Genomic DNA, 57,136 nt, shown 5'->3' on the forward strand with positions numbered 1-57,136 from the left:
AGAGAAACTGGGTATCGAGATGCCTGATGATGAGGCGGGTCACATTGCCCTTCACATTCATACCGCGAAAATGGATACCGTAAGCATGGGCAAGGCATTGCAACAGACGACGCTGATCCAAGACATGATTGAAATCCTCAAAAAAGAATTGCAGGTGGATATCGATGAAGAGGGGATGTCGTATCAGCGCCTCGTCTCTCATCTGCGCTTTGCCTTGATTCGCATGGAAGAGGAAGAAAACTCACCGCTTATGGATGAGGACATGCTACAGCTCGTTCGAACCAAGTTTAAGAGAGAGTTTGAATGTGCTGTCAAAATGGCTGACTTTACCCACAGGGAATACCATCTCCAATTTTCAGATTCCGAACTGGCCTATATTACCTTGCACATTCAAAGGCTTGGGGAAGCCGGAAGGAAATCGGTAAAAGGAGATTGACAAATCGTAAAGAGTAAACTATTATGAAAGCGTATTAAAAGAATATACTGAGGATTGTGACTGGTGAAGCAGGCAAGACCTAGAAGGTACAAGGGAAGTATAGGACTCTATCCTATACTTGTATTCCTCTGTGCGTTTTAGGTCTTTTTTATTTTTCTAGTCGTAGAAAAAGGGGAGAATGAACATGAATTATCAAGATATCGCTAAGCAGCTTGTTCCCTTGTTGGGCGGTCGCGAGAATATCGTAAGTGCGATTCACTGCGCTACTCGTCTTCGTCTAGTTTTGAAGGACACACAGAAAGTAGATCAAAAGGCCATTGAAAGTCTCGAGGGGGTAAAAGGGGCTTTTTCCAGTTCGGGTCAATATCAAGTGATTTTCGGTACAGGAACGGTGAATAAAGTTCACGATGCACTCGTCCGTGAAACGGGGTTGCAGCAAGCGGGTGATGATACTCATCAGGAAGCCGTTAAGCAGAATATGAATCCTGTTGCCCGATTTGCGAAGGCCTTGTCTAACATTTTCGTCCCGATTATTCCAGCCATCGTGGCCAGTGGTTTATTGATGGGGCTGCTGGGTATGATGAAGGCCTTTAGCTGGGTCAGTTCAGATCATGCGGTTTACCGATTACTGGACATGTTCTCTAGCGCAGCCTTCATCATCTTGCCTATTCTCATAGGGTTTTCCGCGGCTAAGGAGTTCGGCGCCAATCCTTTTCTTGGTGCGGTCATCGGTGGAATATTGACTCACCCTGCCCTCTTGAATCCTTGGACGTTAACGAATGCAACACCAGAATATATGAATCTGTTTGGCTTTGAGTTGGCCCTAATCGGCTATCAGGGAACGGTTGTCCCGATCTTAATTGCCGTTTACTTTATGAGTAAAGTGGAGAAATCGTTGCGAAAGGTAGTACCAAATTCCGTCGATCTGCTCGTTACACCGTTTATTACGGTCATTGTGACTGGATTTTTCACCTTTGTTGTTATCGGTCCGTTCGGTCGATGGGTAGGAGATATGATCTCGCTCACCCTGCAATCTCTTTACAATGTCGCAGGTCCGGTTGCAGGACTGGTGTTTGGAGGGTTATATTCCACGATTGTCATTACGGGTGTTCATCACAGCTTCCATGCCATAGAAGCAGGGCTCTTGGCCAGCAAAGAGATTGGTGTGAACTTCTTATTACCGATTTGGTCGATGGCGAATGTGGCGCAGGGCGGAGCGGCCTTGGCGGTTTACCTGAAAACAAGAAATAAAAAATTAAAAAGCGTTGCACTTCCAGGAGCTTTTTCTGCTTTCCTAGGAATTACTGAACCGGCGATTTTTGGAGTCAATTTAAGATTGGGCAAGCCCTTTATTGCAGCGGCTATAGGCGGGGGACTCGGTGCGGCCTATGTTGTCATGATGAACGTGGTGGCGAATGCATACGGCTTGACCGGTATTCCGATGCTGGCCATTGTTGCCCCGTTTGGAATGGAAAAAGTACTACATTACCTCATTGGGTTCGCCATTGCTGTCGGTTCAGCATTTATTGCAACTTATGTACTGGGCTTTAAGGAGGAAAAATAATGAAAACAGGGGTCATCAGTTTAGGGGAAGCCTTAATTGACTTTATTCCACTAGATCCAACCAATAGCGTCTACCAAAAGAGCCCAGGGGGGGCTCCGGCCAATGTGGCCGTGGGTCTGGCCCGCTTAGGGGTGCCGGCTACCTTTCTGGGCAAAGTCGGAGATGATGTGCTCGGGAGATTTTTGGAAGGAACACTGACCGAATACGGTGTGAATACCGATTTTATGCCATTAACCGATGAAGCGCGTACGGGTGCTGTCTTTGTAACTCTGGCAGAGAACGGGGAACGCAGCTTTGATTTTTATATCATCCCAAGTGCGGATGCCTTTTTAAATGAACAGGACGTGAAAGAAGAAATATTTGCAAGCCACAAAATCCTTCATTTTGGTTCGATCTCGCTCATTCGAGAACCTTCCAGAAGCGCCACGAAGAAGGCTGTGCAGTTGGCCAAAGCTCACGGCATGCTGATCTCCTATGATCCAAACCTGCGAATAGGATTGTGGGATTCCGAGCAACAAGCAAAGGAGATAATTGAGTCCATGCTCCCTGAAGCAGACATCCTCAAAATCTCAGAAGAGGAACTGGAATTTCTTACAGGGGAACAGGCCATTAACAAAGGGGTACAAGCTTTAGAAGCCTACCAGATTCCTCTGGTGTTTGTGACTTTAGGGGAAAAAGGAAGTATCGTCTATACGCGCCAAGGGGAAGTTCACGTACCGGCTCTCCCCGTCCAAGCGGTGGATACGACAGGGGCAGGAGATGCTTATGTCTCCGGAGTGCTGTATTGCTTGAATGAATGTGAAGAGCCCTTGAGGAGTTTAACTGTAGAGGAAGCGGAAAAAATCGCCCGTTTTGCCAGTGTATCAGGAGCCTTAGCGGCATCAACCAAAGGAGCCATGACGGCATTGCCTACTTTAGCTGAAGTAAAAGGTCGTGTTTCGAAATGAATGTAAAAGATCAAGAATTAAGGGAACAAGCTACTTTGGAAATCCAAAAGCACAAACTTCAGGTGGAGAGCGACCCGTATCGGTTAACGTACCACCTGATGCCCCCCGTGGGGCTGCTTAATGATCCTAATGGCTTTATTCATTGGAAGGGAACGTACCATCTATTCTATCAGTGGATGCCGTTTAAAACCGGCCACGGAGCAAAGTTTTGGGGACATTACTCCTCGCCGGATCTGGTCCATTGGACCCACGAGGGGATCGCTCTTACCCCCAGTGACTGGTTCGATAAAAACGGCTGTTACTCTGGGAGTGCAGTAGATGATAATGGAACGCTGACTGTTTTCTATACCGGCAACGTGAAGGACGAAAAAAACAACCGTGAAACCTACCAATGCTTGGCCGTTTCAGAGGATGGTCTTGAATTTGAGAAACAAGGGGTAGTGGCTACTCTACCAAAAGGGTACACCGCTCATTTTCGAGATCCTAAGGTGTGGAAAAAAGGAGAGCACTGGTACATGGTTGTGGGTGCGCAAAGCCTCCAGTTAGATGGAAAAGCGGTGCTGTTTCGCTCTTCCAACTTAAAGGAATGGGAGCATCTAGGAGCCATCGCTGGGGGAAATACAGATCGTTTAGGGTACTTTGGCTATATGTGGGAGTGTCCAGATCTGTTTGAACTAAACGGTAAGGACGTTTTGGTGGTATGTCCGCAGGGAATAGAGCCTGAAGGCATGCTCTACCAAAACGTGTATCAAGCGGGATATTTTGTTGGCCAACTTGATTATGAAAAAGCACGATATACCCACGGCCAGTTTACCGAGCTGGATCGTGGATTTGAATTCTATGCTCCGCAAACGACACTGGATGCTAAAGGACGTCGGCTTCTTGTGGCGTGGATGGGAGTTCCCGATCAACAAGAGGATCAGCAGCCGACCATTTCCCATAAGTGGGTCCATACGATGACAATCCCTAGAGAGTTAACCCTCATAGATGGAAAGCTTTATCAGCAACCCATTAAAGAATTGGAGCAGCTGCGCCAAAATCAAGTGTCATATGAACAAGTATCAATAAATAATGGAGTGCTAGAGCTTGATCAGGTGCGCGGGAAAAGTATCGAGTTAGGGATTCAAGATCTAAGCTATGGCGACCGTTCCATCGAAATTTCCCTCCGTGGCGAGATCCGCTTCATCTACGATCCCCAAGAAAAGCAAGCCACACTTGAACGCAAAAGCTATGTGAACGGATTAACCGAGGCAAGACATTGCAGACTGGAGCGATTAACGAGCCTACAGATCTTTCTTGATACTTCTTCTCTTGAGATTTTCGTCAATGGGGGAGAGGAAGTTTTTACGTCAAGGATCTTTCCTTATCCAGATAACGAATTAATTACCTTTGCTTCAAAAGGATCCTTTAATTTTCATGTGAACAAATGGGATCTCAAATACGACTAAATGTTGAAAAACCACTTCAATGGGAAGTGGTTTTTTTATTGTTGAGGAAATTATATGATGGATGGTTCTGTGGATAAGTTGAGCGCCTGATTTGGACCGGAGAGGGCCTGGAATGCCCAAGTGAGTCCGAATGCCGCTCTCATCCTAGACTTGTTTACCCAAAAGGTCGCCTGCAGCCACTTTGCAGTCCAGATATTGCTGGGCATATCATAGGTATAAAGCTTTAATATCTCCCCATCATAGCCAGACTCGGCGATCAAAACCTTGGCCATGTCCACATTGGTTCCATTTTTAAAATGATGCTCGCTATAAGACGGCGAGAAGCTGCAAGCAGGCAAGGCATTCACTTGGGTATCCTTAATCATCTTCTCCCGGTCAATGACTAGATGAATAGCTGTCCGAAGGCGCTGGTCTTGAATTGGACCTGTCTTTTTCATATTGAAGCTTAAGTAAGAGGCTCCTTGCTCAATCTGAATGAGCTCTTTATGTGATTTTGGATTCAACGGAACGTTGCCAAGATATAAGTCGTCTGTCTGCAATTTGTCTATCAGTTTGCCGATCTCGTAATTGGGCCAGATCCAGATCTCAACTTGATCTAAGTGCGGTCTTCCTTCAAAGTAGTTTTCGTGAGCCTCCATAAGGAGTACGGATTCATTATTTTTCACCATCTTAAAAGGACCTGTCCCAATTGGCATCTGAGAGTAGGACTGATAGCTGTTAAAGTCACGCGGTAGGATTGAGCATGATGTGTTGCATAGGTAGTTGAGGAATAGAAAGTTTGTATCTACCAACGTAAACTCTACGATCTATGGGCTTACAGCCAAAATTTTCTTGATGCAAGACTTTAGATGGTCATGAGGGGAGTGATCTAAAAGTCTCTGAAAGGTAAACACGACGTCCTCAGCATCCAATCGCTTGCCGTGGTGAAACCGAACCCCTTTTCGCAAATAGAAACGCCACTTGGTTTGATCTTCATTGCTTTCCCAAAAATGAGCCAACTGGGGACCTACTGTCATCGTTTTCTTGTCAAAGAAAACGAGTGTATTAAATAATTGAGCAACCAAGTGGGCTTCTGTTCTACGATTTACATAAGTTGGATCTAGGTCTAGAATAGGGCGGTAAAAGGGTAATCTTAATATGTCTTTTTTTTGGTTATCTTGTAGAAATCCTAAATGACCATAGAGCCATTCCATAAACTTATATCGAATCAAAGGTATTTCCTGTGAATGGATTAACTTCCAAGCTTCATCCAGTTGCTCTTCCAAAACAAGCAGCTTGGCTTTTTCTATAACAAACTGGTGAAGGGGATGTAAAAAAACAATCGTAGAAGCATGGCCCCGTCCGCGTCCAGGATGCCATTCGATGAGTTTCTGCTCCACAAGCCTTGTTAAGACCAGCTGAGCATTCCTTCTCGTACAATCCAGAATTCCCTGGAGCTCGTCCATTGTTACAGGTATGTTTTCCCCTTCGTTTGCCATGGGAAACTGACTGCGTAAGGTAATATAGTGCTGTTCAGTTTTAGACATTTGAACTCCCAATTAATATAACTTTATTAGGCGGCTATAACTTTATTCCTTCCAGCTGCTTTGGCTTGATAAAGAGCTTGGTCCGCGTGTTCAATGAGTTTCTCTGGACTTTCAAAAGTTTGTGGACCGCCTATGGCGACCCCCACGCTTACCGTTAATACGCCGTAAGGGGAAGTCCGATGGGGCTCTTGCAGATTCTCGATGGCCTGGCGGAGTTTTTCAGCGGTATGATAAGCGTGGTCAAGAGTCGCCTCCGACAAGATTACCATAAACTCCTCTCCACCATAGCGAGCAGCAAAAGCGTTTTCGGCTCTGGCATAGTCCCTTAGAACGCCGGCGATAAGCTTTAACCCATCGTCCCCACCAAGATGGCCATAAGTGTCATTAAAATGCTTATAAAAATCAATATCCATTAAGATAACCGCCATGGGTTGACCTTTATTTGATCCTTTAATCCACTCCGCTTCTAAGACCTTATTCAAATGCCTTCGATTGGCCAAGCCTGTTAACCCATCGGTGCTGCTCAAGGCTTCTAGCTTGAGATTGGCTTGACCCAGTTCTTTGTTTTTCTCCATTAATTGCTGAGTTCGCTGTTCGACGGCCATTTCCAACTGTTCATTCATCTCTTGTAACTGCTTGTTTAGAGAATGATTCCGTTTAAAAAGGGCTAGATAGCGGTAGGAGACAATCACGCCTTGCAGCATGATAAAAAGCAGAAAGCTATACTCCAATTCAAATACAGATGGAATAATCAGGGCTGAAGAAAGCACATCATTCAAAATGCCAATGACAAGAATGAGCAGTCCAACTAAGGTAATAACGGCTCCTTCCCTTTTGCGGAGAAAAGCTGAAACACCGACATAGAAAATGAAATAGGAAGTGATTAACACCATGATGAGGAATTGATAAACCATCGTTTGCGTAAACAGAAGGGTTGAGGCAAACACGTTATAGATTACACAGAGGATGACGTAAACGTACGTCAGTCTCATCATCACAGGATGAATGTCTCGCGGATAAAGCAACCTCATGGAAAGGATCACGAATAGAAATGAGATGATCTCCACCATATATTCCATTCGTTTTATCACGGACCAGGGAATCTCTGACAGAATGATAGTTGCGAGATAGTCGTTAATGAGCAGGGAACGAGTTGCCATGCACAAGGAGGCTAAACCGATCATAAGAAGGTCACGCTGCACCCTTCCGGTGACGGTTGAGATGATCAAGTTATACAAACCTACGAAGAGAAGTCCGCCAATGATAAGAAACGAGTCCATTTCGCTTCTCAAAGTGGACTGTAGTGTGTCTAAAGAATTCTGATAAGCGACCTGTGTATAAAGTCCAGCTTTACGGTAGGAGAAGTTGGAGACCTGAATTACAATCTCTATTACCTCGTGGGTAGGAATGAAATGATAGTGGTTGATTTCTAAGCTAGGTTCTTCTTCGAAAGCCATAGTCCCGACTACACCAGCGCCACCGCGTTTGGCCCCATCAATCCAAACCTGGTAGGCACTGCCTATATTTTCTAAAGCGATAACCTTTTCCTGTCCTATATCTGCGGGGTGGATCGTGAGCTGTAAACGGTAGGTAGCATATCCTGTGTAACCCAACGGTTCTTCACCGATCTTTTTTCCTTTCCATGAAGAAGGGACTTCGATAAAGTCCGGTGGGGGAGCCTGTAAACTATTAAAGTCCTTGGGCTCTAGTAGTTGCATCCAATAAAATTCCCAATCACCTGTTAAAGGTAATCTCTCTACTTCGTCGTTTAAGGGCGTTTGAGATAAATCCATTACCCCGCTAACAGCACGTGGAGACGGGACATCAGCAAAAGAAGGAGATTGAAAGAGGATAAAGAATAGAACGAGAATAGCTGGGAGTATTAGCTTATGATTGTCCATTTATTTCATATCCTATCATTAAATATTAATTCAAGGATACTCTAGGGAAGGCCTCTTAGGCAAGGGTGAAACATCTTATGTATTCACTCTATGAAACCAAAAAGACCAAAAAAAATTCTTTACTTACGAAACATCAAGGACATCCTAAAATCATTTATACTTCGAGGGTGATACCGATTACATAATTTGTATAATACTTTCACCAAGAGGAGTAAATCAAATGTTTCGAAAGGGTCAATTAAAAATTGGGACCAAAATAATGATCTGGTTTTTGGTCATTGCCTTACTTCCTTTACTTTTTTCCTCCTACGTCATTTACACCATAAGTAGCACAGAACTCTTAGAAAAACAGAAGGTTTCTCTCGTTGATCTAGCATCGAGTACAACGAAGGGGATGGATCAGTGGCTAGAAAGAAGATTAAGTGAAGTTCAGTTAGCAGCGCAAACCGAAATCGTTCAATCCTTAGACGCTCAACGTCAACTCGAGCTGTTTCAAACGATCAAAAAACAAACTGATATCTATGAGACTGTTGTATTTACGGGGGTAGACGGAATAGTAAAAGCACATACCACTGTAGAAAATATGGGAGTCATGAATCTCGCAGACCGGGAGTATTTCAAAAGGGGAATGGAAGGGCAATCCACCTACTCTGAAATATTGGTTTCAAAGGCTACCGGAAACCGCATCGTGGTAGTGGCTACTCCAGTCAAGGATTATAATGACCGTATTGTAGGTGTCATGTCCGCATCGATGAATTTTGAAGCTTTATTGAATACCTTTCTACAAGAGCAATCTATTCAAAATGATAGCCATTATCCGATCCTTGTTGATGAATCCGATCGTCTTCAAATGATTCCGCAGCAAGAGTTACTAGGTAAAAAAGTAGGGGAATCGGAACTGCCGCAAGGTCTGCAGGAAATTCTGCTATCCAAGGACCGATCGGGTGTTTCGATTTATAAAGATCAAGAACAACAGTATGTTGTGGCTTACAGCCCTATACAACAAACGGGTTATCAGCTCTACCTGCATGTGCCAATCGAATCGATATTGTCTTCTGCGACGAAGATCAAGAATAGTGTGATGGGGATTGGTTTGGCAGCAGCCATCATGGTCATCCTAGCAGCGTGGGCGATCGCACACAACCTGAGCAAACTGATAAAAAAGATAGCCGAGCAAGCCCGGCGTGTAGCGGAAGGGGATTTAACCGTCCAACACCTTGAGGTCAAAAACAAAGATGAGTTAGGTCAACTTGCACAAGATTTTGATAGGATGTCAAATAGTCTAAAGCAATTAATTCGCCAAGTAGCTAACAATACAGAACAGGTAGCTGCCTCAGCAGAAGAACTAACAGCAAGTGCAGAACAAACGAGTAAGGCCACGGAGCATATTGCTTCCGCTATGCAGCAGGTAGCCGTGGGCTCGGATGACCAAGTGCGCAGTGTGGAAGACGGTTCAGCTGCTATGAATGAAATGGCCGATCGGATTGTGGAAATGGAGAACACGGCAAAAATGGTCTCCAATACAGCCACTAGAACCTCCCATCAAGCCCTAGAGGGTGGACAAGCGATTGAGAGAGCGGTTCACCAAATGAATTCCATCCATCTCACAGTGAATGGCCTGGCCCAGGTCGTAAAGGGGTTAGGACTTCGCTCTCAAGAGATCGGGCAAATTACCGAAGCGATTACAGGTATTGCAGCCCAAACGAATCTCTTGGCTTTAAACGCAACAATCGAGGCGGCAAGAGCAGGCGAGCATGGACGTGGATTTGCAGTGGTAGCTGATGAGGTTCGAAAATTAGCCGAGCAATCAGGGCAGTCTGCTCAACAAATTTCTCAGCTTATTATGTTCATTCAAAATGAAACCACGAAAGCTATGAATACGATGGAAAACGCGATGACGGAAGTGGGAGAAGGCATTCGCGTGGTTCATCTCGCGGGAAGTTCCTTTGATCAGATCCAAGGTTCTATCGATGAAGTGGCCGAGCAAATTCAAGAGGTCTCTAAAGCAGTTCAACAAATCTCAAGAGGCTCAGAGATGGTCGTCCATTCCATCCATTTAATTGCTCAGGTAGCAGAAGAAACCTCATCAGGGACACAAACGGTATCCGCTTCTGCTCAAGAGCAATTAGCTTCAATAGAGGAAATTACGGCATCTGCCTCAGCCTTAGCCCATATGGCTGAAGAACTGCAATTATTAATAGGAAAATTTAAAGTATAGAGGATTACAATCATACAAAAAAAGACTCTGGCTGGAGTCTTTTTTGCCGTTGAAGTTTTTAGAGGGTTCGGCTGTATTCTTTTTAAGAAAGCATCAATTACTCAGCAATTTTGAAACCTTTAACCTGTGCTTTCGTATAAAAATTAAATTGCAAAGCAATCTAATCTAAGATAAATAACCTGGGGGAACAAAAAGTGCCTTTCGAGATCATACTTTTAACTTTACTCATTATTCTAAACGCTTTTTTTGCAGCTTCTGAAATTGCCTTAATTTCTCTAAATGACAACAAGGTTAAACTTATGGCAGAGGGAGGAAACAAAAAGGCGCAGATGCTGTTGAATTTATTGGCGGAACCCAGTAGGTTCCTAGCGACTATTCAAGTAGGGATTACCCTTGCTGGATTTTTAGCCAGTGCGTTTGCTGCCGGGAGTTTTTCCGGCCGCTTAGCTGAATTTTTATTCAGCCTAGGTGTTCCTTTATCCCAGCAACTACTCGGAACGATTTCTGTTGTACTGATTACTTTAGTCTTATCTTATTTTACCTTGGTGTTAGGCGAATTGGTTCCTAAACGAATGGCCATGCAGAAAGCTGAGCCGATTGCCATGTTTGTGGTTGGACCACTAACTGTCTTGTCAAAAATCACCTCCCCATTTGTAAAATTGCTCACCCTCTCCACCAATGGAATTGTCCGATTGTTCGGGATTGATCCTCATGCCAATGACGAGCAGGTAACCGAAGAGGAAATTCGTATGATGGTGGACGTCGGCCAGGAAAGAGGGGTTATTCAGGATTCGGAAAAAATGATGATTAACAATATCTTTGAATTTGACGACACAACGGTATCTGATATCATGACGCACCGAACTAACTTGATTGCTCTTTCCACAGAGACAAGTCTGACTGAAGTGATTGAGTTGATCAAGGTTGAAAAATATACCCGGATTCCTGTCTTTCAAGGCCATATTGATAATATCGTGGGAATTTTGCACGTGAAAGATTTGCTTCCTTATATTGAAAAGGGAAATGATTTCAGTATTACCAGCGTAATGCGTGATCCTTATTTTGTGCCTGTCACGAGAAAAGCGGATGATGTATTTAAGGATCTTCAGAAAAACAAAGTTCATATGGCTGTTGTGATTGATGAATATGGGGGAACAGCTGGAGTCGTAACGACAGAGGACCTATTGGAAGAGATTGTAGGGAACATTTTCGACGAGCATGACGAAGATGAATCCGAAGAATTTGTTCATTTGGATGAAAGGACACTCTTAATGAATGGTTCCTTGAGCTTGCGGGAAGTCGAAAGGATTTTAGACGTTGACTTCAAGACAGTAGATTATGATACTCTTAGCGGTTTTTTAATTGGGCAGATCGGCCACATACCCAGCGGCGAAAAACAGGAATCTGTTGAATTTGAAGAATATATCTTTTCAGTCATGGAATCTGATGAAAAGCGAATTCGCAAAGTAAAAGTAATGAAAAGTCCTCGGCTATTTCCGACTTCTCCTGAACAAATATTAAGTACGCCGGGAATACGAGATTAAGCTATTGTGTAAAATATTGCGAAATAACAAGAGAGGAGGACTCCCGGCTTCTCCTACTCCCCCATAACACCTGTATACTATAAAAACCGGCCGATTTGTCCTAATATCGGCTTTTTTGTCTTTATATCACCTTTTGAGGAATAAAAAAGTTCAGGTAAAATAAGATTAAATAAAATCTGCATGTTTAAAAGGAGGTGTACTATTTACTCCTATATGGGGTAAATAGAAAGTCATTGGACCCTGAGCCGATGTTGTTTAATCTTATTCTTGTGATGTTTCTTGTATTAGCGAATGGTTTCTTCGTAGCCGCCGAGTTTGCGATGGTGAAGGTAAGGAACACTCGACTTGAAAGCTTGATTCTGGAAGGGAACCGAAAGGCAAAATTCGCTCAGCTATTAACCAAAAACTTGGATGCCTATTTATCTGCTTGTCAACTGGGTATCACGTTGTCTTCTCTTGGTTTGGGTTGGGTTGGTGAACCCGCGATCGCAAAGATGATTGAACCATTTTTGAGAGACCTCGGTTTTTCGAATAATTTGATTCATACCACAGCCTTTGCTATTGCTTTTTCCATTATCACGTTCCTTCACATTGTACTTGGCGAACTAGCTCCTAAATCTTTGGCGATTCAGAAATCCGAAGGAGTAACCATGTGGACAGCCATGCCATTAATTGCTTTCCACAAAATGATGTACCCATTTATTTGGTTCCTAAATGGTACAGCGAATAGGCTCCTTCGCCTTGTTGGCATTCAGCCTGCAGGAGAACATGAAGCTGCCCATACGGAAGAAGAAATTCGCATCCTTATGGAAGAAAGTCATAAGAGCGGTTATATCGATAAAACAGAATTGGCTCTCATGGATAACATCTTCGATTTTGCAGAACGGAATTCAAGAGAAATTATGATTCCACGGACGGACATGATTTGCTTATATGCTCAGAGCACATTTGAGGAAAATCTGGAGATCGCACTGCGAGAGCAAATGACCCGCTATCCCGTATGCAACCCGGATAAGGATAATATTATCGGATTTATTCATATTAAAGACCTTTTTGCTGCATTATCCAAAGGAGATAGGGATCTAAATAAATTGATTCGTCCTGTCATCAGCACACCAGAAAGTACTCCAATTAGTTCTTTACTTAAAATCATGCAAAAAAAGGGAGCCCAATTGGCCATTGTCATAGATGAGTACGGCGGAACCGCTGGACTCTTAACGATTGAGGATATTATCGAAGAAATCGTAGGAGAAATTAGAGACGAGTTTGATGAAGAGCGTCCTTCTATTGAACCCAAAGAGAATGATACGTTTTCCGTGGATGGTCGCTTGCTTCTCGAGGAAGTCAATGATTACTTTGGCTTTAGAATTGAATGTGAAAATATCGACACCCTCGGGGGATGGGTTTACGCCCAGGTGGAGACACCCCCTAAGTTAAACCAAAGAGTAGAATTTGAAGGCTTTGAATTTATCATCGCCGAGGTAGACAACCTAAGGATTACCCGCGTATTAATAAAAAAACCGAAACCAATCGAAGCGATACCACCTATATCGGTCCAGTCATCCTTATCAGTTTAATTAGGCAAACCTTTACCCTCGTGGTAAAGGTTTTTTGTTTGGATTCGTCAGGGGCTTGCGCATACCGCTTAAAGTCTCGTTAATACGGAAATACTAATAAATAGTAAAAATTGGAGGTGTCGCAAATGAACAAGGACTATCTTGTAGGAGTCATCAGTCAATTCGAAAATGGTGGCCAACCGTTACCTGACCACTTGAAAGCAAAGCTGCATCAAATCAAATCCAATATCGATACCATGACTCAAGATCAGTTTGATTTACTCTCTAATGGAGCCGTAAGAGTCTCTCCTGCGATCGAATCCAATGTTGAGCAGAACCCCTTGTCTGATCTAAGAGAAGTCTATAGCGAACTCGAAACAATGGCTCTCAGTAATCGTGAAAATTCTGATTTACATCGAGCTATCACTCAGCTGCGGGGAATTCTCGATATGCCTGACCGCTACTATCCTTAACAAATCAGCGATAAAATTAAGAAGCCCTCAAATCAAATCTCTGATCTGAAGGGCTCCTTTAGATTTAATCAATGGAAAGAACGATTTTCCCACGTGCATTTTGACTTGTGATTTGTTCGTGTGCTTTTCTAACGTCCTCTAAGGCTAATTCCTCGCCAATTTCCGGTTGTAAAATACCAGATTCGAGAAAGGCTTCAACCGCATGCAAGCTCTCATTGTACTCATGCGGCAGGGCATTAAACAGGGCCAATCCTAGAATATCTGCCTCTTTCATCATAGCCAATCTTGGATTGATTTCCAAGCTGCCGCGGTTCCCTACAATAATAATTCGACCATATGGGGCAATGATCTTTAGGTCCGTCTCTAAATTGACGTTAGCCAAAAACTCAATAATAACATCCGGTCCTTTTCCGTTTGTTAACGATAGGATTTTATCGATGGAGTTCTCCGTAATATGATTAAGTGCATGGGCGGCTCCTGAGGCCTTTACCAAGGACCTGCCTTCTTCTGTACTTGCTGTTCCAATGACATTCGCTCCGATTCCTTTGGCCATTTGAACGGCCAATACTCCAACACCACCGCTTGCGCCGTGGATTAAAACAGTCTCGCCTGGCTTAATCTTTGCTCTGTGGAACAAAGCTCGGTAAGCCGTTAAAGCCGGAATGCCGAGAGCGGCACCCGCCTGATAGGAGATGGACTCAGGCAATCTATGGACAGCGTTCGAATCACAAACGACCTTTTGCGCGTAGGTACCGGTATTGCGCTTTGCTAGCAAGGCTGCTACAAAAACACGGTCTCCCACCTTAAGATGCCCAACACCTTCACCAACGCCATCCACAATTCCAGCTCCATCAAAGCCAGGTGTGTAAGGCAATTCGGGAACTAGGAATGAATAGGTACCAGTACGAATATAGGTTTCGTTAGGGTTCACGCCTGCAGCGTACAGCTTAACCCGTACTTCATTTGCAGCTGGAGTAGGCTCTGCTACTTCTGTGCATGTCAAAACTTCAGGTCCGCCAAATTCTGTGATTTGAATCGCTTTCATCTGTTTCCTCCTGGTTTTCAAGTTATTGTACTGTTTTTTCCATCTTCTCCTTCAGTCACCAAAAAGTCAATAATAAATAATCTCTCGCATCGTTAAAAGTACCTTCTCTAAAGATAGGCATATGATGTCTTAGAAACTTAAGAAGGGAATGACAAGATGTACTATCCTTACTACTTCGTTCAAAATGGTCAACTGGCAACTGAAGCTATTCTTACTGGGGTTAAAAGGGAAGCGGAAGCGATAGATTTTTATGACCGCTTAGCGCGCGTAGCACAAAGGCCGAAGCTATGGCCGCTGAAGAAAATCATTAAAAGGGATCATATATTTCCAAGTAAGATTAAATGAGGTATATTGGAGTGGAGGAGGGGTGACATGGGAAGCGCACCAGAAAAACCAGTATATTATGATGGCAGTGGTCCATTAAAGATAGTAGAAATAAGCAATAATAAAGAATTCGTTATTAAACCTATAAACACTGTTTGTTATAAAGTCATTCCTTATTTCCCATTTCTTATAGAAAAAGAAGGGAAGTAATCCTACTTCCCTTTAGCTGTTGTTTAGAATTGTGAAGCAACCTTTGCCGCTTGCTGTACACCTTGACCAATAATTTCCTCTGCTTGATCCGGGAACTGATTATGTCCTTCCACAATCACGGTGGTGATGTCTGTGATACCCCAGAAGTTTAAGATAGCCGAGACATACTTCACTGCCATTTCCACGGATTGTGCAGGGCCTTCCGAGTAAACGCCGCCCCTTGCATTTAACAGAACCACTTTTTTATCTGCAAGAAGCCCAACAGGTCCTTCTTGGGTGTAGCGGAATGTCTTGCCTGTTTGGCTTAGATAATCTAAGTAAGTATGCAACACAGCCGGTACGGTAAAGTTCCATAGAGGGAAGGCAAGGACGACTTTATCAGCATCAAGGAATTGATTTAAGTATTGATTTACCAGGTCTGTAGCTTCTTTTTCAACTGAGGTTAGCTCCATTCCTCTTCCAAGCTTAAACATGGCCGTGATTTTCTCATTCCCATAGTAGGGAAGATTTTCTTTAAAAAGATCAAGCTCTAAAATCTCGTCTTCTGGATGAGTCTCCTTATAACTTTCTACAAAAGCCTGATAAAGCTTCACGCTTACTGCCTGCTCAACAGGTCGGTCATTTGCTTTAATAAATAGAACTTTAGCCATTTTATTTACCCCCAGCATGTTGTATATTCCTAAGTTGTTATAGCAACTATATAGCAAGAAGATTATTACTCGACATTGTCACAGATTTTAGAAAGGACCCGCTTAAAGACTAAGAGGTCTTCTTCAGATATTCCTTTGCATACTAAGTCATTGAATTCTTCAGCGATTGGCATAATGGACGCTCTCAATTCCTTGCCGGTCTCCGTAAGATAAACGCGCAAAGAACGTCGGTCGTGTTCGCTAGCCATTCTTTGAATGAAGCCTTTTTCCTCCAGATTATATAGCATGCGTGCGATATTCGTTTTATCTTTATTCAGCTGTTCCGCGATCTCATTCTGATTAAGTCCGTCCTGTTCCCAAAGCAGCATCATAATCAGATTCTGTTCCGGCGCTAAATTAAAAGGAGCTAGCTTGGCTTTAACATAATTAGTAAGAGTTAGATCTGTCTGATGAATCACAATGCCGATATATTCACGAAAAGAGAATTTCAAAAGAATCCACTCCAATTAAGTTGCTATAACAACCAATGTAATAACATACTAAACTAAAATATTTACTATGTCAATTCTTCCAAACCGTTTATTGGTATAGTTTAAGGAAAAACTAAATGAATCATACCTAAATAAAGTAGGTGTTAAGAATGGGGATTATCGTTGTAGAGATATGTAATGCGAATCTAATAACCTCTTATGATTGGGACAATTTAGAAGTCCAATTTCCGGAAGTGTCGGTAATTCGAATGGAATGCCTTAACCTTTGCGGTTTGTGTCGGACAAGCCCCTATGCACTAGTCAATGGCAAAAGGATTTTTGCCAAAACCATTGAACAATGCGTCGAACTCATCCTGGAACGAATCAAACAAGAGTTGGCTGAATTTGAAGAGTTGTTGTAACACAATATAAAAAGATTGTCATAGTTCATATTTCACATTGGGATTCTCTTTGAAGTGCAGAGGGATAGAAGGACGCGACTACTAAGTAGTCGCTTTTTCTAAGATTGGTCATTTTCCTCATTTGCTTCTCTCCAGAGTAACTCTTTTCCTGAGAAGGTATCAACCTCCATGAGCTCACCGGTCTTCGGATTAGGTATCGTTTGTTTAGAGTGTTTTATTTCTTCCAGCATACCTCTATATTCTTGATTCATAGCGAGTACTCACCACTCCCTTGATTTGATACAATGACCGAACATGCAGACCATACCTGTTCTCCAGAAGCATCCTTGACAGAGCGGAGGAAGGGCAAACTTTTTATCGTCTTTTTGAGCTATCTGAATACGTTTTTTGTTCACATTATCACCTCTAAAGCATTTTTACTACCTTCATAGGGATAAGTATAAACAAATGTTACCAATGCATTCTCTTTTAGCACCAAATAAAAAACGACAACAATTGTCGTTTTTTATTTGGATCAATTTTAGCCAGGATGAAATAATAACGATTGTTACTACAAGTCCCCCCTTACTATCCCTAGCTTCGGCTGGGGCCTTTTTAGTTTAGGGATAATCAATGACTAAATCCATTGTTTGGTATACAATAAAATAGGTTGCTAAAGAATACAAGGCTTCATAGATGCCAAAAACGAAACTTGAGCTGCCTAGAATAAAAAGATTAAAGATCATAATATATTGCCCAACCGTGTAACACGTTTTTTTACTTAAAAGAATGGCAATAATCTCCGTTCCATCCAACGAACCCCCATACCGAATGATGAGCCCGATACCTCCTCCCAATAACACACCGCCTATTATTACGGCAAGGGCCGGATTGTCGGTAAGCACGGGGAGGGGGTGTAAGATAAAGATTCCCATCGCGAGCAAAACGACACCATAAAAGCTCAATATTGCAAATGCTTTTCCTAAAAGCTTATACCCTAGCAGCAAGAAGGGGACATTTAATGCTAGAAGCAGAAGTCCCAGATCGACTTCCGTCAGGTAGGAGAGCATGATCGCAATGCCGACAATCCCGCCATCAATCACCTCGTTTTTCACCAAAAATAACTCCAACGAAACAGCTGCTAGAATAGAACCCGTCAAAATATAAAGTCCCCTCTTATAGAGAGGTACTGAGAACTCCTTGCGGGAATATAATCGAATACGTGGCATAAACATGATCCACCCCTTGTCTTATCTCCTAGAATAAGATTATTCAGAAGGTTAGACAAAATATTCCTGAACGTTACGATCATTCTTAAGAAGAATCTCGGCTTTTGTCATTAAGATAAAGGAAAGGACAAAGGATTCCACTCCCGCAATTCAAGTGTTCGAGCCCTTTCAACCACTACGGGGTCTTGTTCTGCCATCTTTTTTGCTTCTTCATAAGAATGAGCTCGGTAAATCACCATTCCACCTTTTTGGTCGGTAAAAGGACCTGCCATTACTACTTTTCCTTGTTGAAACAATTCATCTATGTAACGGAGATGGGCAGGACGGACTTTCATATTGATTTCTTCATCAACGATCGTTAACAATGCTGCATATAACAATGTGGTCAGCTCCTTATGTTTAATAATGATTCTCCAATCCCCTATCAAGCAGTCTCAATAACTCCCTCAAAGCAAACGAATGATAAGCATTTTTCTTGGTGATCATCCCCAGCTCCCAAACCAGCGAGCTATCGGTTAATGGAAGAATTTTAATGTCTGGGTTATTTTGCTTATCATAAATGGATTTGGGAAGAATGGTGATGCCTAACCGGGAGGCAACCAGCTCCATGATTAAATCCCACTGAGAGCTTCGATAAGAGACCGTCGGTGTAAAACCAGCAGCCGTACAGGCTTGTCTAATATAGTCATGCAGGGTAAATTCTTGGGAAAAGAGAATGAAACGCTCCTCTTTTAATTGATGTAAATAAACCGCCGGTTGCTGGGCTAAGTCATGATCTTTATGTATAAATAATACAAATTCGTCTCTGATAAAAGGTGTAATATTGAATTTGCTCGGGTCGTTTGGCAGGACAATGATACCTAGATCAATTTGCCCTTGATCTACCAATTCACTGATTCGTTTGGCCCCAAGCTCTATTAATTCCAAGGACACCTTAGGGTACTTTTCATGGAGCATTCTTGCAATGGCAGGAAAAAACAAAGTCCCGATGAGGGGAGGGATCCCGATTTTAATTTCCCCTGCTTCGATGTTCATTAATTCATCTAATAGCACCGTTAACTCCGTTAGGGGCAACAGAGCTTTAACCCCCTGTTGGTAGACGATTTTACCTGCATCCGTGAGCTTCAGTTCACGCTTGGACCGCTCGAAAAGTTCGACATGAAGCTCTTCTTCGATCTTTTTCACCGCTTTGCTGAGCGCAGGCTGAGATACATAGGAATGGGATGCGGCCTTTGAAAAGCTCTTATGATTCGCTACTTCTATAAAAGACTTTAAGTCTCTAAGCTCCATTTAGCTCTCCTACTTATTCCGTTTTGTTATACAAAAGATAATTTATATTCATTTTACGATTGATAAACTCTGTTGTAAACTCTAAGTATAGGGTTACATTTCGAATTTTTAGACAAGTCGCAGGAAGGGGATCATAAAATGGGAAAAAGTAAAGTGTTAGATTCCATGCTAGAAGCCGTTCAAGATATACAAGACGGTGCAACGATTATTGTTGGAGGATTTGGATTGTGCGGAATTCCTGAAAAAGCGATCTTGGCTTTGCGCGAAAAAGGAACTAAGGATTTAACGATCGTGAGCAACAATTGCGGAGTTGACGATTGGGGACTAGGACTTCTCTTGGCTAATAAGCAAATTAAAAAAATGATCTCTTCGTATGTAGGAGAAAATAAAATCTTCGAACGTCAGTTTTTGAGTGGGGAGCTAGAAGTAGAGCTTGTTCCTCAAGGGACTTTAGCTGAACGCATCCGGGCAGGCGGGGCTGGCATCCCAGGGTTCTACACCGCGACGGGAGTGGGGACTCCTGTGGCTGAAGGAAAAGAACACAAGGTGTTTAACGGAAAAACATATATCTTAGAAGAGGGGATCGTAGGAGATTTTGCGTTAGTGAAGGCTTGGAAAGCTGATCCGCTTGGAAACCTTATCTACCGGAAAACGTCTCGCAACTTTAACCCGGTGGCTGCCACAGCCGGTAAAATTACCATTGCGGAGGTAGAAGAAATCGTTGAAGTAGGACAATTAATCCCTGATGAGATCCATACCCCTAGCGTATATGTTCAGCGTGTCCTATGCGGTACTGACTATGAAAAGAGAATTGAAAGAAGAACCGTGAAACAAGCTTAAGCGTTTACAAAGAATGAAGGTAATGGAGGAGATAAATCGATGAAAGATGTCCGCTTAACGATCGTAAAACGTGCCGTGAAGGAAATTGAAGATGGAATGAACGTCAATCTGGGGATCGGAATGCCAACGTTGGTCGCCAATGAAATTCCAAGTGAGTTTAATGTCCTGCTCCAATCTGAGAACGGCTTATTAGGGATCGGTCCGTACCCCGTAGAAGGATCAGAAGATGCGGATCTAATCAACGCTGGAAAAGAAACCGTAACCGCAGTCCCTGGCGCTTCTTACTTTGATAGTGCCGAGTCTTTTGCCATGATCCGCGGAGGGCATATTGATTTGGCCATCCTAGGGGGCATGGAGGTTTCAGAGCAAGGCGACCTGGCCAACTGGATGATCCCAGGTAAAATGATCAAGGGAATGGGTGGAGCCATGGATTTGGTTCATGGTGCGAAAAAAGTGGTTGTCATAATGGAGCATACGAATAAGCACGGTGAATCCAAAGTGAAAAAGGCCTGCACCTTGCCGTTGACCGGGCAACAGGTCGTCCATCGTTTAATTACGGATTTGGCTGTATTTGATTTTACCTCCGAGGGCATGGTTCTCGTAGAAACCCAAGAGGGCGTTAGCGTGGACGAAATCAAAGAGAAAACGGAAGCCTCCTTTACCGTAGCAGCAGAACTGTTGATTCAAGAGAATTAATCTATTCACACGAGCAGCCCCACAGCTTCATCATTGTCAGCATTGCAGTCAATCGAACCACATAGAGGGGTAACATATAGATACGGGTTGGAGAGTTAGATAAATAGATAAATAGATAAATGGTAGGACAGATAGCGTGTCTGTCCTACCCTCATATATTCAAGGAAAGGGTGAAGAGCATTGAACCTAGCATTAGTCGATAAAAAATGTATCCACTGTGGGTTAAAATTAAGTCGTTTCGAGTTTGAGGAAAAGTCTTCGCTTTGTATCGATTGCTATCATGAAGAATACACCGCTAAGGTAACTCCGTTAGCCAGTCAACCGACTCGCTTGCGAAATAAGAGATGGTTTATTAAATAGAGAATCGAAAGGGAGAGCCAAACCGATGAAAATAAGGGGAGAAATTGTTCATCAACGTCCTTATAGTGATGTCTCCGATCAAAAGATTCACCTTCTACTGCTAAAAGTCCAGGAGGGAGTCCTGGTTAATGGCGTAACCATTCATACCATCCCTGTTCTTACATCAGCAGGGATAACAGATCGTCGGCTAGGCGACTCAATCGACATTACAGGCAGAATGGAACTTAGAAGAGTTAAGACACCTGCGGGAAACCTAAGCTCCTCACCCATCCCGGTATTCATTCACATATAATAAGTACTTTGCAAGTACTGCTATTTTTGCTTCACCAGTAGGCAGGAAGATGGAGTACTTGATACTTCTATGATATTCAATTTCTCACACTCTCACATTTTAGGAAGGATCCCTCGGGTCCTTCCCTTTTTTTCCAAATTGTGCCTGTCACTCCCCGGAATTTGTCGATTCACCAGCTTCAAAACATGCTATAGGATGTAAAGTTTTGAAGAAAGCATTTCGCATAGCGGAACGACTAGGTCGCCGTGATGATATTTCTCTATATATAATAGTGTTAATTAGAATAATTAGGAAATGGTGGTGACAAGATGAATGAACGAGGACAAAGGGTTCAATCAGTTGAGCGGGCTTTTCGGATAACGGAATGCTTTTCTATTGAGAAACCAGAGCTTAGCCTTGGTGAAATTGCAAAAAAAACAGGTTTAACCAAGAGCACGGTGTTTCGCTTATTATCTACCCTTTTACAGCTAGGGTATATCAAACAGGATTGGCAGACTCAAAGATATAGCTTAGGATTTAAATTTTTCCATTTAGGTGCGATCGTCATTTCGAATACCATGCTAAGAGAAACGGCCATTCCGTTTATGAAGAAGCTTTCTGAGGAAACGGATGAAACGATTAGTCTGAACATCGCAGAACAAAATGAAAGGGTTTGTATTGAGGTGGTTGAAAGTCCTCAGCAAATTCGCAACTTTGTAAAGGTTGGGCAGCGAAATGCGTTATGGAGCGGGGCTTCTGGTAAGGCCCTCTTAGCTTATCTTATGGAGGAAGAAAGGCAACTCATTCTTGGTGAACAGGCTGAAAAGCTAGAAAGAGAGTTGTATCTTATTCGAAAGCAGGGCTGTTCGATTTCTACTGATGATCGAGTGAAAGGATCCTTTGCCATTGCCGCGCCTATTTTTGACCATCGTAGCCAAATCGTCGGCGGACTTACTCTTGCCGGACCAATCCACAGATTGACCGAAGAAAGAGAACCGGTTTTGGTTAGACAAGTGATCCAAGCAGCCCATCAAGTTTCTGAACAGTTAGGCTTTATCCAACGAAAGCTAGGATAATATTTGAGTGCAAGCCCCATGATCCTGTGTTCCAGCAGGGAATCATGGGGCTTTTTATTATAAAAAGCAAAATAGTATAAATATTTTTGCAGTACGTTCCTCCATACGGCATGCGTTTTACCATCCGAAACGAGAAGCCGGTAAGATTAAATTAACAGGTAGCCACTATGGAAATGGGGGAATTGAGAATGTCACCAGTAGACACGGATATTCAACAACATAAACGAATGCTGGCCAAAGCGGTACGCATGCTGGAAAGAATTCAACTGTTGGATATGAATGGTCACGTTAGCTTTAGAATTCCTGGAACGGATTGCTTTATTATCAATTCACGAAAGGCCAGTCGTGCCTCGATCACAGTAGAGGATGTTGCCATTTGTAATCTGGATGGGATTCCTCTTTCCAGCTCCATTGAGCCGCCAAGTGAGGTCCACATCCACTCAAAAATCTATCAAAAACGGAAGAATGTAGGATCCATCATACATGGGCATCCACATTACCAAACCGTGCTAGGCATTGCTGATGTGGAGTTGAAGCCGGTTTTTGGGATTGGGGCTTTTGTGGAAGCCGGGCCGCTTTTTGAGAATGCAAGTCTTGTGAATACTCCCCAGTTGGGTGAAGAGCTGGCTGAGGTGTTAGGCAACCGTGATTATGTCCAGCTTCGGAACCATGGCAATGTGGTAATAGGGGAGGATATCCCGACTGCTTTTGCCCGAGCCGTATACTTGGAGGAAAATGCGAAGAAGCAATATTACGCTTCCTTGCTTGGTAAGCCACTCAAGGTCATTGAGGGAGAAAACCTCTTAATGACAAAACAAACCTCATGGTCCACAAGTATTGTGCAAAAGGTGTGGAGGTACTACGAGGAAAAAGCAGAAAAAGAAGGCACCTTGTTAAATCTTGAAAGCAAAGCCGTCGTTTCCTAGTCAAACTATTAACTTTTTAAGGGGGTTTATCTATGTTAAGTCAGGAGCAGAATCAAATTCTAACGGAGGTTGGACCTAACACGCCGATGGGAAACTTATTCCGTAGATACTGGATACCCGTTGGAATTCCGGAAGATATGAAAACTAAATCAACGAAAAAGGTACGAATTTTGGGTGAAGATCTGGTGTTGTTCCGGGACCGTTCCGGCAACTTCGGATTAGTGCAGGAGCGTTGCCCGCATCGGGGAGTATCCATGGTCTATGGGATACCTGAGGAAGAAGGCCTTCGCTGCCAATATCACGGATGGTGTTTTAACCGGAAAGGACAATGTACGGATCAACCCAATGAGCCGAAAGATAGCACGTTTAAAGAACGCATTAAGATTACGGCCTACCCTGTCCAAGAAATGGGAGGACTCATCTGGACTTATATGGGGCCACAGCCGGCTCCCTTGCTTCCCCGCCTTGACGGCTATGTTGCAGAGAATGCCATCCGCTTAATCGGTCAAGCAGTCTTGCCTGTGAATTGGCTGCAGATTATGGAGAATTCTCTTGATCCCATTCATACGGAGTGGCTCCATGGCCATTACCATGCCTATCTTTTATCCCAAAAGGGACAGGGATTCAAAGATGCCTTTCTGCGGGAGCATGAAAAGATTGGATTTGATAAATTTGAATATGGCGTCATTAAACGCAGGGTTCTCAAAGGCCAAAGTGAGCTCGAGGATGATTGGCGCGTCGGACATCCAGTCGTATTCCCTTACACCTTAGCCGTAGGAAGTGGTGGGCTAGGAACCTATGCCTTTCAGCTCCGGATTCCGATAGATGATACACACACCTGGCATGTTTGGTATAACGCCTATGTTCCAGGTCCAGATGTAGACATTCCGCCGCATTTGCAAGAACCATGCGTGTATGATGTGCCCTATAAAGATGAAAATGGGGAGTTTCTGACGGATTATATTGATGGTCAGGATATTATGTGCTGGATTACCCAGGGTGAAATTGCAGATCGAACAACAGAGAAATTAGGTACAACGGACAAAGGGATTATAATGTATCGACAGCTTCTAAAGGAAGAGATTGCTAGAGTGGAACGAGGGGAAGATCCGCTGGGAACCGTCCGTGATCCAGAGAAAAACAAGTGCATCGTCTTGCCGCTGGAACGTAAAAAACACCATTTCAGCGATGGATTTGAAAGTATCACGATGAGATTCCAGACCCGTTTTGCCCCGATTGTCGAGGAGCTCATTGATTTGTTCAGTAAGGCGGGGGTCAAATGATCCGCCCAGACTACCATTCAGCCGTACGGTTCTGTCCCTGCTGCGGACATTCCGTCGAACAAAAAGAAAGCATCGTCATTGAATATTGGCAAGGAGAGCACAATGTTTGCTTTACTTGGTGCCATGTATGCGGTTGGCGAGGGGAGATTACGGAGATCAAGCGGGTGACAACGACGGAAATACCCGAATAAGGCCCAAAGGAGGGACCAGCAACTTGTCAGATCATATGCTGCGAATAGGAATCGTTGGATTGGGAAACGCGGGAAGCTCATTGCTTCCTGCGATTTCCAGAAACCCGCAGGTGAAGGTTACAGCGGCCTGTGGACGGAATAAGGAAAGATTGGAAAAGTTTGCGGCAGATTATCAGGCCGAACATTACTATTCCGTCGAAGACTTGTGCAAAAGCAAAAATGTGGATGCCGTGTATATTGCCAGCCCAACGGAACTGCATAGTGAACATGTAAAAATTGCGGCAGAGCACCAGAAGCATATCCTCGTGGAAAAGCCCATTGCGGTTACCCTTGAAGAGGCCCAGGCGTTAATTCATCTGGCGGAGAAGAACGGGGTGCATATGATCGTGGGTCATTCCCACAGCTTTGAGCCTCCTATCCGCAAGATCAGAGAAATTGTAAGAAGCGGGGAGCTGGGTTCGCTTAAGATGCTGCATAATTGGTATTTCAATGACTGGATCTATCGTCCGCGAACGCCGGACGAGTTGAACACTGAATTGGGAGGAGGGGTCACCTACCGTCAGGGATCACACCAATTTGATATTATCCGCTATATTGCGGGAGGCAAGGTTCGGAGTGTCAGGGCCATGGCCGGAATATGGGATCCTGAACGGACAACCCAAGGAGCACATACTGCTTTTCTAGAATTTGAGAGTGGCGTTGCCGCAACGGCGGTCTACAACGGGTATGACCATTTCCATACGACAGAGTTAACCTTTGGCATCGGCGAAGGAGGTCCGTCGGTGAAGAATCAAGAGTATGGATTTTCCCGGCGAACGATAAAACAGATGGACACAGCAACCGAGACCGCGTTAAAAACAGAAAAAGGCTACGGAGGGACAAAGGCCAAAAAATATGCTGACGAAACCTTTCATCAACCCTTCTTTGGATTTACCCTTGTAAGCTGCGAAAGGGGGGATATTCGCCAATCGCCAAATGGCTTGCTGGTTTATGCGGAGGATCGCCGCTATGAAATCGCGCTGCCGGAGGAAACCGGTCGGGATGTCATGATCTCTGAGCTTTATCAAGCGATTCACCAGGATATTCCTCCGGTTCATGATGGCAGGTGGGGGTTAGCCAATCTAGAAGTGTGTCTAGCCGTGTTGGAATCTTCTGAAACTAAAAAAGAGATTTACCTGTCTCATCAAGTGGCCGTCCAAGACTAATTGGAAAGGAGGGAAAAACCTTTGAAAACGCTCATGCTTTTCTTTGAGGAAGGTTCAGCGAGGAAGCTCCAAGGAGGGCTGAATCGATTGATTGCTGCTTCAGCCATTATGCTTTCTCTTTTTGTTATGTGGTCGGCAAGATACGGGAATTTGGATCCTTTGATCTATCGGGCGGTATTCCTTAGTGTCATCATTGCCATGGCTGTAATTCTCTACAATCCCAATCAACGGGCAAATGACCGAGTGCCTTGGCATGACTTGCTCATGGCTGTCGTTTCCATAGCTTTTGGTGCCTACTTTTTTGTCCATGCCGAGAGAATCACGACACGCTGGGCACTGGTTGATCCACTGACAGCGGTGGATGTAACGTTAGGGATCGTCATGATCCTGATCTGCCTGGAGGTAGTGAGGAGAACGTTAGGATTAGGCTTAACGCTTATTATTATCATGTTTTTGGCCTACACATTAGGTGGTCATCTGATCCAGGGAACTTTTGGCCACCGATACATTGATATGAATATGATGGTCGATCAATTTGTCTTTACGGTCAACGGATTTTTCAGTTCCCCGATTGCGGTAGCTTCCACCTATGTATTTTTGTTTGTACTGTTTGGGGCGTTTTTGCAGGAATCGGGAGCGGCTGACTTTTTCTTTAAATTCACCAGCGCCTTGGCAGGTCGAAGTGCCGGAGGTCCAGCAAAGATTGGCGTCCTGAGCAGCGCTTTTCTCGGAACCATTAACGGCAGCCCTACAGCAAACGTGGTTACAACCGGAGCCTTTACGATACCAATGATGAAGCGTTTAGGTTATCCGGCAAACTATGCAGGGGCGGTAGAATCAGTAGCTTCCACAGGTGGCAGCATTCTTCCACCTGTAATGGGGGCTGCGGTCTTCCTAATGGCTGAAATGACCGGGATTTCGTATGGGCAAATTGTAATCGCTGCCATCCTTCCCGCCCTTCTTTACTATGGTGCTTTATTATGTATGGTTCACTTTAAAGCGAAGCGAACAGGAATGAAAGGGCTGCCTGAAGAAGAGGTGCCTGCTCTGGGAGCGACTTTAAAAGAAGGTTTTCATCACTTCCTCCCACTAGGGATTCTCGTTGCTCTGCTCGTGATGGGGCGATCTCCTTCCTATGTTGCTGTTCTGTCTATCCTTTCCATCGTGGTTATCAGCTGGTTTCGCAAAGAGAATCGAATGGGATGGCGGAGCATTTTAAGAGCATTGGAAAGCGGTGGACGCATGGCTGTGTTAGTTTCGGCAGCATGCGCCGGCGCGGGACTTGTCATTGGCGGCATAACGGTGACAGGACTCGGTGGGAAATTCTCATCCCTTGTTCTAGGGTTTAGCGGGGGACAGATATTTTTTGCTCTGGCATTAACGGCGATCATCTGTATCATCCTCGGAATGGGCATGCCCGTATCTGCAGCTTACGTACTGACTGCTGTATTAGCCGTTCCAGCTTTGATAGAAATGGGGATATCTATGATGGCCGCCCATCTGTTCGTTGTGTATTTTTCAGTACTTTCTGCGATTACACCACCTGTCGCGGTCGCAGCCTATGCCGCAGCGGGTATTGCGCAAGGAAGTCCCTGGAATATCGGTTGGACATCAGTCCGTCTCGGCATCATGGGATTCATCATCCCGTTTATGTTTGTCTACCAGCCGGCACTATTGCTCATGGCGTCACCTCAGGAAGTGATTATGGCTGTGCTAACCTCGGCTATCGGTACGATCGCATTATCTGCAGGAATCGAAGGTTGGCTCTACTCTAATGTTCCGCCTATCCTCAGAGTGTTATATATCCTTTCTGGGCTGATCATGATTTACCCCGGATGGGGAACCGATGTTATCGGTTTAGCGGTTTTTGTTGCAGGGGCTGTCTACCTTCGCAAGAGCCGGACGAATCAATCTATCATTCATTCGGAAGTTACACAGTCTCAAGCCAATTAAATCCACTAAAACTATCTCAGGAGGAATGACGATGAAGAAAAATTGGAAGCGTGGATTGGTTTCCGTCCTTACAGGAGCGATATTTGTGGCGATGACAGCATGCGGGGGTTCTGGAAGTACGGGTACAACAACCTCACAAGGGAGTAATGGGAATTCAGGAGCTGCGCCCCAGACAGAATCCCCTTCCGCTCCTGCCGAAAAACCTGCTGCGGCACCGCTGAATCTAACCTTAGCGGGGGGATCCAGCGGTGGTTCTTGGACCGCGATTGGGGAAGGGATCGGGGAGTCGATCCGCCGAGCGTTTCCGGGCTCCACTTTCAGCTATGAACCGGGACAGGATGGAGCAAACACTGCAGCTGTAGCCGGTGGAATGGTTGCGTTGGGCATGGCTCATAGTCCGATTGTAAAACAAGCGCTCAACGGAGAGGAACCGTTTAAATCTCCTTTGGACAATGTGCAAGTGGTCGCTTCCCTTTACCCGGGATTACTGCAGGTGGTCGCAAGGCAAGATGCATCATTCAAGTCTATTGACGAGATTGTGGAGAAAAAACTTCCGATCCGCGTGTCCGTTAATAAAAAAGGGACGATTCAGGATCTGATCGCCCAGTCCGTTTTCGAGGCGTATGGTGTGACTTATGCGGACATTGAATCATGGGGAGGGAAGGTTCTGTACAGCTCTTCTGGTGAAAGCATGGATCTGTTCCGAGACGGACGATTGGACCTTTACTTCCCTGTAATTAAGGCTCCAGAAACCTACTTAATTGAAACAAGCACCAGCGTTCCGCTTCAGTTGATTCCAGTTAAAGATGAGGCGCTTGTCAAAGCAGGTGAACAGTGGGGAATGCCAATCAATACCATTCCAGCAGGTACGTACAGCTTCTTGAAAGAAGATTATAAGACGATTGAATTGTATGTTCAACTGGTAACCAGTTCCGACGTCCCAGAGGAAACCATCTATCAAGTGACGAAGTCCATGACAGAAAATCTCGATTATCTAAAGACGATTCACAATGCCTTAGCTGAACTTACGCCGGAAGGGATGACGAAGACAGGAGACATGCCATTGCATACTGGCGCGCAGCGTTTATATAAAGAAATTGGGGTACTAAAGTAAGATACGTGCAAACAGTTGGAAAAGACTTCTTGCCCTTTAACAGAAGGGGGGAAGTCTTTTCCTAATTTGTTCAAAACATGCTCAGATGAAAATTCTTGGATAACAGCTCCAATAACCTGATGCCTGCCATACTATTCCCTTGTTCATTTAACGAAGGCCCAAAAATGCCGATCCCAAACTTCCCGGGTACGGCCCCCATGATTCCGCCGGATACGCCGCTTTTAGCCGGAATTCCAATTTTGATCGCAAACTCTCCAGAAGCATTGTACATTCCGCAGGTTACCATAAAGGTTTTGCAAATACGAGCGATGTCGATCGGAATAACTTGCTTGCCGCTCAACGGATCCGCACCATCCATGGCGAACACCATGCCGATCCGGGCCAAGTCCAGGCAATTCATTTCGATAGCGCACTGCTTCGTATAAAGGTTCATGAGTTCTTCTACATCCTCATCTAAACTTTTATGCTGCTTTAAAAAATAGGCTAACGCCCGATTCAAATGAGCGGTTTCAAACTCCGATTGTGCCACTTCTGAGCTATATCCAATGGTCGAATCGTTGGCCATCTCCTGTACAAAAGCTAAGAGTCGTTGAAATTTTTCTTCCACTGAAGCACCTTTAATCATATGTGTCACCACCAGCGCCCCCGCGTTAATCATCGGATTTAACGGTCGTGCAGGATTGACGGTCTCCAATTTGATAATGGAGTTAAAAGGATCTCCTGTCGGTTCCATCCCCACACGTTTAAACACATAGTCGAATCCTCGATCCATCAGAACAAGGGCCAAGCTGATCACTTTGGAGATACTTTGGAGCGTAAAAGTTTTTTGGATATCTCCTGCAGAAACACATTGACCGTCGGGATAGTGAATCGCTATCGCCAAATCATCCGGATCTGCTCTCCCGAGAGCCGGAATATAGTCTGCTACCTTACCATGCTGAGTAAATTTTCTCGCTTCCATTACAAATTCGTTTAATTCCTTGCTTGATCGACATTGCATAGTTATCACCATTCCTAGTATAGTCCATGCTCACATGGGGAATACCCATGCAACCTTTTGGAAAAACCAACCGTCAATTAGTTTGTACGAAAAACATTCAAGGAGTGAAAACATGAAAAAATCAGCAGGAGCAGGATTACTCATCGCCACTTTACTAACAGGTTCTATTGGTTGGGCTACCAACGTAATGGCCTCCAATTTGGGCACAGTAGAGCAACTTCATATTCAAACGGTGCAAGCAGCACAACGAGTCGAAGCATCAAGGTACATAAAATTTTCAGGCATAGTTACCGAAGTAAAGCAAACCGATCAATCCCTTACCTTCATCGTTAAGAATCCAGAGAACGACATGCAGATGGTTTTTCCGGTATCCCATGGAGTTCTCATGTTTAGTAACAGCACAACGGAAAAACTAGAATACCAGGCACTGCAAAGAGGGGTAAACATCGAAGTATACTATGATAAACATAAACCGGTACCCTTGATCTATCCAGCTACCGCTGCACCAGAAATCATATTGGTTCGCGACAAAGAAATCGGTGAAGTCAAAGTTTCAAAGTTTGATGAACAATTCCTAAGTCTTGATCAAGAGCTCAAACTCAATCTTTCACAAGATACCATTCTGCTTAATGAGCAAGGCGAACCCATCAAGAAAGATGACCTACAAGGAAAAGAACTCATCGTGTTTTATACCTTTACGACTAAAAGCATTCCCGCCCAGACGTCACCTAAGAAGATTATTGCCCTAGATGATCAAGCAGAGAGGCCGATTGAAGTTGAACAGCTTATCGGTGAAGACCATTACGTGAAAGAAGGAATGAGGATGATTCCGCTTCGAAAGATAGCGGAACACGCAGGGTATAATGTGGAATGGGATCCATCCTCGCAGATAGTAACCCTTAGGAAACAGAATCAATCTTTTACCATTTCCATTAGTGAGAAAGCCTATGGATTTAATCGAAGTCTTAGATACTTTGAGGTGGCACCCGAAATCATCAACGGGAAAACGTATGTGCAAGATGAAATTCTTACGATGTTAATCGTGAAATAAGATTAACGGGTACAGTTCTTGTTCATTTGAATTCTTCCCGCTTTTTCCGTGGAACACAAATTTTTCATATGTTCCACAGAAATAGCGGGACTTTTTCCGCCAACGCCTAATTTAAACCGCCGCTGAATGTGGATGCTTACGTTTGTTCCGCTTTTGTCTCTTGGACACCCACCCATTAACCACCCGAGCCAGTGCATAACAGCATACCAGTGTGAGCAGGAAGATGGCCATCGAATACAGGAGGTAGAAGGATTTGCTCTGGACTAGCCAATCCGTTAGTTCATATTTATATAAAAAATGTTGATTCGCAAGATTAATAAATATCGAGTGGCTTAAGAATATATAGAACGACATCCCTTTCTGGAAGGGAACATCGACAATATGGATCATCCTCGAAATGATCGTCCATGAGAGCAACAATAAAACTAGACTAGAAAAGACAAACGAAAGATGATTAGCCACAAAAAGTGGTTTGGATAAAACGAAATAGAACCAGCTGCCAGTGAAGCCCAGCATCAAAAAAGCAAGGGTCTTCTTATTAGTATTTAGAAAACGTAGAATTTCCAACCGGTACCAATAGAGGAGATGCCCCGTATAGATCGTAAAAATCCAAGTCGGGAAAAAATGCCGGACATTTAAGTCATACCAGCCTGGATAAGCTTGAATAAAGGTATATTGAGCTATCACAAAACAAGGAATAAAGAAAAGAATAGTCCTCTTGGTAATCAGTCTTCGAAATAAAAAAGCAAAAAGGTAGTATTGAAGAAGCATAAAGACAAAGTAGAGATGCCTACCTGTATTTCCAAGTAAAATATTTTCAAAATGATGCTGAAAATGCGGCCAAGCCCCATGGAGAACCTTGTGGTATGCAGCGCCAGCTAGCAAAAAAGGAATAAAGAGATAGAAAAGTTTGCCTTTAAAGAAAGAGGATGCTTTTGCTTTTTTTCCATGGAGACTATGAGCTGTGAAAAAACCGGTAACGATAGCCAATAGCACTGTCCCGTAGCGGGCGGTTTGGTTTAGTGCGCTTTCCCAGAGAGTAGGCGGCGTCAGGTGGGTCAAGCTTGCTGTGAAATGTCCCACATAAACTAAAAACGATGCAACCAACTGGAGGATAAAGAGAGAGGCGAAAATCTCTTTATCATTCAATTTGTTCATTGTTTTCTCCTTTTTAAAGATAATTTACAAATCAAAAGTTGTTCCCTATTATACTATGGAAAGGTGTGGATGTCACGAGTATATGGTATAATTAGGAAACTAGTAGTAGAACTGGAAGGATGGGATAAGATAGTATGCTAGAGGAGAATTTAAGAACGAGATTAATGAACGGACAAGCCGTTTTTGGAACATGGGTGAGAATCCCTTCGCCCATTGTTGTAGAGGTGCTTGGCCATACTGGAATGGATTTTCTTCACCTTGACCTGGAACATAGCCCTATCGATTGGGCAACACTCGACCATATGGTCCTCGCTGGATATAAGCAGCAGATCCCTCTTGCCGTAAGAACGGCCACTCAAAATCCAGCAGACTTATATCGTTTAATGGACATAGGCATCTCCATGCTCATTCTTCCTCGTATGGAAACGGCCGAACAATGCCGTTCTCTACTCAAAGGTGTAAGGTATAGCCCTCATGGAGAACGAGGGATTGGCGGACCTGTGCGCGCAAATGACTGGGGAGTAATTGGCCTTGATGATCATATGAAGCAAGCGAGTTACAAAACTTTAGTCTTAGCGCAGATTGAATCAAGAGCAGGCCTTGAGAATCTAGACGAAATATTGAATGTCCCTGGAATTGATATTATCTATATTGGGCCTTTGGATCTTTCTCAGGCACTGGGCTATCCGGGGCAAATAGAAGCTCCGGCTGTACAGGAGGCGATTTTGTCGATGGTGAAAAAAATAAGAGGCCGTGGCATATTGGTTGGTATACATGTTAGTAATCAAGAGCAGGTGGAATATTGGTCAAAGCAGGGAATCCAATACTTTACCATCGGAATGGACGTTTCCTTTCTTCGTGCAGCAGGGTTAAATCTAGTTGAAAGTATAAAAAGGACTCATGATCTTAAATAGAACCCCCAAAAAGGTAGCAAAGAAAGAAACGGCTTAAAAAGTTTAGAAGGTGAGGCATTTATGGCAACAGAAAAACTGTATTACCAGGATCCAAACTTACGGTCTTTTACTACCCAGCTTCGTAAAATAGACCAGGATGAAAAAGGCCGTCTATACGCTGTATTAGAAAAAACCGCCTTTTACCCAACCGGAGGTGGACAACCCCATGATACGGGAACGATGAACGGAATTCCCGTCTATGATGTGGAGGAAGTCGAAGGAGAAATACGCCACTACCTACAGGAGCCCCTTGGTTTGCAAGACGAGTATGTTGGTGTAATTGACTGGGAACGTCGTTTTGATCATATGCAGCAGCATGCGGGGCAGCATATTCTGTCGGCAGCCTTTGAAAACCAATTTGGCTATCCAACGGTTAGTTTTCACTTAGGGAAGGATACATGCACGATTGACCTTCATATCCCTTCGCTTAGTGACGAAGAAGCTGAACAAGCTGAGAAACTAGCCAATCAAATGATCCTAGAGAATCGACCGATTGAAACGAAGTGGGTAACTAAAGAAGAGCTCACTCAGTATATGTTAAGAAAAGATCTGTCCGTATCCGAAAATATTCGTCTCGTTATCATTCCGGACTTTGACTACAACGGCTGTGGCGGCACCCATCCTGAATCAACGGGAAAAGTAAGCTCCATTAAAATTTTGCATTGGGAAAAGCAAAAGAAAAATATGGTTCGCCTTTATTTCGTATGCGGGAACCGGGTACTCCAGCAGCTTCATCATAAACATCAGATGATTCAGAGCATGACTTCAATTCTGAATGCCCCTCAGGAGCAAATGAAGGAAGCGACCCAAAGACTGGTACAGCAAACAAAGGATCTTGAAAAAACCGTGAGCGAACTGAAAACTCAGCTTCTTGAATATGAAGCCCAACGATTCATTGAAAAGGCCAAGCAAGACAACGAAAGCACCATAAAGGGCATTTTCTTTAATCGACCCATCACAGAGCTTCAACAACTGGCGAAAAGCATGACGTTAAACAGAACCGATATCCTAGTCTATTTAGTCAACGAAGTAGAAAACAAACTGCAATTTGTTTGTGCTAGGGGTCAAGATTTGAACGTCAATATGAACCAAATCGCAAAGTGCGTTTTACCCCTTATTAATGGAAAGGGAGGCGGGAATGATGCCTTTGCCCAAGGGGGTGGAGTGAGAACGATATCAGGAGAGGAGCTAATGGAGGAGCTAAACAAGCAAGTCACTTGTTTTAACAAAATATAATATTAAAATTACTATCACTATGATGCAAAAGCCCCATTCTAAGCATGAAGAATAGGGCTTTATCAATTATAAGGAGTCTTCAGAATGCGAGATATTGAAATTAAACAGATTAGCCAAGATGAGATACCCCAGGTGTTGAATTTTTGTAGAGACATAATTAAGGAGATCTTTCCGATGATGGATCCTATGGCCCCCCAAGATTTAAAGAAACTAGAGCAGATCTATATCCTTCCTGATCGCGCCACTTTTTTAGCCGCTTATTCCGAGGAGGGAAGTGTAGTCGCTACAATTGCCGCTCGTCCTTATGATGGAAGAATTCAACAGCTAAAAGGGCTCTACGACCTACAAACAACTATAGAGATTGTTAGGTGCTTTGTTGCACCGGAATTTCGGAGATTGGGGCTAGGATCCAAACTAGTAGCTCAAGTGATCCCATTCTGCAAGGATGCCGGCTATAAAACGCTTTATCTGCATACCCATCGGTTCTTGCCAGGAGCCGTGGAGTTTTGGAAGAACCAAGGATTTACGATAACAGTTGAGGATCATGACCCCACTTGGCTGACCGTTCACATGGAAAATAAAAATACATAACCGAGCAAGGCAGGGATAGGCATTTTACAATAAATCTACAAACAGGTAAAGGCATGAATAAAGGAAGTATCCATGCCCCATTACACATCAGCTATTACTTTAATATCGTAATCAAACATCCATCTTCTAATTTTTTAACCGACATCTTTTGGCCTTTCAAAATGTGCCATCCCATGATTAATCTAGCATGTTGTTCCGTTGGTGCTTTCGTTTCTCCGTATTTGAGAAGTTCATTGACATGGGGAACGATCTCTTCCACTTTAATAACCATCCCATGTTCCTCCCGCTAAAAAGGTTTTACTACATTAGACGATCAAATCTTTCCTTTGGATTGTGTGATTGCACTATTTATTAAAAATTTCCGCGCAATCATGAAGCATTCTTTTCTGGTAACGCCCACTCGCTTGTGAGCATAGGAGAATAAAATGTAGAAAGGGACGGAACAAGGAGAGGAACGGGCCTTATGCCATCACGAAGAGAAGTTTATGTTTTGGATAAATGGAAAAAACAGCGAATTTTAATGAAGGATTCTAAAGCAAGCAGTCACATTCCCCAAACATGCCTGTTTGAATGGAAGCCGCTTTATGATTATTTAGATCAATATCAAGATGTATATGTTAAGCCCATCGTCGGAAGTGGAGGACGTGGGATTATTCGAATTAGCAGGGTAGGGGAAGATCAATATCGTTTACAGGCAGGCACGAATCAGAAGCATCTACATGGTCAAGATGAATTAAAAAGAAAGCTCCAAAAGCGCCTTAAGGGTAAGGGAACTTTTATGCTTCAGCAAGGAATTGATCTTCTCCGTGTAGAAGGAAAGCCCGTGGATTTCCGTGCGCTTCTGTTGAAGCCCGAGAAGAAATGGGAGTACATGGGGGTGATGGGGAAACAAGCTGCAAAGGATAAAATGGTAACCAACCATTGCCAAGGCGGAAAGGCCTTAACCTTGAGCCAGAGTCTTAAACGAAGCGGTATGGATGAGATCCTCCGTTACAAACAAGTAAAAGAAGACATGAAGAAGTTGGCCCTCGCTGTGGCCCGTACCATTAGCGAACACTACCCACATGTGCGCCAACTCGGCCTGGATTTGGCTTTAGATAAGCAAGGGATGCTATGGGTATTGGAGGCAAATACGAAGCCAGGCTTCAAATTATTTCAAAAGCATAACGACCGAACTCTTTATCCCCGTATTTACCGGGCAATTCGTTCCATACGAAATCAGTATCCCTTTGACCATTCCTTCCGGCGTTAATTTTTTTACTCGTCTTGGTGGGATGCAGGAAAAGAAGGAATCCTCCCTCTGATGTGGAATAGTTGATGTAGACATTATTGAAGCAGGGGGAGAGCTAAGCATGAATTCACTTACTAGAATTACACAACCAGACAACACCCATTCTGGTCCCTTCTTAAGGAATGCAAGCGGGTTGAATTTATTTTTTATAGCCCTTTATCATCTTGCAGTTTTAGCGATCCAGCGTGGCGGTTCGGTTGAACTCACGATTGGCTCTTTGCGCTACAAGATCGATGGAAAATCAAGGTCTGATCAAGAAGTGAAGCAAAGATTAAATGATTGAAATTTTCCCTAAAATTCTTCATAATAAGATTATCGCATCATCTAGTCATATATACCTATAACCAGGTCTATATAACCAGTATGATAGAACCGAACCGATAAGAGCAAACCCATCGAAAGGTGGGGACGCAAAGCCTCAGACCTAAGGGAATGCCTAAGGTGGCTGGGTTGCCGAAATGGGTGTATTCCTAGATGGTCTTTAGCCGTTTTTGTGACAAACCACTTCGAGGTGGTTTTTTTCTTATCCTTTGGTTCATATCGATTTTGAATACGGGAGAATAACCAAAAATGAATTCTAATAGGGCGAAAGACGAGCGAGAAAACTCAAAAGTGCTATATCATCATTTTTTGGATATCATGTACGAGTCCCATGAAATCTACTTTTTTGACTCTAGTACTTTAAAATTTGTTGAAGTGAATGCGGTTGCGTGCAGGAATCTGGGGTATAGCCTCGATGAGCTTCTTACGCTGACCCCTGCGGATGTCATGGTGAAACTGACGGACGAAGAGCTCCACCGGTTGATTCAGCCATTAATTGCCGGCAAGCAGGGGGTTGTTTCGCTCGAAACCTCACATCTTCGTAAGGATTCAACGATCTATCCGGTTGAGGTTCGCCTACATCGGATTGAAAAAGACCATCAAACCTTAGTACTTGCTATCGTCAACGATATCATTGAGCGCAAGCAAGCAGAGAAAATGATTCACTATTTAGCATACCAGGATCACATTACCGGTCTGCCTAATCGTATGCTCTTTAATGACCGGCTGAGTGTAAGCCTCTCTAATGCCAAGCGCAACCAGTCGCTAGTTACCGTGCTTTTTCTCGATTTGGATCGGTTTAAGCATTTCAATGATCCTTTAGGTCACGATAAAGGAGATGCCATTTTGCGGCAAGTCGCTAACAAGCTGAAGCAGTGTTTGCGAGAAAATGACACCATATCTCGCTTCGGGGGAGACGAATTTGCTATTATCTTATCGCATGTTAGCCGTGTAGAGGATGTAGGAAAAGTAGCAGGAAGGATTCTAGACAAGGTATCAGAATCCATCGCCTTTGAAGAGTTTGAGTTTCACTTGACGGCAAGCTTAGGCATCAGCCTCTTTCCCCATGATGGTATGACGAGAGAAGAACTACTTAAAAATGCTCATTCTGCCATGTATCGAGCCAAGGAACGAGGGGGCAATGGCTATCAGTTTTATGCTTCAGAAATGAATGCTAGAATGTATGAGCGCCTGAAATTAGAAAATGGATTACACAAGGCCCTCGACCGTAATGAATTTATTCTCTATTACCAGCCCCAATATGATAGTAAGACATTGCAAGTTACAGGCGTAGAAGCCTTAGTCCGATGGAATCACCCCGAACTGGGCTTAGTTCCTCCTGCTGAATTCATTCCCTTATCGGAAGAAATCGGACACGTTGTTCCATTGGGCATATGGGTCCTTTATAACGCTTGCAAGCAGAATAAGATTTGGCAAGAAGCAGGGTATCCTCCGATGTCTATATCGGTAAATCTATCAACGAAACAATTCAAACAAAGCAATCTCGTTCAGCTGGTGGCTGATGTCCTTCGGGATACGGAATTAGATCCACGGTACTTAAAATTAGAGCTAACAGAAACGGATATGATGGAAAATACCGATGAAATTCTGTTAACCCTTAACCAACTCAAAGCGATGGGCATCCAAATTATGATTGACGATTTCGGGAAAGGCTACTCTTCCCTAAGTTATCTAAAGAAATTCCCTGTCGATATCTTAAAAATAGATCAATCATTCATTCGAGAGATTGAAACCAATTCGAGTGAGCGGGAAATTGTTGTGACGATCCTTCATCTTGCAAAAATATTGGATATGAAGGTTATCGCAGAAGGGATTGAGATAAAAGAGCAGTTTCAATTTCTTCGCAAACATAAATGCGATGAGATGCAAGGCTACTTTTTTTCCAAGCCTTTGCCTTTGAGTGAGATTGAGCAGATTCTCAAACAAAATAAGCAGGTAGGGGCATCAAAAGGGATTGTAGGATGATGAAACCAAAGGGAAGCTATATTTTCGAAGTCGGCAAAGATACGTATGAATCAAGGAAACCGAAAAAGCTCTCTGGGAAACAACAGATACCCTACAGGCTCTGATTAAATCCTCTCCTTTAGCTATTGTTTCCTTTGACCATGATGGCTATGTGAATATGTGGAATCCAGCTGCCGAGAAGCTGCTAGGCTGGCAAGAAGAAGAAGTCTTGAATCAGCCCAACCCCCTGTTTTCAGAAGATACCAATGCTGATGAGTTCATGAAGCTATTAGGGCTCTTGCTCCAGGGGAATGCGTTAACCGATATTGAAATGAAAAGAGTAAGGAAAGATGGAACCCCCATTGATCTAAGCCTATCCATCACCCTTCTATATGATAAGCAAGGAGATATACGAGGCGGAGTCGCATTATTTGCCGATATTACGAAACGCAAGCAAGCCGAACAGATGATTAAGAAGATGGCCTACTTCGATTCTCTCACGGATCTGCCTAATCGAACCTTATTTTATGACCGTTTGACCCAAGCCATTAGCCAAACTAAGAGAACGAAAAAACCTATTGCCGTTCTATTCTTGGACTTAGATCGCTTCAAGATTATTAACGATTCTCTTGGGCATACGGCAGGGGATCAACTTCTTCGTGAAGTTTCCAAGCGATTACTCACATGTATCCGGGAAGGGGATACTGTATCGCGTCAAGGTGGGGATGAGTTTACTATTCTTCTGCCTAATACGAATCATCTAGGCGCAGCAACGGTAGCAAGAAGAATGATTAGTTTAATTTCTCAGCCGATGGAGCTGAACGGACATGAAATCCTGGTCACCCCAAGTATCGGGATCAGCATGTATCCGGAGCACGGGGAGGATGTTGAGAGTCTGCTAAAGAATGCGGATACCGCCATGTATCACGCTAAGGACCTTGGAAAAAACAACTTTCAATTTTATACCTCCAAGCTCGATCAAAAGGTGTTAGAGCGCCTCACCTTAGAAAACGAGCTAAGAAAAGCATTGGAGCGTAAAGAATTTGTCCTTCACTACCAGCCGTTAATCCAAATCAATAGCAATAAAATGATTGGGGTGGAAGCCTTGATTCGTTGGCAGCATCCGTTGCTTGGCATAATCTCTCCTACTCGATTCATTCCGCTTGCAGAAGAGACAGGGTTGATTGTTCCGATCGGGGAGTGGATTCTTCATTCAGCGTGTGCCCAGAATAAGGCTTGGCAGGATCAGGGCTACCCGCCATTGAAGGTATCCGTTAACTTATCAGGAAGACAATTTAAGGAACCGGATTTAGTTCACACCATTGCTGACATTCTGGACAAGACCGGTCTGGATCCTCAATATCTGGAATTGGAGATTACCGAGAATATTAGTATGAATGATGTTAATTTTACGATCCAGGCACTACAAGAGCTTAAAGCCTTAGGCTTAAAAATCTCTATTGATGATTTTGGCACGGGCTATTCCTCGCTGAACTATCTGAAGAAATTCCCTATTGATACCCTTAAGATTGACCAGTCATTTGTGCGGGATATCCATACCGACAGAGATGATGCAGCAATCGTCAAAGCGATCATGGCCATGGCCTTTAGCCTAGACCTCAATGTCATTGCCGAAGGAGTAGAAACGATAGAGCAACTATTATTTCTCACGAAGCAGAACTGCCCTGAAGCACAGGGGTATTATTTTAATAAACCTTTGACCCCGGATGAAGTGTTGAACCTTCTGAAGGAAATTTGACCTTTAAAGGATTGCTTGGCAGGCTCCAAGCCATAAAAGGGCATGACTTTTTCAGATTTTAATGAAATTCTTATCGAAAAAAACTCCTTACGCAGCAAGCTACGAAAGGAGTTTTTTTCTTATACTTATTCCGCATAATAGCGTTTACCGCGTCCTGGGATATCAAAAGGCAGTCCATTCACATGATGGTTGTTATGTACACAGGAGGAACAAACAATGTTTCCGCAATTGTTGCACCAAATCACCCACTCCCATTTCTCTTCCGAACAAGTAGGGCAGGCTTCTATAGTATAAAGGCAAGTATTTTTCATAATAAGGGCTCCTTGGTGTTTAAGATATAAGATACCGATATTTCTGAAATATACTATAAATTGCGCCACATTTCAATTGCAGAAAACCAAAGCCTCTAATTTACTTGGGAGATGCTTGCATCATTTGCTGCCATAGAGAGGTTCGAGGTTCATTCACCATTCTCCCCAGACCAATGGCGGTGCAATGAATCGGATCATCTGCTAGAAAAACGGGAATATTCGTTTCCTCTGAAAGTCTACGGTCTAAACCGGCTAATAGGGCACCTCCGCCACATAACATAATTCCGTTTCCGATAACATCTCCTGCTAATTCTGGCGGTGACTTTTCAAGAGAGATCCGAATCAAATGAACCAAGTCGGAAATAAACTCATTGAGTAGACCATTCAATTCCTTCTTACTAATTATAACTTTTCGGGGCAATCCGCTTACCATGTCATTGCCGGGCACTTCCATTGTTTCATCATCTTCAAGTAGTAGAGCGGTACAAAACGTTATTTTTATCCATTCTGCCGTTAATTCGCCGATCAAGAGGTTGTGTTTTTTCTTCATGTATTCTAAGATCGCACGTTCAATCGACTTTCCTCCTTTATTAAGCGTGTAGGAGTCTGCCATTCCACCTAGTGAAATCATGGACGCCTGTGTCGTGCCAGCCCCAATGTTAACTACCATATGACCAGTTGGCTCATGAACTGGAAGCTCGCTGCCTAGAGCTGACGCTAATGGGCACTCCACGATCTCCACTTTTTTCCCGCCAGCTTGCTGCACAGCATCTTGTACCGCTCGTCTTTTTACCGTGGAGGTTCCGCAGGGTACGGAAACCATCATATGCAATCGATTGATGAGAGAGCCACCTTTCAGCGCTTTCTTAAAATAGTGTTTCAGTAAAGCCACACTCATGGCAAAGTCAGCAATCACCCCATCATGCAACGGGGAAATCACTTCAAGATGAGCAGGCGTTTTTCCTGTCATGTCATAGGCTTCTGTACCATATGCGACGATCTCTTGTGTATGTTTCTCTACGGCAAGGACGGTTGGTTCACGCAGAATGACCCCCTGATCCTTCGTATAAATGACTGTATGACTGGTACCCAGGTCAATCCCGATGTACTGATTAAAACCTTTCCACATGCGATACACACCTTTCCCAAAAAAACCATCGTTTCGACAATTATAGAGAATAAATGTGACCGATTTATGATCGATCTATAATCAATCTATGTCTTGAAAAAAACGAGAAGGGACCTGCTCTTAAACAGGTCCCTTCTACCTTCTCAGGGCTAGGATATCATCGACCAATGATTGAAGCTGTTGTAACTCGGCTTGCTTCAAGGGGGAAGGTACAGCCTGTAGAGATGCCAGGACACTTTCTATGAGAAACTCTCTTGGAGGGCTGGTGTACAACAGCTCATCCTGAATGAAATCCAGCCATGCCAAGTATTTAGATGGATCATCTTGTATGCTTAGGTCCTTCTTTAATCCCGCAATTGTATCCTGCAGATTTTGTTGCAACGTTTTTTCGTCGGGATTCGACTCGGGCAGCCACCGATGGAGAAGCTCAGGAGGAAAAAGGGGAGATCTAACCTCTGTCATCTCCTGAATCATTTTTACGATTCGCTCTACACTATATCGGACAACATCCGGATAATTAAAGTCTGAACCATAGGCCATGCGAGAGTACTTTAGATTATGGTAGAGGATTCCCAAAAACATGATCGCACTATCTAATAAGTACGGTTTCTTCTCTTCGCCGTAGAGGTCGAGGAATCGCTGATAGAGCCATCGAATGGTTTTAAGTTGCCCTTCCTTGAGAAATTGCTTAAGATCCTCATCCGAGGATGACATGACCTCCTCAAAAAGGGTAATAAGACTATGCGCGCGATTCGTATGCAACAATAATTCAACTTGTTTAATGAAAATATCCAAATCAGCTGGACTTTTACCAATAAGCAATTCATTCCGCTCGATTTCCATCTTTTGATAAATACTTTTGAGTAGTGCCTTTAAAAGCTCGTTCTTCGAGGGAAAATAATTATAGAAGGTTCCTTTCGAGATTCCGCTACATTCGATAATGTCTTGAATGGAGGTCGCCTGGAACCCTTTTTCAATAAATAGCTGATGGGCTACTTGGATGACATGCTGTTTTCGATCGTTCACACGTATCACCTTTTTATTTGACCTGTTTAGAGAATGGTACCTGATTTTTAACCTTTATACAAACGGATTGCAAAAAATTAGGGGATGATATATGATAATACAGATGTTAGAATCGCAGTATAAAAAAGTGAACTTACAGTTCAGCGGGGAGGATCACCGTGACCTCGACAGGAAGCACTATGTCGCGTCCCCCATACGGAATGCTTTCGATTTTAATGATCGGCGCATTCCTATCGTTGTTGAATAATACTTTACTTAATATTGCCTTGCCATCGATCATGTCTGAATTGCACGTGGAAGCCTCGACCGTCCAATGGCTGACAACAGGATACATGCTAGTCAATGGGATCTTGATCCCAACCACGGCTTACTTGATTCAAAAATATTCGGTACGTCAATTGTTTTTATCTGCTATGGGGATTTTTACAATTGGTTCATTATTGGCTGCAACTGCTCCTGCTTTTTCGCTCTTGCTCGCGGGTCGCATGACACAAGCCGCTGGTTCTGCCATCATGATGCCTCTGCTCATGAATGTCATGCTAGTGAGTTTCCCGATCGATAAGAGAGGGACCGCAATGGGGGTATTTGGGTTAATCATGATGGGGGCCCCGGCCATTGGGCCTACTTTATCGGGATGGCTAATCGAACACTATGACTGGCGAATGCTGTTTTATGTTGTAACTCCTGTTGCGGTTGCGGTATTTGCCATCGGAATTTTCCTATTGAAAGATAAGAAGGGGAAGGTGGATTTACATCTAGATACCGTTTCCGTGGTACTTTCTACCATTGGATTTGGCGGATTGTTATACGGATTTAGCTCAGCAGGAAAAGAGGGTTGGGCGAGCCCTCAAGTTTACGGAACAATACTCCTCGGAATAGCCGCTATAACTATCTTTATCCTCCGTCAGTCGAAACGAGAGCAGCCGATGCTTAACTTTGCCATTTTTAAATACCCGATGTACACGCTGTCCATTACGATTTCTATGGTGATCACGATGGCGTTATTCTCAGGGATGGTCTTGATGCCCATCTATGTCCAAACGATTCGAGGCATTTCGCCTTTGGATGCCGGACTTATGATGATGCCTGGAGCCATTATCATGGCATTAATGTCACCAGTTACAGGGAAGCTGTTTGATAAGTACGGGGGGCGAACCCTCGCGATTGTTGGATTGTCGCTTTTGACGGTGACTAGCTATTTATTGGCACGTTTGACGTTGGAGACCACCTACACGTATCTCGTGGTTCTTTACTCTGTACGGATGCTGGGCATGTCGATGGTCATGATGCCCGTATCCACCAACGGCTTGAACCAGTTGCCTAAGCGCTTTTATCCCCATGGTACGGCGATGAATAATACCATGCAGCAAGTGTCTGGTGCGATTGGTACCGCCTTGCTGGTAACCGTCATGTCCAATCAGACGAAGACTCACGCGGCAGAGCTCGTAAGGGCTGGTCAAGGGGGAATGACTGAAGAAGTAATGATAAAGGCCATGCTGGAAGGAATTAATGACGCCTTTTTTGTTTCAGTATTTATCGCTGGTCTAGGACTAGTGCTTTCCTTCTTTATCAAACGAGCCAAACCAGCAGAGGATCTGCGAGAGAGAGACACTAACGATGAACAGATGACGCCAAAAGTAGCGAATAGTTAGAAAAGACTAAGGGCTTCTTCCGATTATGGAAGAAGCCCATTTTGTACGTTCCTAGTAGTTCTCCATCAAAAAACCTTTGATATCGTTGTTAATAAGCTTCAGTTGGCCTTCAGAAGGGAAATGACCCATCTCATAGGTCTTGGCTGAAACCAAAAAGGGGATGATTTCTTTAGCTTTCTGAATAACATCTAGTCCATTAAAGAAAATATCCTTACTTCCAGTGACCACCATCGTTGGGGAGCGATAATCAATAAGTTCAGCTTTTTCCGTTAGCTTAGGCATATCTTGCTCGAGTTTAACATGGGTAAAGATCTCTCCAATGATATCTCGGTCGATTTCCTTCATGCTATATTGGGACATAGTATTCGCTATTTTTTGAAGGGAACGCTTGGAAGTTGTTAGCTTAAACCAGAGTAACGGCAACAGGATTTCTTGAATCATCTTTCGCTTGGACCCTAGCCCCAGGCCGGCAGGACAAACTAAAACAGAGCATGCAATTTTTCAATGCTCTTCTTTCCTCTGGCATACTTGTAAATGGTGGACAAGTCACACCTCATTTCTTGGGAAATCTTGGTCTTCTTGATTGTATCAGAAGCTTTAAGTAAATTCGACACCTTCTTCTAGCGTAAGGTTTTAGGCTAGAGTTCGTCTAATGATAAGAGCACCCATAAAAAAGGGGGGAAAGAGATGTATGAATATAAGTTTGTAGATACTTCATTGGGAGGATTTTTCTCTTCATCGAAACATCGCGAAGCGATTGAGCAGCATGCAAAAGAGGGCTGGCGCTTAGTCCAAGTTTTACCGACTCACTACAACGGCCATGGAAAACCGACTCAATACGAGATTATTTTCGAGAGGCCTATTACCAATGCGGGTGAGTAGGATCATTGGAACAATTTGTGGACTTTTTTTGCTTTTATCTTTAGTCGGTTGCCAGCCTCAATCCCAAGTAGCAGAGGAACCGGTCACGATAGGTACAATTTTACCTGCATCGCTATCTGAGGAAACCAAACGAATCATTACGTTGTTAGGCTTGGATTAAGTAGAAATCTTTGAACTGAAAAAAAATGATCCGTATCCATTTACCGTTCACTTATGGGTTGAGGTTTTTGAGGGTGGGGTAAAACAAAAGGACCCGTTAGATATAGGAATGACGAGGTTCAGCTCGGATCAAGAACCAAACCAGAAAAATCAGTTTCTCTTTTCTTATGACTTCAAAGAAGAGCATGATTCGGGGGAACGGTTTCTTTATCTTACAGCCTCTGTTTTTGATAGCACAGGTAGTTCGAGCACCGAAGGAAAAATTGTATTACCTGGTAAATCCAGCGGACGTTTAGCCAGTCCCTTGAATTCAGAAAGAATGTTAGGGCTCAACCAACCCGTTACCGTTCTTACGGTGATCGAAGACGATGGGAACAGTATGGCCTATAACGAAAGAGAGATACTGGAATATGATGAATCAGGTCAAAAACCTGAGAACATGTTGCAGTATGACCGTGTCATCCTGTTTAGAGTACAACTCGAATCGGAGACCTAACACCTAAAAAAGACACCCATCTTTATTTACGATGTGGTGTCTTTTTTGTTTTATTCGTTAGAAGCTGGGAGCGTGATTTGAATCCTCGTCCCTACATTTACTTCACTTTCTACATGAATTTGGCCGGAATGACTTTCTATGATTCTTTTGCTTACCATAAAGCCTAGTCCTGTTCCTTTTTCTTTGGTTGTATAAAAGGGCTGCCCTAATTTGGAGAGCACTTCATTCGAGATTCCACAGCCCTGGTCAGTAAAGCGAATCAACAACTCCTGATTTGGGTTGGTGTCAATTTCAATCCTGATCTTTCCACCATTAGGCATAGCTTCAATCGAATTTTTGATAAAATTAATAAATACTTGCTTGATTTGGTTTTCATCGCAGTAAAGGTGGGTTACTCCCGGCTTAAATTCTGTTTCGAACAGAACATCGTTTAGGGTAGCTTGTGATTCCAATAGTGCCATCACTTGGCCTAATAATACCTGCACATCTCTTTTTTCATATTTCACCGATTGAGGCTTGGCAAGGATAAGCAATTCACTTAAGATCAATTCAATTCGGTCGATTTCAGAAGACATGATCTCGAAATACTGTTGCTTTTCCCGAACTCCTGACCTCATGAGCTGAACGAAGCCCTTAATAGATGTAATAGGATTCCTAATCTCGTGGGCTATACCTGCGGCCAATTGGCCGGCGATTGATAGCTTTCCGGTATTTTGCAGGTGCTCTTGTGCAATTTTCCATTCTGTAATATCTCTTAATGTAACGGACCAGCCACTCTGCTTTTCATTACCATCCAAAATGGGTGAAGCGGTTAAAACGACATTAATCAATCCCCCATCCTTACGTTGGAGCATCGTCTCAACACCTGCCACAGACTGACCATTTGCTACTTGGTAACCCAATTGGTAAATTTCTTCAGCAAACTCGGCAGGAATGAAGGGGAGTTGCTGAAATTCCATGCCAATCATCCCACCTTTTGACCAACCAAGCACTCCCTCGCATGCTTCATTTACTCGATGAACGATGGAATGGTTATCAAAGATTAGGATAGGATCTACATTATTATCAATAAACGATTCGAGCTGAGTAGTTTTGGTTTTTAAATCTTGTTCAGCACGCTTTCTCGCCGTGACGTCACGGCAGATCCCTGTAATCCCGATGATCCTGCCTTTACGATCCCGAAGGGGGGATAGGGTGGCCTCCACATTCAACAATTGACCATCCTTTCGCTGTCGAACAGTTTCAAATCCTACTATGGTCTCTCCCTTTTTAATTCGAAGATGAATTTCATGCATGGAATCGATGAGGGAAGGTGGAATCATGGGCAGTTTTTTCCCTTCCACCTCTTCAGAAGACCAGCCAAACAAGGTTTCAAAAGCCGGATTCACCTCTAAAATGGTATCCGCTGCATCAATCAACCAAATCGCATCTGCGCTATTTTCAATAAAGGATTGCAACTGCTCCGTTTTTGCTTGAAGCTCCTGTTCAGCACGCTTTCTTGCAGTAACATCACGGCAAACTCCCGTGATGCCTATAATTCTTCCTGCTCGAGCTCGCAGAGGGGAAAGTGTTGCCTCTACATCCAACATAGAGCCGTCCTTGTGCTGCCGAGTAGTCTCTAGTCCCACCACTGTTTCTCCAGTTTTAATTTGCTTGTGGATTGTATCCATAGCATCTTTAAGAGATAGAGGAATAATGGGGAGCTTTTTCCCTTGTACATCTTTAGAGGACCACCCAAATAGTGTTTCAAAAGCCGGATTCACCTCTATGACGCGATCCTCCGAATCAATAATCCACATGGCATCTGCATTATGCTCAATGAAGGATTGTAATTGCTCCGTTTTTGCTTTAAGATCCTGTTCGGCTAACATGCTTTCGGTTAAGTCCTTAATTTGCACGATAAAAAATTCGGGCCCTTTTCCTTCGGTCCGTATAATCGAGACCGTAACAGAAACATATATAGAAAAGCCATCTTTGTGAATATATCTTTTTTCTATTTGGTAGGTTTTGAGATTTCCTTCAAGGAATTGGTTAAAAACATCAAATCCCTTATCTAGATCATCAGGGTACGTGATGTCCTGGAATTTCACTCTTAATAGTTCATCTTCCGTGTAACCAAGTAGGTGGCAAAGAGATGCGTTGACCTGCAACAATCTGCCCTCAAGTGATACAATGGCCATGCCAATAGGAGCATGCTTGAAAGTTTCAGAAAATAATTCTAACTGAGAAGCATCAGGGATATTTGTCATACTTCCTCCAATCCATATTCACTATATTAGAAAGTTAGACAACAATTTCAATATCCCTTTATTTATATGCTCAAAAGTTTTTAAATAATATTGAACAGTTGTATAAATGTGCCATTAAGGGGACTTCATTTATGGTGAGTAGGCCCAATTGGATGAATCATAGCGGCCCATTGATTCACTGAAATTGCCCTCCACCCTAAATGGAGACATCATAGAGGTCCAATGATTCACTGAAATCGGCAGCCACCCAAAACGGGGGAATCATAGCGGCCCAATAATTCACTCAAATCGCCCACACCCCCAGATGGAGGCATCACAGCCACCCATTGATTCACTGAAATCGCCCGCCACCCCAATTGGAGGCATCATAGCCACCCATTGATTCACTGAAATCGCCCGCCACTCCAGATGGAGGCATCATAGCCCCCCAATGATTCACTGAAATCGCCCGCCGCCCCAGATGGAGGCATCATAGCCGCCCATTGATTCACTGAAATCGGCAGCCACCCCAGATGGAGGCATCATAGCCCCCCAATGATTCACTGAAATCGCCCGCCGCCCTAAATGAGTGAATCAATACCGCCCGATGATACACTCAAATTGACCACCACTCCAGATGGAGGCATCATAACCGCCCATTGATTCACTGAAATCGCCCGCCACCCTAAATGAGTGAATCAATACCGCCCGATGATACACTCAAATTGACCACCACTCCAGATGGAGGCATCATTACCGCCCATTGATTCACTGAAATCGCCCGCACCCCCAGATGGAGGCATCATAGCCACCCATTGATTCACTGAAATCGCCCGCCACCCCAATTGGAGACATCATAGCCGCCCAACATAGTTTTACCTGACATAGTAAGAAGATTTACCGCGCCCCACCAATGTAAAGTTACTTGATAGTATCTCCCAAATAACTCTTTTTGTTTTGATAATCTCACACCATTCATAAATATCGTTCGATGTTATTTTTCGATCTGGAAAGAGCAGCTTAAATTCCTCTACGCTTCGCAAAACCGCAGGTATATAATTCTCTCTACTTCCACAACTCTTACAAGTTAATGTAGTTTTCCTAAAACTAGTGTGTAATTTGTGACACGCCAGACAGCATATCCCTTTCTTAAGTGCGCTAAAATGATATTCAGGTAACCGGGAGTAAGGGGAATCGTTTATGTGAAGCGAATGTAAGTGTTCTGCAAATTTGGAGTGAATATCGGCAAGTCTTGAAGGAAATCGTTTTATTTTGCATATAAAACGATTGAGCTGTGTGGGGAAGATAAGGGGAAGATTAGCTGGTGCTTGATAGAGGTGAAATTCAGGGTTGACAAAGATTACGTACGACTCAATGGTGAAGTTGTATCCAAGGTCTTGCTGTAACCGACGAAATAAGGATTCGTTTCGTTGCAGCTGAAGTAAGGGACTTTTGATTTCGTTTTTTGAATGTGAGAGCCACTTTTCGGATTCGATATAGAAGTCACCCTCGTAATTTTTTACTTCAAAGAGATAAATCTTGTCCGAGGTGATTAACAAGGAGTCAATCTGAAACTTTGTATTATTATGCTCCAATAATACATCATGCAGTACTAGCCTAGTGTTTATGAGGGGTTCTAGCCATTCGTCGAATTTCTTTTCACCCATAAAGCCCTTCGAAAGATTAGAATAGTAGTTTTCTTCTTTTACCCCCATATCCGAACGGACATGCAAAGATCTTAAAATCTTTAATTCGAGTGACTCACTACGAGATTTAACGATCAATACGCATTTCTCCTTTTTTATTTATTCCACTTAATGATAGTACCAGCAGGGTTGACTTGTCTACCTTTATCATCAGAAGCTCCTCCCGATTGCTATCCTTTCATCCTTATCGAGAGTTTTTAACTTACGTAAAATATTTTGAATAAAACTATTTTTGTTTTACAAGTGTCCACGCTACGTGAACACGTGTTTATAACCTGATTTTAAACTGAGTAATTAGCTGTTAAATATAGTCTCTTATACAGAGACGAATCTTGATTTGTGAAATAAAATACTTTTTATAACATATTTAAAATTCTCTAAAACAAAAAACAAGGCATGCCAGGAGTTACAATGGTGAAAAAAAACAAAAAGAGGGGTTTTTGAATATGAAAATAGGTCTTATCCCCAAGCTGTTGGCGGGTATCATCCTAGGTATGGTGGCCGGACTTTATTTACCGGATGAAGGGGTCCGAGTATTCATCACGGTAAAAGGGATTATCGGTCAATTTATTGGATTTACAGTTCCTTTAATTATTATATTTTTTATTACAAGTGGAGTCGCGCAGCTGGGTAACCAATCCGGAAAAACGGTTGGGATGACGGTTGCGGTAGCTTACTTGTCGACCATTTGTGCGGGAACCCTGGCTTACTTCGCAGCGAGCAATTTAATTCCGGCCCTTGCTTCTAGTGGTGGGAACATCGCAGGGCAAGAAGCAGCTCTTAAGCCTTTTTTCGAATTAAAGATTGATCCCATGATGGGTGTCATGACCGCTTTGGTGGCAGCCTTCCTATTCGGAATAGGGTTAAGCAAGGTGAAAAACGAAACCCTTTATCAATTCTTTCAAGGTGGAAAAGCCATTATCGATTTGGTGATTATTAAAGTGATTATTCCGATCTTGCCTTTTTATATTGCTGCGATTTTTGCAGGAATGGCGAGTGAGGGCCAAGTATTTGAAACGGTAAAGGTGTTTGGGATCGTGTTGTTATTAGCCGTAGCTCTACATTGGATTTGGCTAGTGGTGTTGTATGGCATATCGGCAGGAGTTGCGGGAAAATCACCGTTTCGCGCTTTGAGGCACATGCTGCCGGCCTATATGACTGCTATTGGCACGATGTCAAGTGCGGCTACGATTCCGGTCACGCTGAATTCAGTTAAAAAAGTGGGAGTAAAAGGGGAAGTAGCTAATTTTGTTGTACCACTCTCCGCTACGATTCACTTGTCTGGAAGCACGATCACCCTGTTAACCTGCTCCATGGCAGTAATGTTTCTTTCCAACGGATTAGAAATTCCTGGATATTTCCAAGTCCTTCCTTTTATTGCCATGCTCGGCATCATGATGGTGGCGGCCCCAGGAGTCCCTGGCGGTGCCGTTATGGCTTCCATCGGCTTGCTAGGAACGATGCTTGGTTTTGATGAAGCAGCCATCGGATTGATGATCGCTCTTTATATGGCACAAGATAGCTTCGGAACAGCATGTAACGTAACTGGAGATGGAGCGATTGCGATGCTCGTTGAAAAGTGGAGTGGACTGGGCGTCGATTCATCCAAACAAAATACAATAGCTTCCTAAAAAGTAGAGAAGAACCCGATTACCTGATCGGGTTCTTTTGACTTCCCTGACTAGGCGGAGGAAGAACGCTGCCACCCATAATAAATCTCCACTGATAATGCATCCCGGCAATTCGATCAATGCGAACGCCCCCAGTTTGGGCGCTTGCGGTGTGAAGCATCTTACCGTTGCCTAAATAGATACCACAGTGACTAATGGATTGTTTCTTGACGTCAATTCCTTTATATTTCTCTTTTTCAGGACCCAGATATGGCATGAAGAATAGGAGATCTCCCCTTCGAGCTTTTCGTATATCCGTATAATGTCGTTTCGAATATAGGCGGATATACTGTGCTTGGCTTCGAGAATCCTTCGGCAAGTCCATGCCAAGCGCATATAGATGTACCCAACGTGTAAAATCGGAACAGTCAAACGTAGTCGGAGTGCTGCGATCTGATCCGTACTCATAGGGCGTGCCAAGATATTTTCTTCCCGTTGCGATTACATTTTCAACGTACCCACCCTTTAAGGGTTTGACCGAACGATTCGGGTACACGGGATGGATATTATAGTAATCCCAATTAAAGTGGTGCTGTATAGTCGGGCCTAAAGGTGAGGCTTCGCTCCCTATTCCGATGTCCCCGATTTTTACAAGCGGATCTTCATTGAGAATCGCTGGGTTATTCCCCCGGTTATCCGTAATACGCTCTGGAGACGCTTGTTGACAACCGGCCAATAAAAGTAAAAAGAAAAAAACAACCTTACGCATGGTTTGGCCCTCTTTCCGACTGTGGTTACAAAGGATGGAAGCAATTATAGAATGCCCAGTTCAATGAGGCTTAAATTCATGCCTTTCTGGGGATATTGGAACCAAAGCCTAAAGAAAGAAGGGATACCTATGTGGCAAGCAGTCCAAATCACGGACGACACCTTCGGTTTTCAGCATATGGAGAATTTTCACGAACCATGGGCCGCAACGGCTACGGTACAATCTTCTGGCGATTCCCTATCGTTGCAAGCACACATTACGATGACGTACCTTACGAACAAAGAAGAGTATGAGCAGCTCAAAGAATCTATTCAAACCCTAGCTCGAGAAGTACAAGGGGCTAGGCAAGCCCAGTCCGTGAAATTACAGTATGAATGCAGAGGCATTTCATTATTCGACGGAGAAACTCCGATGCCTACCAAACCTCATCCTGCGGGGCATGAAATGTTTAGCGAAGAGTTTTCAGAGGAGATCTGGTAGGGGAAGGACATTATAATATACAAAAAAGCCATCCTATTTGTTAGAATGGCTTTTTTGTTATCCATTAGTAAAATTTTATCCCTTTAGCGGATTGGCGATATTCTGTGTAGTGCAAAGCCAGATCAATTTCACGTAATTTTTTTTCAGCTAATTTTTGGGCAAACTTGCCATAAAGATATTTCAACATGTTTCGTTCCATCTCCAATAATCTTTTTATATTTACCTTGTATATGGTATACCGCATTTGGGATTTCGTCAAATATTTTTTTGTGTTTTCTCTTGCAAAAAAACTTAAACTATGGTAACGGTTACAAAAAGTAAATAGAAGGGTTTACATTTCCAGCAAAAGGGAATACACTATAATAGATTGTATTACTGAAGAAAGGGTGATGTGTTATGAAACGCCAGGTGAACATTCCTATTGCCATCAACTCCATATCACAGCCCATAGTGTGGTTCTATTTGTAGTTTTTTCTTAAGCTTCCTATGACTAATAATGCTACCTATGGGCTGTAGAATTCTACTCATAGGTTTGTTAATATCTTGCGACCATGAGTGATATGGTCGTTTTTTATTTATTATTTAGTTCTTAGGAGGAACAAATATTGAAAAGTATACAAACAGCTTTAACACCCATAGGTTGGTACGCGGAACTCGAAGCATCTTTTTCTCCTTATCAAGTCCAGGGCTATACAGTAGGGCGAGTGGTCCTGGAGCATAAGAGAAACTACCGGATCCATACAGTTTATGGCATGCTACTGGCCGAAGTATCTGGAAAGCTTCGTTACCACGCTCAAGAAAGACAGGACTACCCAGCTGTAGGCGACTGGGTGGTAATTTCAGCTAGGCCGGAGGAAGAAAGGGCAACGATACATGCAATCCTGCCACGAAAAAGTAAATTTTCTCGAAAAGCGGCTGGAACCTCAACGGAAGAGCAGATCGTAGCAGCGAATGTAGATACGATCTTTTTGGTCAATGCTTTGAATCACGATTTAAATATAAGGCGTATTGAGCGCTATATGGTTATGGCTTGGGAGAGCGGAGCGAACCCTGTGATTGTTCTCAGTAAGGCAGATTTGTGTGAGGATATCGAAGCCGCTTTAGAAGCAGTTGAAACAATCGCCATCGGGGTCCCAATCCATATCATCAGTGCTAAGGATAATGAAGGAATGGAATCCTTAACTCAATATTTAACACTTGGCAAAACAGGGGCATTATTAGGCTCGTCGGGAGTAGGGAAATCAACGATTATCAACTGGTTATGCGGCAAAGACTTACAACCCGTATCCGATATACGTGAAAAAGATGATAAGGGCCGCCACACAACCACACAACGAGAATTATTCCCGTTGCCTATTGGAGGAGTACTGATTGATACTCCTGGTATGCGGGAATTGCAGCTTTGGGAGGCCGATGAAAACTTAAACCAAAGCTTTCGGGACATTGAGGATCTTTCCCAGCGTTGTCAATTTAACGATTGCGGACATCAAAAAGAACCCCGATGCGCTGTGAGAGAAGCTATTAACGAAGGAAGACTAGACAAGAAAAGATATGACAGCTATATGAAGCTTCAAAAAGAATTAGCTTACTTCAACCGAAAAGCGGACCTTCGGGCTCAATCAGAAGAAAAGAAAAGATGGAAAAAGCTTTCGGGTGATCGAACTCGCGTTCACCGAAGGTAGTTCACAAAGGCTTCTCCCGAAAGGGAAGGAGCCTTTTTCAGTCACTCCTCATGAATCTCATCATCGGAGTAACCCTGTGAGTGCAAGTGACGTTGGAAGATTTCATTGACCTCCTGCTTGGTGATGGTTGCTCTCTGAAACTGAGCCAGCTCATTAATTAGGGTATCCTTATCCAGTTCCACCAAACTGCCTCCAATCTAAATGGATATATAATGACCCGCTACACTTATCAAGTGTGGACGGGTCATTTTTCATCAGGAATTATTGACGGTTTTTCTGTGCATTGTTGTTTGCTTGGTTGTTGAAAACATCAGCCGCTTGTTCAGCAGAAAACTCCGTGTCATTTTGACCTGGAACTGGCAGTTTGTTCAACTCAGTAGATTGCACAGCTGCTTTGTTGGCACGATTTTGCTTCTTAGCCATGTTGGACCACCTCCTTTACATCAGGTAACAACAAAAATTAGGCTTCCATAAAAAAGATTTTTTATCCACTTAGAACCCACCAAGAAGTATACTATTTGGTATGTACATAGGCCTTATGAAAAGGAGAGGACATTAGTGAAGTTAGCTGGACTAGGTGATTCAAATACATGGGGTTATCCATTTGGTCCTCATCATTCGTGGTTGCAGGGGGTGGCAAACAAGCTATCCTGCCAGGTGTTTAACCATGGTATCAACGGCGAATGTGTGTACGATATGAGACTGAGAGTTCCCGCGGTAGCTCAGGATCAGCCAGATGCCATCATCATAATGGGAGGAACGAATGATGCTTTTGAAGGGATTGCTTTAGCTGAGTTGCAAAGAGAGTATAGAGCCATCATAGATGAATTAACAGTCTTAACGTCTTGCCGTATCCTTATCGGGCTGCCCATTCCACTTAACCATAAGGTAGAGGAGCTGCTCGCTAAGGAGTACAGGGAGTGGATGAAATCCTTTGCCCTCGAGCAAAAAATAGAGGTGATAGACTTTTATAGTGCGTTGCTAGACTCAAGTACTGGAGGCATTCGATCGGAATATAATCTCGATGGTGTCCATCCCAACCAACAGGGATTTGAACGCATGGCTGAGGAAGCAGTAAACACCTTGTTACGTAAGATATAGAAAGGGATATTAAATAAAATAAACGGGCAGGCATTATTATGGTATAATGTAGAAGACATTAATACAGTTAATATTTTCGGAGGTCTAGAATGTCGTTTTTAGTTGGTCAGCCAGACGTACCGATGGAAGTCATTGGAACTAGAATACGTGCACAAAGAAAAAAGTTGGGCTTTACCGTTGATGAAGTAGCCCTGAAGATTGGTGTTAGTCAGAGTATGATTTCCCAAGTTGAGCGGGGGAAGGCGAAGCCGTCCTTAGACACGCTGTGGAAGCTTGGGTTGCTGCTTGAGGTACCCTTGCTATATTTTTTTGAAGGAATTGAAAAAGAGCCTGTTCTGGTCGTTCGAAGAGAGGAACAGGAGATTCTTAAGCTCCGCCATGAAAATGTGGCTTACCGGGTACTGGCCCCTTTTGAGGGACGTAAAATAGAATTTTTCGAATTGATCGTGCGCCCTGGCAATAGTGAAGAGCTTCCGCCAATGCAGCCTCATGAAGGAGAGGAATGCGGCGTGGTCCTTGCAGGTGAGCTCGAAGTCCTTATAGAAGATAAACGCTATCATCTGAAAAAAGGGGACTCCATTTATTTTGACAGTTCTTATCCACATAGTTTTTTTAATCCAGGACAAGAGGACGCCATTGCCATTTGGGCAGGAACGCCTTGGCGGCCTTTGGACTCGCGTTAACCGACTGCTGGGAAACAGCAGTTTTTTTATGTCAATAAATATTTTCGCTATTATTATTATTATTATGATTTATATTAATGGCGAAGGGGATCCATGTAAGCTTACTTCCTCCATATGCGAGGTTTTCTTTTATTCTAGTGTGAATGGTGTCTTTTCTTATCGAAATATTGGTTTTATAATAGAGAGGATAGGATATTTGTACCACGGGAATAGGTAGAAAGGGGCACTTGTGTTGATGAATGATAGTCTTTTAGATATCCAAAATAGGATGAGAGCAAATGGTCTTTTAATCTGCTTTTCCGGAAAGTTTACGCAAGCCATTATCGAAGAGCTAGGGGAAGCTGTGCGAAAATACTTGGAGATGGAAGAAAGCCCAAGTAATGATATTTTTAATATTTTTTCGATATTTATAGAACAGACCCAGAATATTCGAAACTACTGCACGAGTAAGGAAGGCAGTGATGTGTTTGAACGTGTTGCCCATTCTTGTATAGTTACGATTGGTAAGACGGAAGCAGGGAACATAATTCAATGTGGGAATTTAATAGAAGAACAAGATATACCCGCGCTTGTTCAGCGCATCGAACCCATTTGTCATATGGATAGGATCGAGCTCAAGAAGTACTATAAACAAAAGCTCCGAGAAGAACTTCCAGAAGGCAGCACAAGTGCAGGAATGGGGTTCATCGAAATCGCTCGAAAATCCAGCCAGCCTATAGAGTATTCCATGTTTAAAGTAGATGAGAGCTT

At 43.5% G+C, this 57,136-nt stretch carries 60 protein-coding genes, 1 pseudogene and 1 riboswitch (2 of these 62 cut by a window edge); of the genes and pseudogenes, 40 read left to right on the forward strand and 21 right to left on the reverse strand.

Annotated features, from left to right (window positions below; translation table 11 throughout):
* From EIZ58_RS05110 to EIZ58_RS05125, 4 genes are all read left to right on the forward strand, one after another.
* Window positions 1–436: the 3' portion of a PRD domain-containing protein gene (locus tag EIZ58_RS05110; RefSeq protein WP_134699406.1), read on the forward strand. 419 nt of this gene lie to the left of the window's left edge; the window shows 436 of its 855 coding nt (coding positions 420–855); its start codon lies beyond the left edge, outside the window; it ends in the stop codon at window positions 434–436.
* A 184-nt stretch (window positions 437–620) separates the two neighbouring features.
* Entirely contained in the window at window positions 621–2,000 is a 1,380-nt protein-coding gene (locus tag EIZ58_RS05115; protein ID WP_134699407.1) for a sucrose-specific PTS transporter subunit IIBC, read from the forward strand.
* Window positions 2,000–2,947, forward strand: a complete 948-nt coding sequence (locus EIZ58_RS05120; RefSeq protein WP_134699408.1) for an aminoimidazole riboside kinase — start codon at window positions 2,000–2,002, stop codon at window positions 2,945–2,947. The genes EIZ58_RS05115 and EIZ58_RS05120 overlap by 1 nt, the downstream gene beginning before the upstream one ends.
* Window positions 2,944–4,395: a glycoside hydrolase family 32 protein gene (locus EIZ58_RS05125; protein ID WP_134699409.1), complete on the forward strand. Its 1,452-nt coding sequence runs from the start codon at window positions 2,944–2,946 to the stop codon at window positions 4,393–4,395. The genes EIZ58_RS05120 and EIZ58_RS05125 overlap by 4 nt, the downstream gene beginning before the upstream one ends.
* A gap of 50 nt (window positions 4,396–4,445) precedes the next feature.
* Here EIZ58_RS05125 and EIZ58_RS34340 read toward each other — a convergent pair.
* Window positions 4,446–5,921, reverse strand: a pseudogene (locus EIZ58_RS34340) (ABC transporter substrate-binding protein).
* A 26-nt stretch (window positions 5,922–5,947) separates the two neighbouring features.
* The gene (locus EIZ58_RS05140) at window positions 5,948–7,822 is read right to left on the reverse strand and encodes a diguanylate cyclase (protein WP_134699412.1); all 1,875 of its coding nucleotides are present in this window, start codon (window positions 7,820–7,822) and stop codon (window positions 5,948–5,950) included.
* Window positions 7,823–8,042: 220 nt separating this feature from the next.
* On the opposite strand from EIZ58_RS05140, the gene EIZ58_RS05145 reads away from it, so the two are divergent.
* From EIZ58_RS05145 to EIZ58_RS05160, 4 genes are all read left to right on the forward strand, one after another.
* On the forward strand, window positions 8,043–10,040 hold the full coding sequence (locus EIZ58_RS05145; protein ID WP_134699413.1) for a methyl-accepting chemotaxis protein: 1,998 nt from the start codon (window positions 8,043–8,045) through the stop codon (window positions 10,038–10,040).
* Between the two features lie 194 nt (window positions 10,041–10,234).
* Window positions 10,235–11,584: a hemolysin family protein gene (locus EIZ58_RS05150; protein ID WP_134699414.1), complete on the forward strand. Its 1,350-nt coding sequence runs from the start codon at window positions 10,235–10,237 to the stop codon at window positions 11,582–11,584.
* A gap of 248 nt (window positions 11,585–11,832) precedes the next feature.
* On the forward strand, window positions 11,833–13,161 hold the full coding sequence (locus EIZ58_RS05155; protein ID WP_134699415.1) for a hemolysin family protein: 1,329 nt from the start codon (window positions 11,833–11,835) through the stop codon (window positions 13,159–13,161).
* Window positions 13,162–13,286: 125 nt separating this feature from the next.
* Entirely contained in the window at window positions 13,287–13,613 is a 327-nt protein-coding gene (locus EIZ58_RS05160) for a hypothetical protein (protein WP_134699416.1), read from the forward strand.
* A 64-nt stretch (window positions 13,614–13,677) separates the two neighbouring features.
* Here EIZ58_RS05160 and EIZ58_RS05165 read toward each other — a convergent pair whose 3' ends face one another.
* Window positions 13,678–14,658 (reverse strand): NADPH:quinone reductase, encoded by a 981-nt coding sequence (locus EIZ58_RS05165; protein WP_134699417.1) that lies wholly within the window; start codon window positions 14,656–14,658, stop codon window positions 13,678–13,680.
* 156 nt (window positions 14,659–14,814) lie between these two features.
* Between EIZ58_RS05165 and EIZ58_RS05170 the strand changes: the two genes are divergently transcribed.
* The gene (locus tag EIZ58_RS05170; RefSeq protein WP_134699418.1) at window positions 14,815–15,003 is read left to right on the forward strand and encodes a hypothetical protein; all 189 of its coding nucleotides are present in this window, start codon (window positions 14,815–14,817) and stop codon (window positions 15,001–15,003) included.
* 27 nt (window positions 15,004–15,030) lie between these two features.
* Complete coding sequence (locus EIZ58_RS33090; protein WP_167577500.1) at window positions 15,031–15,192, forward strand: hypothetical protein; 162 nt, start codon at window positions 15,031–15,033, stop codon at window positions 15,190–15,192.
* A 23-nt stretch (window positions 15,193–15,215) separates the two neighbouring features.
* Here the strand turns inward: EIZ58_RS33090 and EIZ58_RS05175 are convergent, their stop codons facing one another.
* Entirely contained in the window at window positions 15,216–15,842 is a 627-nt protein-coding gene (locus tag EIZ58_RS05175; protein ID WP_134699419.1) for an FMN-dependent NADH-azoreductase, read from the reverse strand.
* A 65-nt stretch (window positions 15,843–15,907) separates the two neighbouring features.
* The gene (locus EIZ58_RS05180) at window positions 15,908–16,333 is read right to left on the reverse strand and encodes a MarR family winged helix-turn-helix transcriptional regulator (RefSeq protein ID WP_134699420.1); all 426 of its coding nucleotides are present in this window, start codon (window positions 16,331–16,333) and stop codon (window positions 15,908–15,910) included.
* 149 nt (window positions 16,334–16,482) lie between these two features.
* On the opposite strand from EIZ58_RS05180, the gene EIZ58_RS05185 reads away from it, so the two are divergent.
* Entirely contained in the window at window positions 16,483–16,734 is a 252-nt protein-coding gene (locus tag EIZ58_RS05185) for a YuzB family protein (protein ID WP_134699421.1), read from the forward strand.
* A 98-nt stretch (window positions 16,735–16,832) separates the two neighbouring features.
* On the opposite strand, the gene EIZ58_RS33095 is transcribed toward EIZ58_RS05185, so the two are convergent.
* From EIZ58_RS33095 to EIZ58_RS05200, 4 genes are all read right to left on the reverse strand, one after another.
* On the reverse strand, window positions 16,833–16,985 hold the full coding sequence (locus EIZ58_RS33095) for a hypothetical protein (protein ID WP_167577501.1): 153 nt from the start codon (window positions 16,983–16,985) through the stop codon (window positions 16,833–16,835).
* A 348-nt stretch (window positions 16,986–17,333) separates the two neighbouring features.
* Window positions 17,334–17,942 carry a YitT family protein gene (locus EIZ58_RS05190; RefSeq protein WP_240688952.1) on the reverse strand — a complete coding sequence of 203 codons (609 nt, stop codon included), beginning with the start codon at window positions 17,940–17,942 and terminating at the stop codon, window positions 17,334–17,336.
* Between the two features lie 110 nt (window positions 17,943–18,052).
* A complete protein-coding gene (locus tag EIZ58_RS05195; RefSeq protein ID WP_134699423.1) occupies window positions 18,053–18,322 on the reverse strand; it encodes a YciI family protein in 270 nt (89 codons plus the stop codon).
* A gap of 19 nt (window positions 18,323–18,341) precedes the next feature.
* The gene (locus EIZ58_RS05200; protein WP_134699424.1) at window positions 18,342–19,232 is read right to left on the reverse strand and encodes a LysR family transcriptional regulator; all 891 of its coding nucleotides are present in this window, start codon (window positions 19,230–19,232) and stop codon (window positions 18,342–18,344) included.
* 138 nt (window positions 19,233–19,370) lie between these two features.
* Here EIZ58_RS05200 and EIZ58_RS05205 point away from each other — a divergent pair, with 138 nt between their 5' ends.
* The 11 genes from EIZ58_RS05205 to EIZ58_RS05250 all read left to right on the forward strand — a co-directional run bounded on the left by EIZ58_RS05205 (window position 19,371) and on the right by EIZ58_RS05250 (window position 29,147).
* Window positions 19,371–20,072 (forward strand): CoA transferase subunit A, encoded by a 702-nt coding sequence (locus EIZ58_RS05205; protein WP_134699425.1) that lies wholly within the window; start codon window positions 19,371–19,373, stop codon window positions 20,070–20,072.
* A gap of 39 nt (window positions 20,073–20,111) precedes the next feature.
* The gene (locus EIZ58_RS05210; RefSeq protein WP_134699426.1) at window positions 20,112–20,768 is read left to right on the forward strand and encodes a 3-oxoacid CoA-transferase subunit B; all 657 of its coding nucleotides are present in this window, start codon (window positions 20,112–20,114) and stop codon (window positions 20,766–20,768) included.
* A 180-nt stretch (window positions 20,769–20,948) separates the two neighbouring features.
* Window positions 20,949–21,128 carry a hypothetical protein gene (locus tag EIZ58_RS05215; RefSeq protein ID WP_134699427.1) on the forward strand — a complete coding sequence of 60 codons (180 nt, stop codon included), beginning with the start codon at window positions 20,949–20,951 and terminating at the stop codon, window positions 21,126–21,128.
* Window positions 21,129–21,153: 25 nt separating this feature from the next.
* The gene (locus EIZ58_RS05220; protein WP_134699428.1) at window positions 21,154–21,420 is read left to right on the forward strand and encodes a hypothetical protein; all 267 of its coding nucleotides are present in this window, start codon (window positions 21,154–21,156) and stop codon (window positions 21,418–21,420) included.
* Window positions 21,421–21,728: 308 nt separating this feature from the next.
* Complete coding sequence (locus EIZ58_RS05225) at window positions 21,729–22,475, forward strand: IclR family transcriptional regulator (protein ID WP_134699429.1); 747 nt, start codon at window positions 21,729–21,731, stop codon at window positions 22,473–22,475.
* A 188-nt stretch (window positions 22,476–22,663) separates the two neighbouring features.
* Window positions 22,664–23,401, forward strand: coding sequence for a class II aldolase/adducin family protein (locus EIZ58_RS05230; protein ID WP_167577503.1), 738 nt, complete (start codon window positions 22,664–22,666; stop codon window positions 23,399–23,401).
* A 32-nt stretch (window positions 23,402–23,433) separates the two neighbouring features.
* On the forward strand, window positions 23,434–24,684 hold the full coding sequence (locus EIZ58_RS05235) for a Rieske 2Fe-2S domain-containing protein (protein ID WP_134699431.1): 1,251 nt from the start codon (window positions 23,434–23,436) through the stop codon (window positions 24,682–24,684).
* Window positions 24,681–24,875, forward strand: a complete 195-nt coding sequence (locus EIZ58_RS33100; protein ID WP_167577405.1) for a hypothetical protein — start codon at window positions 24,681–24,683, stop codon at window positions 24,873–24,875. The genes EIZ58_RS05235 and EIZ58_RS33100 overlap by 4 nt, the downstream gene beginning before the upstream one ends.
* A 23-nt stretch (window positions 24,876–24,898) precedes the next feature.
* On the forward strand, window positions 24,899–26,080 hold the full coding sequence (locus tag EIZ58_RS05240) for a Gfo/Idh/MocA family oxidoreductase (protein ID WP_240688953.1): 1,182 nt from the start codon (window positions 24,899–24,901) through the stop codon (window positions 26,078–26,080).
* Between the two features lie 21 nt (window positions 26,081–26,101).
* Window positions 26,102–28,033 carry a TRAP transporter permease gene (locus tag EIZ58_RS05245; protein ID WP_134699432.1) on the forward strand — a complete coding sequence of 644 codons (1,932 nt, stop codon included), beginning with the start codon at window positions 26,102–26,104 and terminating at the stop codon, window positions 28,031–28,033.
* Between the two features lie 31 nt (window positions 28,034–28,064).
* Window positions 28,065–29,147 (forward strand): TAXI family TRAP transporter solute-binding subunit, encoded by a 1,083-nt coding sequence (locus EIZ58_RS05250; protein ID WP_167577505.1) that lies wholly within the window; start codon window positions 28,065–28,067, stop codon window positions 29,145–29,147.
* Between the two features lie 70 nt (window positions 29,148–29,217).
* Here the strand turns inward: EIZ58_RS05250 and glsA are convergent, their stop codons facing one another.
* Window positions 29,218–30,147 carry a glutaminase A gene (gene glsA / locus EIZ58_RS05255; RefSeq protein WP_134699434.1) on the reverse strand — a complete coding sequence of 310 codons (930 nt, stop codon included), beginning with the start codon at window positions 30,145–30,147 and terminating at the stop codon, window positions 29,218–29,220.
* 112 nt (window positions 30,148–30,259) lie between these two features.
* Between glsA and EIZ58_RS05260 the strand changes: the two genes are divergently transcribed.
* On the forward strand, window positions 30,260–31,198 hold the full coding sequence (locus tag EIZ58_RS05260; protein WP_167577506.1) for a copper amine oxidase N-terminal domain-containing protein: 939 nt from the start codon (window positions 30,260–30,262) through the stop codon (window positions 31,196–31,198).
* 111 nt (window positions 31,199–31,309) lie between these two features.
* On the opposite strand, the gene EIZ58_RS05265 is transcribed toward EIZ58_RS05260, so the two are convergent.
* On the reverse strand, window positions 31,310–32,356 hold the full coding sequence (locus tag EIZ58_RS05265; RefSeq protein ID WP_134699436.1) for an acyltransferase family protein: 1,047 nt from the start codon (window positions 32,354–32,356) through the stop codon (window positions 31,310–31,312).
* Window positions 32,357–32,490: 134 nt separating this feature from the next.
* Here EIZ58_RS05265 and EIZ58_RS05270 point away from each other — a divergent pair, with 134 nt between their 5' ends.
* The 3 genes from EIZ58_RS05270 to EIZ58_RS05280 all read left to right on the forward strand — a co-directional run bounded on the left by EIZ58_RS05270 (window position 32,491) and on the right by EIZ58_RS05280 (window position 35,136).
* A complete protein-coding gene (locus tag EIZ58_RS05270; protein ID WP_134699437.1) occupies window positions 32,491–33,270 on the forward strand; it encodes an HpcH/HpaI aldolase family protein in 780 nt (259 codons plus the stop codon).
* A gap of 60 nt (window positions 33,271–33,330) precedes the next feature.
* Complete coding sequence (locus tag EIZ58_RS05275; protein ID WP_134699438.1) at window positions 33,331–34,545, forward strand: alanyl-tRNA editing protein; 1,215 nt, start codon at window positions 33,331–33,333, stop codon at window positions 34,543–34,545.
* An 84-nt stretch (window positions 34,546–34,629) separates the two neighbouring features.
* Entirely contained in the window at window positions 34,630–35,136 is a 507-nt protein-coding gene (locus tag EIZ58_RS05280) for a GNAT family N-acetyltransferase (RefSeq protein WP_134699439.1), read from the forward strand.
* Window positions 35,137–35,230: 94 nt separating this feature from the next.
* Here the strand turns inward: EIZ58_RS05280 and EIZ58_RS33105 are convergent, their stop codons facing one another.
* On the reverse strand, window positions 35,231–35,407 hold the full coding sequence (locus tag EIZ58_RS33105; protein ID WP_167577508.1) for a hypothetical protein: 177 nt from the start codon (window positions 35,405–35,407) through the stop codon (window positions 35,231–35,233).
* 192 nt (window positions 35,408–35,599) lie between these two features.
* Between EIZ58_RS33105 and EIZ58_RS05285 the strand changes: the two genes are divergently transcribed.
* The 4 genes from EIZ58_RS05285 to EIZ58_RS05300 all read left to right on the forward strand — a co-directional run bounded on the left by EIZ58_RS05285 (window position 35,600) and on the right by EIZ58_RS05300 (window position 40,472).
* Window positions 35,600–36,388 (forward strand): YheC/YheD family protein, encoded by a 789-nt coding sequence (locus EIZ58_RS05285; protein ID WP_134699440.1) that lies wholly within the window; start codon window positions 35,600–35,602, stop codon window positions 36,386–36,388.
* Window positions 36,389–36,488: 100 nt separating this feature from the next.
* The gene (locus tag EIZ58_RS05290; protein WP_134699441.1) at window positions 36,489–36,710 is read left to right on the forward strand and encodes a hypothetical protein; all 222 of its coding nucleotides are present in this window, start codon (window positions 36,489–36,491) and stop codon (window positions 36,708–36,710) included.
* Window positions 36,711–36,802: 92 nt separating this feature from the next.
* Window positions 36,803–36,885: riboswitch (cyclic di-GMP riboswitch) on the forward strand.
* 112 nt (window positions 36,886–36,997) lie between these two features.
* Window positions 36,998–38,734, forward strand: coding sequence for a putative bifunctional diguanylate cyclase/phosphodiesterase (locus tag EIZ58_RS05295; protein WP_134699442.1), 1,737 nt, complete (start codon window positions 36,998–37,000; stop codon window positions 38,732–38,734).
* Between the two features lie 49 nt (window positions 38,735–38,783).
* Entirely contained in the window at window positions 38,784–40,472 is a 1,689-nt protein-coding gene (locus EIZ58_RS05300) for a sensor domain-containing protein (protein ID WP_255438226.1), read from the forward strand.
* Window positions 40,473–40,597: 125 nt separating this feature from the next.
* On the opposite strand, the gene EIZ58_RS05305 is transcribed toward EIZ58_RS05300, so the two are convergent.
* From EIZ58_RS05305 to EIZ58_RS05315, 3 genes are all read right to left on the reverse strand, one after another.
* A complete protein-coding gene (locus tag EIZ58_RS05305; protein WP_134699444.1) occupies window positions 40,598–40,783 on the reverse strand; it encodes a hypothetical protein in 186 nt (61 codons plus the stop codon).
* 100 nt (window positions 40,784–40,883) lie between these two features.
* On the reverse strand, window positions 40,884–41,912 hold the full coding sequence (mreB, locus tag EIZ58_RS05310; RefSeq protein WP_134699445.1) for a rod shape-determining protein: 1,029 nt from the start codon (window positions 41,910–41,912) through the stop codon (window positions 40,884–40,886).
* A gap of 135 nt (window positions 41,913–42,047) precedes the next feature.
* Entirely contained in the window at window positions 42,048–42,938 is an 891-nt protein-coding gene (locus EIZ58_RS05315) for a TetR/AcrR family transcriptional regulator (protein ID WP_134699446.1), read from the reverse strand.
* Between the two features lie 179 nt (window positions 42,939–43,117).
* On the opposite strand from EIZ58_RS05315, the gene EIZ58_RS05320 reads away from it, so the two are divergent.
* The gene (locus tag EIZ58_RS05320; protein WP_134699654.1) at window positions 43,118–44,590 is read left to right on the forward strand and encodes an MDR family MFS transporter; all 1,473 of its coding nucleotides are present in this window, start codon (window positions 43,118–43,120) and stop codon (window positions 44,588–44,590) included.
* Between the two features lie 51 nt (window positions 44,591–44,641).
* On the opposite strand, the gene EIZ58_RS05325 is transcribed toward EIZ58_RS05320, so the two are convergent.
* Window positions 44,642–45,031, reverse strand: coding sequence for a hypothetical protein (locus tag EIZ58_RS05325; protein WP_134699447.1), 390 nt, complete (start codon window positions 45,029–45,031; stop codon window positions 44,642–44,644).
* A 246-nt stretch (window positions 45,032–45,277) separates the two neighbouring features.
* Here EIZ58_RS05325 and EIZ58_RS05330 point away from each other — a divergent pair, with 246 nt between their 5' ends.
* The 3 genes from EIZ58_RS05330 (at window position 45,278) to EIZ58_RS05335 (ending at window position 46,127) form a co-directional block, all read left to right on the forward strand.
* Window positions 45,278–45,472, forward strand: a complete 195-nt coding sequence (locus EIZ58_RS05330) for a DUF4177 domain-containing protein (RefSeq protein ID WP_134699448.1) — start codon at window positions 45,278–45,280, stop codon at window positions 45,470–45,472.
* Between the two features lie 28 nt (window positions 45,473–45,500).
* Window positions 45,501–45,632 (forward strand): hypothetical protein, encoded by a 132-nt coding sequence (locus EIZ58_RS34780; RefSeq protein ID WP_255438213.1) that lies wholly within the window; start codon window positions 45,501–45,503, stop codon window positions 45,630–45,632.
* A gap of 108 nt (window positions 45,633–45,740) precedes the next feature.
* Entirely contained in the window at window positions 45,741–46,127 is a 387-nt protein-coding gene (locus tag EIZ58_RS05335; protein WP_134699449.1) for a hypothetical protein, read from the forward strand.
* A gap of 50 nt (window positions 46,128–46,177) precedes the next feature.
* On the opposite strand, the gene EIZ58_RS05340 is transcribed toward EIZ58_RS05335, so the two are convergent.
* Window positions 46,178–48,376 (reverse strand): PAS domain S-box protein, encoded by a 2,199-nt coding sequence (locus EIZ58_RS05340; protein ID WP_134699450.1) that lies wholly within the window; start codon window positions 48,374–48,376, stop codon window positions 46,178–46,180.
* Between the two features lie 854 nt (window positions 48,377–49,230).
* Entirely contained in the window at window positions 49,231–50,139 is a 909-nt protein-coding gene (locus tag EIZ58_RS05345) for a nuclease-related domain-containing protein (protein ID WP_134699451.1), read from the reverse strand.
* A gap of 368 nt (window positions 50,140–50,507) precedes the next feature.
* Here EIZ58_RS05345 and EIZ58_RS05350 point away from each other — a divergent pair, with 368 nt between their 5' ends.
* On the forward strand, window positions 50,508–51,692 hold the full coding sequence (locus tag EIZ58_RS05350) for a dicarboxylate/amino acid:cation symporter (protein ID WP_370297612.1): 1,185 nt from the start codon (window positions 50,508–50,510) through the stop codon (window positions 51,690–51,692).
* A gap of 19 nt (window positions 51,693–51,711) precedes the next feature.
* Here EIZ58_RS05350 and EIZ58_RS05355 read toward each other — a convergent pair whose 3' ends face one another.
* Window positions 51,712–52,440: a C40 family peptidase gene (locus tag EIZ58_RS05355; RefSeq protein ID WP_134699452.1), complete on the reverse strand. Its 729-nt coding sequence runs from the start codon at window positions 52,438–52,440 to the stop codon at window positions 51,712–51,714.
* Window positions 52,441–52,569: 129 nt separating this feature from the next.
* On the opposite strand from EIZ58_RS05355, the gene EIZ58_RS05360 reads away from it, so the two are divergent.
* Window positions 52,570–52,920 (forward strand): hypothetical protein, encoded by a 351-nt coding sequence (locus EIZ58_RS05360; protein WP_134699453.1) that lies wholly within the window; start codon window positions 52,570–52,572, stop codon window positions 52,918–52,920.
* 614 nt (window positions 52,921–53,534) lie between these two features.
* Window positions 53,535–54,602: a ribosome small subunit-dependent GTPase A gene (rsgA, locus tag EIZ58_RS05365; RefSeq protein WP_370297624.1), complete on the forward strand. Its 1,068-nt coding sequence runs from the start codon at window positions 53,535–53,537 to the stop codon at window positions 54,600–54,602.
* Window positions 54,603–54,643: 41 nt separating this feature from the next.
* Here the strand turns inward: rsgA and EIZ58_RS33110 are convergent, their stop codons facing one another.
* Window positions 54,644–54,784, reverse strand: coding sequence for a hypothetical protein (locus EIZ58_RS33110; RefSeq protein ID WP_167577509.1), 141 nt, complete (start codon window positions 54,782–54,784; stop codon window positions 54,644–54,646).
* Between the two features lie 79 nt (window positions 54,785–54,863).
* The gene (locus EIZ58_RS33115; RefSeq protein WP_167577510.1) at window positions 54,864–55,025 is read right to left on the reverse strand and encodes a hypothetical protein; all 162 of its coding nucleotides are present in this window, start codon (window positions 55,023–55,025) and stop codon (window positions 54,864–54,866) included.
* A 135-nt stretch (window positions 55,026–55,160) separates the two neighbouring features.
* Here EIZ58_RS33115 and EIZ58_RS05370 point away from each other — a divergent pair, with 135 nt between their 5' ends.
* From EIZ58_RS05370 to EIZ58_RS05380, 3 genes are all read left to right on the forward strand, one after another.
* Entirely contained in the window at window positions 55,161–55,703 is a 543-nt protein-coding gene (locus EIZ58_RS05370; RefSeq protein ID WP_167577511.1) for a GDSL-type esterase/lipase family protein, read from the forward strand.
* A gap of 89 nt (window positions 55,704–55,792) precedes the next feature.
* Window positions 55,793–56,386: a helix-turn-helix domain-containing protein gene (locus EIZ58_RS05375; protein WP_134699455.1), complete on the forward strand. Its 594-nt coding sequence runs from the start codon at window positions 55,793–55,795 to the stop codon at window positions 56,384–56,386.
* A 235-nt stretch (window positions 56,387–56,621) separates the two neighbouring features.
* Window positions 56,622–57,136 carry the 5' portion of a SiaB family protein kinase gene (locus EIZ58_RS05380; RefSeq protein ID WP_205672109.1) on the forward strand. The gene runs 31 nt beyond the window's last position, so only the first 515 of its 546 coding nucleotides appear in the window; its start codon is at window positions 56,622–56,624; its stop codon lies beyond the right edge, outside the window.

It is taken from the genome of Ammoniphilus sp. YIM 78166 (assembly GCF_004522215.1).
Classification (GTDB): Bacteria; Bacillota; Bacilli; order Aneurinibacillales; family RAOX-1; genus YIM-78166.

Excerpts from the sequence above, each read along its gene's own strand:
- EIZ58_RS05115 (WP_134699407.1), top strand. The coding sequence starts at position 621 with ATGAATTATCAAGATATCGCTAAGCAGCTTGTTCCCTTGTTGGGCGGT.
- EIZ58_RS05120 (WP_134699408.1), top strand. The coding sequence starts at position 2,000 with ATGAAAACAGGGGTCATCAGTTTAGGGGAAGCCTTAATTGACTTTATT.
- EIZ58_RS05125 (WP_134699409.1), top strand. The coding sequence starts at position 2,944 with ATGAATGTAAAAGATCAAGAATTAAGGGAACAAGCTACTTTGGAAATC.
- EIZ58_RS05140 (WP_134699412.1), bottom strand. The coding sequence starts at position 7,822 with ATGGACAATCATAAGCTAATACTCCCAGCTATTCTCGTTCTATTCTTT.
- EIZ58_RS05145 (WP_134699413.1), top strand. The coding sequence starts at position 8,043 with ATGTTTCGAAAGGGTCAATTAAAAATTGGGACCAAAATAATGATCTGG.
- EIZ58_RS05155 (WP_134699415.1), top strand. The coding sequence starts at position 11,833 with ATGTTGTTTAATCTTATTCTTGTGATGTTTCTTGTATTAGCGAATGGT.
- EIZ58_RS05160 (WP_134699416.1), top strand. The coding sequence starts at position 13,287 with ATGAACAAGGACTATCTTGTAGGAGTCATCAGTCAATTCGAAAATGGT.
- EIZ58_RS05165 (WP_134699417.1), bottom strand. The coding sequence starts at position 14,658 with ATGAAAGCGATTCAAATCACAGAATTTGGCGGACCTGAAGTTTTGACA.
- EIZ58_RS05170 (WP_134699418.1), top strand. The coding sequence starts at position 14,815 with ATGTACTATCCTTACTACTTCGTTCAAAATGGTCAACTGGCAACTGAA.
- EIZ58_RS33090 (WP_167577500.1), top strand. The coding sequence starts at position 15,031 with ATGGGAAGCGCACCAGAAAAACCAGTATATTATGATGGCAGTGGTCCA.
- EIZ58_RS05175 (WP_134699419.1), bottom strand. The coding sequence starts at position 15,842 with ATGGCTAAAGTTCTATTTATTAAAGCAAATGACCGACCTGTTGAGCAG.
- EIZ58_RS05185 (WP_134699421.1), top strand. The coding sequence starts at position 16,483 with ATGGGGATTATCGTTGTAGAGATATGTAATGCGAATCTAATAACCTCT.
- EIZ58_RS33095 (WP_167577501.1), bottom strand. The coding sequence starts at position 16,985 with ATGAATCAAGAATATAGAGGTATGCTGGAAGAAATAAAACACTCTAAA.
- EIZ58_RS05190 (WP_240688952.1), bottom strand. The coding sequence starts at position 17,942 with ATGCCACGTATTCGATTATATTCCCGCAAGGAGTTCTCAGTACCTCTC.
- EIZ58_RS05200 (WP_134699424.1), bottom strand. The coding sequence starts at position 19,232 with ATGGAGCTTAGAGACTTAAAGTCTTTTATAGAAGTAGCGAATCATAAG.
- EIZ58_RS05205 (WP_134699425.1), top strand. The coding sequence starts at position 19,371 with ATGGGAAAAAGTAAAGTGTTAGATTCCATGCTAGAAGCCGTTCAAGAT.
- EIZ58_RS05210 (WP_134699426.1), top strand. The coding sequence starts at position 20,112 with ATGAAAGATGTCCGCTTAACGATCGTAAAACGTGCCGTGAAGGAAATT.
- EIZ58_RS05220 (WP_134699428.1), top strand. The coding sequence starts at position 21,154 with ATGAAAATAAGGGGAGAAATTGTTCATCAACGTCCTTATAGTGATGTC.
- EIZ58_RS05225 (WP_134699429.1), top strand. The coding sequence starts at position 21,729 with ATGAATGAACGAGGACAAAGGGTTCAATCAGTTGAGCGGGCTTTTCGG.
- EIZ58_RS05230 (WP_167577503.1), top strand. The coding sequence starts at position 22,664 with ATGTCACCAGTAGACACGGATATTCAACAACATAAACGAATGCTGGCC.
- EIZ58_RS05235 (WP_134699431.1), top strand. The coding sequence starts at position 23,434 with ATGTTAAGTCAGGAGCAGAATCAAATTCTAACGGAGGTTGGACCTAAC.
- EIZ58_RS33100 (WP_167577405.1), top strand. The coding sequence starts at position 24,681 with ATGATCCGCCCAGACTACCATTCAGCCGTACGGTTCTGTCCCTGCTGC.
- EIZ58_RS05250 (WP_167577505.1), top strand. The coding sequence starts at position 28,065 with ATGAAGAAAAATTGGAAGCGTGGATTGGTTTCCGTCCTTACAGGAGCG.
- glsA (WP_134699434.1), bottom strand. The coding sequence starts at position 30,147 with ATGCAATGTCGATCAAGCAAGGAATTAAACGAATTTGTAATGGAAGCG.
- EIZ58_RS05260 (WP_167577506.1), top strand. The coding sequence starts at position 30,260 with ATGAAAAAATCAGCAGGAGCAGGATTACTCATCGCCACTTTACTAACA.
- EIZ58_RS05265 (WP_134699436.1), bottom strand. The coding sequence starts at position 32,356 with ATGAACAAATTGAATGATAAAGAGATTTTCGCCTCTCTCTTTATCCTC.
- EIZ58_RS05270 (WP_134699437.1), top strand. The coding sequence starts at position 32,491 with ATGCTAGAGGAGAATTTAAGAACGAGATTAATGAACGGACAAGCCGTT.
- EIZ58_RS05275 (WP_134699438.1), top strand. The coding sequence starts at position 33,331 with ATGGCAACAGAAAAACTGTATTACCAGGATCCAAACTTACGGTCTTTT.
- EIZ58_RS05280 (WP_134699439.1), top strand. The coding sequence starts at position 34,630 with ATGCGAGATATTGAAATTAAACAGATTAGCCAAGATGAGATACCCCAG.
- EIZ58_RS33105 (WP_167577508.1), bottom strand. The coding sequence starts at position 35,407 with ATGGTTATTAAAGTGGAAGAGATCGTTCCCCATGTCAATGAACTTCTC.
- EIZ58_RS05285 (WP_134699440.1), top strand. The coding sequence starts at position 35,600 with ATGCCATCACGAAGAGAAGTTTATGTTTTGGATAAATGGAAAAAACAG.
- EIZ58_RS05290 (WP_134699441.1), top strand. The coding sequence starts at position 36,489 with ATGAATTCACTTACTAGAATTACACAACCAGACAACACCCATTCTGGT.
- EIZ58_RS05295 (WP_134699442.1), top strand. The coding sequence starts at position 36,998 with ATGAATTCTAATAGGGCGAAAGACGAGCGAGAAAACTCAAAAGTGCTA.
- EIZ58_RS05305 (WP_134699444.1), bottom strand. The coding sequence starts at position 40,783 with ATGAAAAATACTTGCCTTTATACTATAGAAGCCTGCCCTACTTGTTCG.
- mreB (WP_134699445.1), bottom strand. The coding sequence starts at position 41,912 with ATGTGGAAAGGTTTTAATCAGTACATCGGGATTGACCTGGGTACCAGT.
- EIZ58_RS05320 (WP_134699654.1), top strand. The coding sequence starts at position 43,118 with ATGTCGCGTCCCCCATACGGAATGCTTTCGATTTTAATGATCGGCGCA.
- EIZ58_RS05325 (WP_134699447.1), bottom strand. The coding sequence starts at position 45,031 with ATGATTCAAGAAATCCTGTTGCCGTTACTCTGGTTTAAGCTAACAACT.
- EIZ58_RS05330 (WP_134699448.1), top strand. The coding sequence starts at position 45,278 with ATGTATGAATATAAGTTTGTAGATACTTCATTGGGAGGATTTTTCTCT.
- EIZ58_RS05335 (WP_134699449.1), top strand. The coding sequence starts at position 45,741 with ATGACGAGGTTCAGCTCGGATCAAGAACCAAACCAGAAAAATCAGTTT.
- EIZ58_RS05340 (WP_134699450.1), bottom strand. The coding sequence starts at position 48,376 with ATGACAAATATCCCTGATGCTTCTCAGTTAGAATTATTTTCTGAAACT.
- EIZ58_RS05350 (WP_370297612.1), top strand. The coding sequence starts at position 50,508 with ATGAAAATAGGTCTTATCCCCAAGCTGTTGGCGGGTATCATCCTAGGT.
- EIZ58_RS05355 (WP_134699452.1), bottom strand. The coding sequence starts at position 52,440 with ATGCGTAAGGTTGTTTTTTTCTTTTTACTTTTATTGGCCGGTTGTCAA.
- EIZ58_RS05360 (WP_134699453.1), top strand. The coding sequence starts at position 52,570 with ATGTGGCAAGCAGTCCAAATCACGGACGACACCTTCGGTTTTCAGCAT.
- EIZ58_RS33115 (WP_167577510.1), bottom strand. The coding sequence starts at position 55,025 with ATGGCTAAGAAGCAAAATCGTGCCAACAAAGCAGCTGTGCAATCTACT.
- EIZ58_RS05375 (WP_134699455.1), top strand. The coding sequence starts at position 55,793 with ATGTCGTTTTTAGTTGGTCAGCCAGACGTACCGATGGAAGTCATTGGA.